Below are 57671 nucleotides of genomic sequence, written 5' to 3' on the forward strand. Positions count from 1 at the left end.
AATGTACTCTTGTATTCTTATAACACTATAGCTTTATATAGAGATACTTTTATATCAATGTATTCTTATAACATTATATTTTAAAGCTTTGTTATAAGTTGTTTAAAAAGATTATTTCTATAAGTGATTGGCTATTTTTAGATAAAATATTATTAAAAGAGATCTGTAAATATTTATTTAAAAATTATAAGTGCAAGATGTACTTTTCTAATCTTGCTTTATTATTTCTCGTTAATTTCAAGTGGTAATAGACAATGGGGAAACACATCCAAATGTGAAGTGCAAGATGTGCCACTTTCCGTACAATTTTGCAAATTGCGGAAACTAGCATTCCTGCTTACTATCGTAAGAGTGCTTTTTTCGGAACTCAAAAACCTTAAAAAAAAACAATGAAAAATAATAAGATTAGAAGAATTGAATTAAGGTAAGTTGCCAGAAAAGATAATTGGTTAGAAGTTTGTAAATGTGAAAAATCAACTCTAATTGATCCTGTAATTACTAGGTTAGAAGGGGATATAACACGTTGCGATATAAAAACTAATGAAGGATTATTTGAAAAAAAAGTAGTAAAAAGAATCAAAGTTGAAAGTTATATAAACCAAGTTTTAAAGAGTATTAATATTTCACAGAATGTAAGTGAGAAGAATTTGTGCCGTTTATTGAACTTCTATCTGAATGCAATTTGATAATTCAAGGCAAAAACAATAGCTAAGGTTTACTCTAAAAATAACAAGAGTGAGTTTGTTCAATCTATCGGATAATTATGGTGTTTTTATATAAATATATAAGCATTGTGTGACGCCTGCCGCTAAGGCTCATTTCAAAAATCAGTTGATTGTTTCGAGTTAAATTATAAAAAAATCAACTGATTTTTAAAACGTAAAATACACCTTTTCAGGTATAATAACTACACGAAAATATAATATACACCCATACAGGTATAATATGAATATATTTTATTATATTGTACCCATAAAGGTATATTATGAATAATTGGGATAGAGAGAACGGTATAGCTCAATTTGTAAGAAATAGGCGTAAAAAAGCAAAACTTACCCAGGTAGAGTTATCAGACTTCACAGGAGTAGGACTACGTTTTGTACGCGAACTTGAACAAGGAAAGCCAAATCTAATGTCAGACAAAGTAAATCAAGTACTCTTATTTTTTGGACACACATTAACACCAACACCTATAAGCGATGAGACAAGGAGAAATATGGGTAAATAATACACTTGCAGGTGTTTTAACTGAAGGTGACAATGATTATAATTTTGAATATAAAAAAGCATACTTAGAAAAAGAAGGTGCAATGCAAGTTAGTGTAACCCTGCCTCTACAAAAAGAACCTTTTAAATCTGAGCAATTATTTCCTTTTTTTGATGGTTTAATCCCCGAAGGTTGGTTGCTAGATATTGCACAAAAAAACTGGAAAATAAACCCAAGAGATCGTATGGGATTATTATTAACTACATGCAGAGATTGTATTGGTAATATTAGCATAATAGAGAAAGTATGAAGTATTGCTTAGCTTGTCTTAAAAAACTAAATAAAGGAGATAATAATTATCACCAAAAATGTCTTGCAGATTTTTGGCAAGAAGATACGCCTGTACTAGAGCTAGATTATGAGTTATCTCAAATCGACGATTTAGCGAAAGAAAACGTAGCACAAAGAATTATTGTCACAGGTGTACAACCTAAATTATCATTAGGCTTTACAGAAGAAAACACTCAAAATCGACTAACTATTGTTGGAGCGCTAAACGGAAGATATATTTTAAAACCGCCTTTTCAATTATACCCACAAATGCCAGAGATTGAGGCTTTGTCCATGTTGTTAACCCAAGCTTGTGGTGTAGCAACAGTTCCTTTTTTATTAATTCCTTTAAAAGATGGATCATTAGCATATCTAACTAAGCGAATAGATCGTAATACCACTGGTGAAAAATATCCAATGGAAGATGCTTGTCAATTTACAGAACGGTTAACAGAACATAAATATCGAGGTTCTTATGAGCAAATAGCAAAAGGAATTCTTCGATATACTCAAAACCCTTTACTGGAAACCGTAAAATTTTATCAGCAAGTCATTGTATCTTTCTTAATTGGGAATAATGATATGCATCTAAAGAACTTTTCTATAATAGCCAATGATAGTAAACATTATGAATTGTCTCCTGCTTATGATATGGTTGCTGTAAAAATGTTAATTCCAGAAGATCAAGAAGAATTAGCGTTAAATCTTAACGGAAAAAAGCGAAAATTAAAACGTGAAGATTTTAATGAAGCTATGTTAAAAGCTCATATTCCACAAAAAGCAATTGAAAACCTTTGGAAACGTATCGAAAAAGGAATAGGAAGTTGGGGAGCGTTAATTGATAATAGTTGTCTTAATGATAAAAACAAAGAAGATTTAAAAGTATTAATTAAGCACAGAACGAGGCAATTAGACATCCAAAATAAGATGTAATTTTTGACTGTATTTTGATTATACAAATATCAAAACAAAGTAAAATATAAAGAGTTAAAACTCATAGAATAAAACAATGAATAAAAAACTAACCCTTTCATGGCTAGAAGGTTTCCTTATGGATGCCTGCGATATATTAAGAGGTAACATGGATGCCTCAGAGTTTAAAGAATACATTTTCGGGATGTTATTCTTAAAACGTTTAAGCGATAAGTACGAACAAGATCGTGCTATTCGTTTAAAAGAATTACAAGCCAAAGGATTGTCTGAAGATAAAATAAACCAAGCCTTAGAGCGTGCAAACGCCTACCAATACTATGTGCCAACTCGCGCACGTTGGAATTATAAAACTACCAACGAAGAAGGACAAGAGGTTAACGAAGGGATTCTTCACCTTAAAAAAGATGTGGGAGATCATTTAAATAAAGCTTTAGAAGCTTTAGAAGAAGAAAATCCTGATAAATTATCTGGGGTGTTAACCAATGTCAACTTTAACCGTACCATTGGTAAAAACAAAAACGCTTTAAGTGATGAAAAACTAATAGAATTCATCACACATTTTAATAAAGTAAGTTTAACAGACGACCGTTTTGAGTTTCCAGACCTTTTAGGTACTGCCTACGAGTATTTAATAAAATATTTTGCAGATAGTGCAGGTAAAAAAGGCGGTGAATTCTATACACCAAACGAAGTGGTGAAATTATTAGTAACGCTGTTAGAACCTGAAGAAGAATCGTCAATTTACGATCCAACTTGTGGCTCTGGTGGTATGCTAATTGAAAACAAAAACTATGTAGAAGCGCGTTATGGTGATGCATCGCGTTTGAGTTTCCATGGTCAAGAATTAAGTGGTACAACATGGTCTTTATGTAAAATGAACATGTTATTCCATGATATTTTCGATGCCGAAATTCTACAAGGAGATACCATAGCGAATCCATTACACGTAGAAAACGGCGAATTAAAACGTTTTGATATTGTTATAGCCAACCCACCATTTTCTGCAAATTATAGCGACATTAAAAACTTCCGTGATCGTTTCCATTACTGGATGCCTAAAAAGAAAAAAGCCGACTTTATGTTTGTGCAACACATGGTATCGGTGTTAAAAGACAATGGTCGTATGGCGGTAGTAATGCCACATGGGGTGTTGTTTAGAGGTAGCGAAGAAAAAAGCATGCGCCAATGGTTGGTAGACCGTGGGTATTTAGAAGCAGTGGTTGGTTTGCCATCTGGTTTGTTTTATGGTACAGGAATTCCTGCTTCTGTATTAATTATCAATAAAAAAGGAGCAGCACAACGTAATGAGGTGTTATTTATTAATGCTGATAGAGAATACAAAGAAGGCAAAAACCAAAACAAATTGCGTCCAGAAGATATTGCTAAAATTAGCTACATCTATAAAAGCAAAGAAAATTTAGAAGGCTATGCTAGAAACATTTCTAAAACTAATTTAGAAAAAGAAGATTACAATTTTAATATCCGTAGGTATGTAGATAATAGTCCGCCTGCCGAACCGCAAGATATCAATGCACATTTACATGGTGGTATTCCAACTGCTGAAGTTGATGAATTAGAATCTTATTGGAATAATTACTTAAGCTTACGAACAGCCATTTATCATAAATCACCTAAAATAGGTTATGATATTTTGGTAGATAATGTAACATCTAAAGAACAAATAAAAACTATTGTTTTAGAACACGATGATGTTGTTTTAAAAAGAAAAGAATACACCAATGGCGTAAACCAATGGTGGACAAACAATGTACCGAAACTAGAAGCCTTACCAGAGCAGAAAAATGTGTACGATTTATACAGAGATTTCTCTGTGAGCATTGCCAACGATTTTAGTGCCTTAGGGATTTTAGACTTACACAAAAGTAGAGGTGCTTTTGCTGCCTATTGGGATGTTTTAGAAACCGATTTAAAATCGATTGCAGCAAGTGGTTGGAATGCCGAATTAATTCCTGCGGAAGACATACTACAATCGCAATTCCCGGAAGTATTAGAAGAATTAGCCACTAACGAAGCACGACGCGACGAGTTAGAAGCGGTATTTAACGAAGTAAACGAATTGGAAGAAGGCGAGTTTGACGAAGACAATTACGAAGTCTTCCCAAGCGACGTATTAAAAGAACTTAAAACTAACATTAAAACCTACAACGCTGATATTAGAGAGCTGAAGAAAGAAATTAAAGCGCTAAAAATTAGAATTAAAGCCAATGAAGATGCCACTGCATTAACACAAGAGCTAACCCAAAAACAAAAAGCCCAAACCCAAGCCGAAACCAAAAAAACAATCATTGAGCAACAGCTAGCCAAACACACAGAACTCACCAACGAGTTAAAAACCTGCAAAGCCACCATTGCCGAAATAAAAGCCAAAAAAGAAGACTTGGTTGCCAAAGCACGCGAAAAAATAACACCAGAAGAAGCCAAAACATTAATACTTACCCGTTTTAAAGCCGTGTTACACCATACCGTAATGGATTACGTCAACCGCTACGAACGTGCTTTAATTACCGAACTAGAAACCCGCTACACCAAATACCAAAATACATTGGTTAATATTCTAGATAATAGAGAAAAAGCAGCTAACCAATTGAATAACTTTTTAATGGAATTGGGTTATGAGGGATAATTGGGAAGAATGCTTGTTTGAAGGAGAAACATCTTTAATAACGAAAGGTACAACGCCAACATCGTTAGGTAAAGAATTTAAAGAATCTGGAATCAATTTTATCAAAGCTGAAAGTATTACTAATTCAGGTAAGTTTATACCTGAATCTTTTGCTTTTATCGACGAAGAAACTCACGCGATTTTAAGACGTTCACAGCTTCAAGTTGATGATATTTTATTTTCAATTGCTGGAGTTCTAGGAAGAATTGCAGTTGTTGATAAAACTATTATTCCTGCTAACACTAATCAAGCACTTGCGCTAATCAGATTATCCAATAGTTCTATTTTGGATAGAGATTACATTAAATACTATCTAAATGGAGCATTCATAAAGGATCAAATAAGAAGAATTAATGTGCAAGCTGCTCAAGCAAACTTTAGTTTAGGTGATATTGGTAGATTAAACATTCAATATCCACCTCTACCACAACAAAAAAAAATAGCCAAAATCCTATCTACCGTAGATGCCGTTATAGAAAAAACCGAAAGCGCTATTGCCAAATACCAAGCCATAAAACAGGGTTTAATGCACGATTTGTTTGAATTACGAACAGACGATTATTGGGTTTTTTATGAACTAGGTGAAATTGCTAATATAATTGACCCGCATCCTAGTCACAGAGCACCAAGTATAGATGACAGAGGTATTCCTTTTGTTGGTATTGGTGATATTGATGAATCAGGTAATTTAATTAAAAATGCGAGAAAGGTTTCGGAAAAAATTTTCGATGAACACTCGATGAGATATAAATTAAGCAACAAAACAATTGGATTTGGAAGAGTTGCTACTATCGGAAAAATAATTCGATTCAAGAATTATGATTTTAAATTTACTATTTCACCAACAATGGCAATAATAAATCCAACAAAAATCGAAAGTGATTATTTGTCCTTTGCATTAGATAGTGATTATATGAAAACCCAAATAGACAAATTATTAACAGGTTCTACAAGGTCTTCATTAGGTATCGAATTGTTAAGAAAATTAATCGTAAAGGTGCCAGTAGATGTAGATGAGAAAATTAAAATTTCAAAAGCACTTAATTCTATTGTGCAAAAAATAGATTTAGAAAAACAAGTATTAACCAAATACCAACAATTAAAAGCAGGTTTACTGCAAGATTTGTTAACGGGTAAGGTTGCCGTGAGTGTAGATTAGAAAATAAAGTAAAAAAGAATATTGAAATGTCTAAAATAGAAAACCATAAATTTACCATAGAAGAAGCCTTTAACGATTGCTTTTATATCGTTCCAGATTACCAACGCGAATATGTGTGGAGTGATAAGGAAGTAAATAAATTACTAGACGATTTAAATAACGAAATAGAGAGTGGTTCTGCTAGTGAGTATTTTATTGGTACTATTTTGGTGTCGCCAACCCAACATAAAAAACAGTATGATGTTATAGATGGGCAACAACGTTTAACTACATTTTTCTTAATGCTTTGTGCACTTAAAGCCTTGTTTAAAGGCGAGCCGCAAGAGGCAATTTTAAGCAACCTAATTAGCACTAGCTTTACAGATAGCGATGGCGAAATTAGTACCAGTTTAAAGTTAAACCCTAAATACGAAAATGCAGAAGAGGTAATTACTGCCATTATAAAATCGGGGAATCAGCCAGAAACCATTAAAGCATTGCTAAATGCAGCAGGTGTGTCACAATTTGGTGCTTTAGAAAATATTATAAATGCTTACACAACCATTTACCAGTACCTAAAATATAATTATCAAGAAACAGGAACGTTAAAAAAGTATTGGGGTAATTTATCAAACAACGTGGTATTTATTCAAATATCAACAGATGTTAGTAGTGCATTAAAGATTTTTGAAACTATTAATGAACGTGGTGTTGGTTTAAATCCTATGGATTTACTAAAAAATCTATTGTTTACAAATGTTAAGTTAGACGAGTTTACCAAACTTAAAAACGAATGGAAAAAAATAACCAATCCGTTAGAAGAAAATAAAGAAAAACCATTGCGTTTTTTACGTTATTTTTTAATGGCAAATTATACAATTTCAAACCATAGAAGTGATGGTATTGTAAGAGAAGACGAAATTTATGATTGGTTTTCTAAAAAAGAAAATATAACTGCTAGTAACTACCAAAAAGAACCTTTTGTATTTGTTCGAAAAATAATTAAAACGGTATCTAACTTTTTATTGTTAACCAAAGGAAAAGGAAACGATGGAGAAGATAACGTCTACATGAATAATATTAGAAAACTAACAGGTGGCGGTTTTAGTTTACATTATGTAATTCTTTTAGCATCATACAATCTACCAAAAGACCTTTTTGATCATTTATTAAAACAATTAGAAACCTTTTTGTTTTACTTTATGGTTACTAGAACTTCAACTAAAATATTAGAACGTAACTTTTCTGATTGGGCAGATGAGTTAAGAGCTATTTCAAATAGTACAGATTATGCAACTCAAAAAGTGCAATTAAACGAGTTTATTTCTAATCGTTTCGAAAAAAGCACAATAAGTAAGCAACCAGAACTTATAGATGCTTTAAGACGCTATCATTTTTACTCGTTACAGCAATATAGAACTAGATATATTCTAGCCAAATTTACACAACATGTAAATATGGCATATAAAGGCTTGTTAAGCCCAGATAATTTAAACGATTATACCAATTTAGAAATTGAGCATATTTTACCAAATACGCCAAATCAAGAATTGTTAAACGATTTCATTTTACATCCTGATAATAAAGACAAAGAGTATCAGCAATACAAAGTAAAATTAGGGAATTTGACGCTTTTAGAGAAGCCAATTAATATAGTCGCTAGTCGAGATTTTTTTAAGAATAAAAAATCGCAATATAAAATGAGTAAGTATTACTTAACAAGTAGTTTAGATGCTCTTAATAATGTTGGGGAAAATACATCTATTACAAGAATAAATACAAAGCTTAAACCTTTTAATGATGAATGGACTGCTAAACAAATTGATGAAAGACAAGAAATGTTATTAGAATTAGCAGCAGATATCTGGAAAATAGAACCTTTACAAGATTAATAATATGGCAGAATACACCAATGTAGAAAAACCATTTTTAGAAAAACTAAAAGACCTTGATTGGCGAATAATCGACCAGGGGAGTTTTGGTATTCCACAAGATCCCGCCAAAAGTTTGCGTACTAGTTTTAAAGAAGTCACGCTTAAGCAAGAGTTTATAAAAGCGATTAAAAAAATAAATGTTGTTGATGGTGTAAATTGGTTAAGCGATAAACAGGTAGAAGATTTATATAATGAAACCATTGCAACCGAAAAAGCAAACTTATCTTTATTAGAAGCCAATAAGCAAGTTTTTGAAAAACTAATTGGTGTGACCAAAACCACAGTCGCAAAAAATGAAATTACAGGAGAAGAAAACCCATTAGTAAAACTCGTAGATTTTAAAAATTGGGAGAATAACGCGTTTGTAGCCATTAACCAATTTAGAATTGTTACGCCTGGTGGGCCAAGAGATGGCATCATTCCAGACATTGTATTATTTGTAAATGGTTTGCCTTTTTGTGTTGTAGAATGTAAAGATGTAGATGTTGCAGACCCAATTTCTAGTGCGGTAGATCAGATCATGCGTTATGCGAATACACGTGGTGATGATTTTGGTTTTACAGATGGTGAAGAACGTTTATTTCATTATAATTTATTTAGCATCGCAACCCATGGCGAAGAAGCACGTGTAGGTTCTATCTCTGGAGATTTTGAGTATTATTTAAACTGGAAAGATATCTTTCCTGAAGCTTATAAAAATGTAGATGTTCTAAACTATGCAGCAGAAGAAACGGCTAGATATCAAAACAACGGATTACATAATGACCCAAGAGTACGCCAAGAAGTGTTAATTAAAGGCATCTTAAACAAAGAAATCTTATTAGACATTTTACAACACTTCACCTTGTTCATGGAAATAAAGGAAGGTACTGAAATTAAGGTGGTTTGTCGCTATCAGCAGTACCGAGCAGTAGGTAAAATATTAGATAGAATGCGTAACGAAACTTCAGGAAAAACGCGTTCTGGAGTGGTGTGGCATACGCAAGGGTCTGGTAAGTCGTTAACCATGGTGTTTTTTGTGCGTAAGTTACGTTCGCAAGCAGATTTGAAAGATTACAAAGTCATTATGATGGTAGATCGTAAAGATTTAGAAAAACAGTTATCTGCCACGGCTCGTTTAACCAATGAGTTTAAAGAAGCCAATATTGTGGGGTCGCGTAAAGAATTAGTGCCAAAGTTAAGTGGTACTGCATCTAACTTAAATATGGTTATGGTACATAAGTTTGTGCAAGAAGAATTAAAACATTCTAAAGCACTTATGAAAGCTTTTGTGGAAGAAGGCAAAGTGCCAGAATTTAAACCGTTTGACGTGGTGAACACATCAGACAGAATAGTTATTTTGATTGATGAAGCCCACAGAACCCAAGGTGGTGATATGGGGGATAATTTATTTACCGCATTTCCACAAGCGACTAAAATTGCATTTACAGGAACACCTTTATTAACCGATAGGCATAAACAAAAAACACACGAGCGTTTTGGTGGTACTGGCGAGTTTATCGACACCTACAAAATTAGAGAAGCTGTAGATGATCGTGCAACCTTAGATATTATTTACATCGGTAAAACAACCAACGACAATATAAAATCGAGAGAAGCTTTTGATGCCGACTTTGAAGATGTTTTTAAAAAGCAAAGCAAGGAAGAAAAAGAAGAAATCCAAAAGCGTTACGGGACCATGCAAGCCTATTTAGAAAACATGGACCGTTTACGAAAAATTGCTAAAGATTTAGTAAAGCATTATGTAGATGATATCTTACCAAATGGGTTTAAAGCCATGGTAGTAGGGAGTTCTATAGTGGCGGCAGCTCGTTATCAATATTTAATTGATGAGGCTTTAAAAGAGCGAGCAGCATTAGAAAGAAATAAACCGGAACCAGATATAGACTTAATTAAAAAGATTGAATTTATAAAAATTGGTACAGTGGTTACCAAACAAGATAATAATGAGCAAGCATTTATTAGTGCAGCACGTAAAAATGCAAGAGAAATAAAAGCAGTAGATAACTTTAAAAAAGATTTTGATTATAGTACAGATGAAGCAGGGAATTATTTAAAACCAGAAACGGGTGTTGCTTTTTTATGTGTTTGCGATAAACTATTAACAGGTTTTGATGCACCTATTGCTCAAGTCATGTATTTAGACAAAAGCATTAGGGAACATGACTTGTTACAAGCTATTGCACGTGTAAATCGTACTAAAAAGGATAAAACACATGGTATTTTAGTAGACTACTTTGGCGTATCCAACCATTTAAAAGATGCCTTAAATATTTGGGGAGCAGAAGACGAAGAAGATATCAAAGAGCTGTTAGAATACTTTAGAGATATCAATAAAGAAATACCAGTGTTAGAAGCACGTTACAACCGAATGATTCAGCTGTTTACAGACAAAGGTATAATCGATTTCAAGAAATTTGCCGAGCAACGCATGACAGATAAAGATGCAGAGTTTCAACTAGCAGAAGACTGTATTGCATTAGCAGAATCTATTCCGTTTAGAGCACAATTTGATACCTATATAAAAGCGTTTTTTGATAGCTTGGATCTGCTGTTTCATTCGGAAGCTGCAAGAAAGTATTACATTCCAGCAAAACGTTTTGGATATCTATTAGTCCGTATTAAAAACCGTTATAAAGATCCAAGCATGGACTTAAAATGGGCAAAACCTAAGGTGCGTAAAATGATTGATGAGCATCTAGAAACCTTAGGTATCGATAGTCGAGTAGCTCCTGTTAGTTTATTGTCTAAAGATTTCGCAAAAGAAGTAGGTAAGCTTGGTAAAAACTCAAAATCTAAAGCGTCAGAAATGGAGCATGCCATTAGAAGGCATATAAAAGTAAATATTAATAAAGATCCTGCCTTATATAAACGTTTCCTTAAGAGAATGGAAGAAATTATAGAGCGTTATCAGGGTAACTGGGATGCTATTGTAGAAGAGTTTGAAAGAGTAAGAGAAGATCTAGAAAAAGGAAGACAAGGAGAAAATGAAGAAGAAGGATTAGATGACCAAGAATTACCATTCTATGACTTTATAATCTTTAGTGCTTTTAAAGATGAGGTAGTAACGGAAAAAGAAAAAGAAGCCTTAAAAGCATTAATTATAGAATTGGTAAACCTTTTACAAGATGCTATTAATAAACCTAATTTTTGGGGAGGCAGACCAGCCGAAATTAGAAAGTTACAAGGAGAAGTAGAAGATTTAATATCGTTTAACGATGTAGATAAAGTATCTAAATTGCATGCTAAATTAAGTGTAGAAATCATGAATTTAGCTAAACGTAGACATCAAGAATTAACCAAGTAATGAGAGTATCTGGAGTAGACATAGTTATTCAAAAAAGTGAACGTAAAACAGTAAGCATCTTTATAGAAAGAGATGGAACTGTTTCTGCGCGTGTTCCTGAAAAACTAAGTGATGATGAAATTAGAGATATAATAAAAGCGAAAGAATACCAAATCTTTAAAAATTTAGCAGAGTGGACACAGCTTAATGAAAATGCAGTTAAGAGAGAGTATGTGAATGGACAATCGTTTTTATATCTAGGACGTAATTATCGCTTGAAATTGGTAGATGAAAAACTGGAAGGTATTCAGTTTAAAAGGAATACATTTTTGCTAAGCAAAACAGATAAGAACAAAGCAAAGGAGCTATTTGTTACCTTTTATAAAGATAAATTGAACAGTAAAATTCATCCAATAATTGAACGCTATAAAAATCAACTAGGAGTAGAGCCCAATCAAATTAAAGTCATGGAACTACAAAACCGTTGGGCATCTTGTACACCAAATGGTAACGTAAATTTTCATTGGAAATGTGCCATGGCACCAATTGATGTGTTGCATTATATTATTGTTCATGAATTGGTTCATTTAATTCATAACAATCATACCCAAGCCTTTTGGAATGAAGTAGATAAAGTTTTACCTAATTACCAAGAGCAAGTTAACTGGCTAAAAATTAATGGTGTTGGAATGAGTTTGTAAAAAGTGTCTTTAATGAATTTACACAGTTTATGAGATACTGCCAAAAAAAGTTAACTTTCCGTATTTATGTTTAGTTTTTCTTGTGTTACAAAATCAATAAAATCAGTTTTTAACATCCTAAAAGCGATTTTCTGTTCATCAACTATAATACTACTCATGGTAATAAATCCGCATAAAGTTGCTCCTTCGTTAGTTTTTTTCCATGTTCTATTTAGGTTTTCTAATTCCACCATTTGTTCTTCCACAAGTTCTAAATCAAACCCAGAGGCATCAATATAGAAAGTAAGTAATCGTTTATCAGAGTCCTTTATGAAATCGATGTTTTTTACTGATATACCATCTTCTAGCTTTGATAATTCCAGTTTTAATATTTGATAGATAAGGTTATTTTGCATTAGTTATATTTCTATTATTATTCGTGTGTATTATACCTAAAACTTGTCAAAATATTATCATTCATGTTGTTTATTGCAATTGTTTCTTTCAAATTAAAACAAACAAGATTTAGCAGACTTAGTAAATGTAAACAAAAAATTGAGAATGAATTAAACTAGTATAAATCATCTTTCCGTTATAAGCCAAGCATTTATTTAAAATCATGTAGTAGATGTACTCAATGTAGTTCTAAAAACAATATTATTTTTAAAAACAATGTAGTAAGTGTAGTAAATGCACATTTAAAACAAATAAAATATTTTAAAGTGAATAGCCTTAATTATAGAAAAGTGTGAAAATAGTGTGAATACGATAAATAAAAAAAGGGTTTCAATTTCTTGAAACCCTTATAAACAGTAGTGACCTCGACTGGATTCAAACCAGTAACCTCTTGAGCCGTAATCAAGTGCGCTATTCAGTTGCGCCACGAGGCCTTTTTTGTGGGTGCAAATATATGAGGTTTCATAATGTTTACCAAATATATTCTTAGGTTTTTTTGTTTTTTTTTGAGCTAAATTCATTTTGTGTATTCAAACAGAATTTAAGTCCTTAAATATGAGTTTTGTGTGAGGAATTAAACTATTTCTGCACTTAAACCAGCATCTAATAATTTAGAGCAACGTGGCTCTAAATCTTTATACGGACCTGTTTTAACTGTGCATTTTCCTTTGTAGTGTACAATTATAGAACATTGCTCTGCTTGCTCTGGTGTGTGTTCGCAAGCTGCAATAAGTGTATCTATAACATGATCGAAGGTGTTTACTTCATCATTATATAGCACAATCTCATTTTCATTTTCTTTTTTTGTATCGGTTTCAACGAGAACCTCTTCTAGTACTTCTTCCTTAGTGCTCATCTGTTTTACTTTTCTACTAATTTAAAAATTTTAGAGCAACCCAATTATTTCGTTCTAATTTTTCGCTAATTTTTAACATATTTTTAGTGCATTCTGCTTCAATTGTAGGAATATCGTCGTTATAAAACCCACTTAAAAACAATGCGCCGTTAGTATTTAGGCAAGATGCATAGGTTTTAATATCGTTTAAAAGAATGTTTCTATTAATATTAGCAATAATAATATCGTAGCTTTTTCCTGCTAATAAAGATGCTTCGCCTTCATAAACCGTAATGTTTTTACACTGATTACGTTCTACGTTTTCTAAACTGTTTAAGTAGCACCAATTATCTATATCTATAGCATCTAATTGTTTTGCACCTTTAAATTCTGCTAAAATGGCTAAAACGCCAGTCCCGCAACCCATATCTAAAACTGTTTTGCCTTCAAAATCTGTTTTTAAAATATGCTGAATCATCATGTGAGTGGTTTCATGATGTCCCGTTCCAAAACTCATTTTTGGTTCGATAATAATATCGTATTTGGTGTCGAATTTTTCATGAAATGGTGCTCGAACGGCACATACATCGTCTACAACTATTGGGTTAAAGTTTTTTTCCCATTCTTCATTCCAATTGGTTTGTTCAATATCTTCAAAAGTAAACGTGATTTCAAATTCTTCGGAATCAAGAATCTGTATGTCTTCAAGAATATCTTCGCGCCATTCTTCCTTCTGAATGTATGCTGTTACGCCTGTTTCAGTTTCTACAAAACTCTCAAATCCTGCATAGCCAAGTTCAGCAATTAATATTTCTACACCGGGTTGTAAAGGCGCTACATTAAAATCGTAACCTATATATATTTCTGCCATTTATTTTTTTGTCAAATTTACTAAGTATTACGCAGATACTGTTAATTTTGTACTAAAATAAGACTAACATGAATAAAATTATTATTGCCTTAGTATTGCTTGCTTTTGGTTTGACATCTAAAGCACAAAACGACAATGATATTAGGTTGGCGGCTTTACCATATTATTCTTTCGGGAAAGGTGTAGGTTTAACGTCTCCAGATAGTATTTTTAAACTTAATATTCGTTTTAGAATGCAAAATCGTGCGACTTACCTGGAATCTGAAACAGATAAAAATGGTGTGGAAGCGATGGTGAGACGTATGCGTTTAAAGTTTGATGGCTATGTGGGTGATCCTAAATTTGTGTATGTTGTGCAATTATCTTTTGCTCCTGGAGATGTAGGAGTTATAGAAGATGGCGATAATATAAATATAATTCGTGATGCGGTGGTGTTTTATCGCCCTAACGCACATTGGAATATTGGTTTCGGGCAAACTAAATTACCAGGTAACAGACAGCGTATAAACTCTTCTGGAGCCTTACAACTAACAGATCGTACTATAAATAATGCGAGTTTTAATATAGATCGTGATTTTGGGTTGCAAGTGTATTATTTGAATGAAAAACCAGAAATATTTTCTTACAATATAAAAACAGCGATTTCTACAGGTGAAGGACGGAATTGGACCAAATTACCAGAAACTGGATTGGCATATACGGCCCGTTTAGAACTTTATCCGTTTGGTGCGTTTACAGATAATGGAACTTTTTTTGAAGGAGATATCGCTCGTGAGCAAACACCTAAATTAATGCTTTCTGGAGTGTATCATTACAACGAAGGTGCACGTAGAACACGTGGTACTTTGGGCTCGGAGTTATTTGATCAACGCGATTTAACGTCGCTGTTGTTTGATGCTATAGTGAAATATAATGGTTGGGCATTTCAAACCGCGTATATGAAACGTATGGCAGATAATCCGATTACCTATAATCCGGAAAATACTAGTGAGTTTCGTTATGTAGTAGCAGGTGAAGGATATGACACCCAGTTGAGTTATATTTTTTCAAATAATTATGAAATTATCGCACGCTATTCTAATCAGAAACCAAACAAGGATGTAGATATAGTTATGCCGGAAACAAATCAATATAGTGTAGGGGTTACCAAATACATTTGGGAACACAGTTTGAAACTTCAGGCAGAATTAACGAAAACAGATTTTACGTTAAATACTATAGATACCGACAGTTGGTACTTGCGTTTTCAAGTCGAAATAGGGATATAAAATTAAAAGGCTGTCTTAACCAAGACAGCCTTTTTTATTACAATATATTTTTATAATTAAAATGCATTTACAATAGCAAAGAAATCGTCTGCATTTAGAGCAGCTCCTCCAATTAAACCACCATCTACATCTGGTTTAGAGAAAATTTCTTGAGCATTTCCTGGTTTTACACTTCCTCCGTATAAGATAGATACACTATCTGCTACATCAGCACCATATTTATCGGCTAAAGTTTTTCTAATAAACGCATGCATGTCTTGCGCTTGTTCTGGACTAGCAGTTTCTCCTGTTCCAATAGCCCAAACAGGTTCGTAAGCTAATACAATGTTTTTAAAGGCCGAAGCTTCTAAATGAAACAGTGCATTTGTAATTTGACTACCTACAACAGCTTCGTGATTTTCAGATTTTCTATCGGCTAATTCTTCACCAAAACAGAAAATTACACGCATGTCGTTTGCTAAAGCGGCATCTACTTTTTTAGCTAATAATTCGTCTGTTTCGTTAAAATAAGCACGACGCTCACTATGTCCTAAAATCACAGTGTTAATTCCTACGCTTTTTAACATACTAGCGCTAATCTCACCAGTGTAGGCTCCGTTTTCTGCAAAGTGCATGTTTTGAGCAACAACTTCAATAGCATTATCTTTTAAAGTATTAAAAGCAGACCAGAGGTTTGTAAAAGTTGGTGCTACCATAACTTCTGCATCAGATGTTATTGTTTTGTTTTTCAGTGCTGTTAACAATGTTTCGGTTTGTGATAAATCATTGTTCATTTTCCAATTTCCTGCAACGATGTTCTTTCTCATAGTTTGTTTCTATTAATAAATTATTGAAGTTTTACTTTTGGATCTAACCAAGCATATATGATATCTACAAAAATATTGATTATTATGAACAAAAGCGCTATAATTAGCACCGAACCCATAATAACCGGTAAATCTAGAGTATTTAAAGCGTTTACTATTTCTTTTCCTAAGCCATTCCATCCAAATACATATTCTACGAATACTGCACCTGCTAGCATGGATGCAAACCAACCCGATATAGCAGTAACAACAGGATTTAAAGCATTCTTTATCGCATGCTTTTTTATAATCTGATATTCGGTTAAGCCTTTGGCTCTGGCTGTTCTTATAAAATCTTGATTGAAAATTTCTAATAACGAATTTCTCATGAGTTGAATCACTACAGCCAACGGACGAATTCCTAAGACAATTGCGGGAAGTATTAAGTTTTTCCATTGTAAATGCATAGCTTCTCCGAAATCGTCTAGTTCGTATAAACTTCCTGTCATTTCTAAATGCGTGTATTTATGAAGTAGATATCCAAAAACCCAAGCGAATAAAATGGCGCTAAAAAAGGATGGTACACTCATACCAATAGTACTTATAAATTGTATGCTTTTATCTAAAAAGGTGTCTTTGTATAAGGCCGAAACGACTCCTAAAACAACACCTATAATTATCGCTATTATAATGGCCGATACGGCTAGAATAAATGTATTTGGTAAAGTCTCTGCTAAAACACTGCTTACTTTTTTTCCTTGTTTAGTAAAAGATTCTCGTAAATAAGGCGCTTTTAAAACGACTTGAGTGTTGCTTATATTAAAAAGCGAAATGGCAGTATATTTACCAAGACTTAAAAAGGTATAATCTTTTGGATTTGATGAATGAAACGAGAGCGGAGATAAATCGTTAACATAATATCCAAATTGGACGGCTAGTGGTTTATCGAAGCCATATTTTTGTTTAATAATGGCTAGTTGCTCGCTGTCTTCATTCTGGCCCAACATCATTTGTGCGGGATCTCCTGGTAAGACATTAAATAAAAAAAAGATAACTGTAACTACCCCAAACAATGTTAGTAATGCATAAAACAATTTATTTAGAATGTAGTTTAACACAGCTTATAGATTAATTCACTTTAATTAGATTTAAATCGTCTACATCGTTCCAGTGTACTTTTTGTATTACCGTTCCTTTATCTAATATTAATACACCGGGATTAGAACGCACTATGGTTTTTAAAGCGGTTTCGTCTGAGAAGTAAAAATCGAAATTAAAATGATATTCTGCTTTCAATTTATCTTGAATCTCGTGACCTGAAGCAGTAAGTCCGATCACTTTATAGCCGTTTTCACTCGCTTTGTCTGCAACATTTTTAATGGCTTTTAGTCCTAAAGATTCCGATTTTTCTAGACTGTAAGCAATGAGTAATACCACATGGTCGTCGTGTAAAATGGCTTCAGTAAAATCTTCTCCATCACGTTCTATTGAAAAATCGTGAATAGGTGCCACATAACCAGGATCAATCTCTTTGGTATCCACACTAATAAACTCGCCATCAACCGTAGGGTAAGATCCTTTAGTTGTGATTACTTTTTCTTCACCATTAATATTAAAAGTCCACATATAGTCTATATCTGCTTTCGGTGCATCTTCTGGTACAATCATATTATCCCATAAATTAGCGCCTACTTTATAAGGTCTAAAATCTATGGTTGGTAAATGCATTAGGACGTGATATCCAAACCACAAGCAACCAATAAATCCAAACAAAGCTAAAACTGTGGTTTGGAATGTGCTAAATACGGGTTTTATGAAACGTATGCCAGAAAATATTATTAGAATCAGGATAAGTAAAACAATGTCTTTAGAGAAGGTTTGCCAAGGTGTTAGTTTAATAGCATCTCCAAAACAACCACAATCTGTTACTTTATTAAAATAGGCAGAGTAGAAGGTCAGGAACGTAAAAAACAAAATCATGAGTAGTAGACTCCAAACTGTAAATTTTGCTTTGTATCCAATAAGTAAAAAAATACCCAAGAGGACTTCAAAAATAACCACTAGAATAGAAATAACTAAGGCATAAGGTTCTAAAGCCGTAAGATTAAGCACTGCGGCACTAAAGTATTCTTCTAGTTTAAAGGAAAACCCAATAGGGTCGTTTAGTTTAATTAAACCTGATATGATGAATAATACACCAACTAAAATTCTACTAATACTTACTATCTTTTTCATGAAAATGAGATCTGCTATTATAGGGGATGTTGCGTTCTTTTTATATTATTTTGCGTTTAAATGAATTAAAGCAAATACAGAATAATTAATCATATCTTGGTAATTAGCATCTATGCCTTCGCTAACCAATGTTTTACCTTTATTATCTTCAATTTGTTTCACGCGAAGTAATTTCTGAAGAATTAAATCGGTTAAAGAGCTTACACGCATATCTCGCCAAGCTTCTCCATAATCATGGTTTTTATCCATCATTAATTGCTTGGTTTTCGCTATTTTATCATCGTAAAGGTCTGTGGCTTCAAGTGTACTTAAATCAGGTTGCGTAGCCACACCTTTATCTAACTGAATTAATGCCATAATGCAATAGTTTATAACACCTATAAATTCAGAAATTTCATCTTCATCAACTTTTCTAACATCATTTTCTTGTAATCCTCGTATACGTTGTGCTTTTATAAAAATTTGATCGGTTAAAGATGGAAGTCTTAAAATACGCCAAGCACAACCATAATCTTTCATCTTGTTTATAAATAAACTTCTACAGATGGTTATTACAGCGTCGTATTGTTTTGAGGTATCTTGCATATATTGAATTGAATTTTCCGTAAATTTCGCACAATTTAATGGAATAACAAACTTTAAACATTTCTAATCTGTTTTGAATAAAACAATAAACTGCAAAGGCCAACTTATCGATATCTCTTCCCCAAGTGTGATGGGAATTTTAAATCTAACTCCAGATTCTTTTTACGATGGTGGAAGTTATAAAAATGAAGCTGATATTATTGCTCAGGTGAAGCAGATGCTTGATGAAGGTGCTACGTTTATAGATGTTGGTGCATACAGTTCCAGACCTAATGCAGATCATGTAAGTGAATCTGAAGAATTAGCGCGTATTTTACCTGTTTTAGAGCTACTTATAAAAACGTTTCCAGATGTAATAATATCTGTAGATACGTTTAGAAGTGGTGTCGCTAAGCTTTGTATTGAAGCTGGAGCAGCTCTAATAAACGATATTTCTGCAGGACAGTTAGATCCGTTAATGTTAGAGACGGTAGGCAAGTTAAAAGTACCATACATCATGATGCATATGTTGGGTACACCTCAAACCATGCAGCAACACACTAATTATAAAGATTTAATAAAAGAGCTATTATTTTATTTTTCTGAACGTATCGCTCTAGCAAAACAACATGGGATTATAGATATTATTATAGATCCAGGATTTGGATTCTCAAAAACCTTGCAGCAAAACTTTGAATTGTTAGACGAATTAGAACTTTTACAAATTGCAGATTTACCCATGTTGGTTGGTGCTTCTCGAAAATCTATGATTTATAAAACCTTGGAAATATCGCCACAAGATGCTTTAAATGGCACCACAGTCATTAATACCATTAGCTTGCAGAAAGGCGCTTCTATTCTAAGAGTGCATGATGTTAAAGCCGCCATGGAGTGTATAACGCTTGTAAATGCCCTAAAACAATAATATGAAACCATTATTAATTATTTTAATATTAAGCCTGTGTTTGTCTTGTGGAAGCGATAAGGAATTGCAACTAGCAGAGATACAACATTCGGAGATCAAGGAGGTTTTAGATGTGTCTCCGGCATATATTTTTTATAATACAAAAGCAGAAGATAGTGTAGAGTTAAACAAGCAAAATTTAATTAGTACTACCAATTGGTTGGTTAACATAGATAAACGTTTAACGTTACAGCAAGCTATTCCAGTAGTTATTGGTTTACAAGAAAAAAAGCGAAATGCATCTCATAAAAAGAAAGGGGTAAAGAATTATTTTACGGCATTTAATCCCGAGGTAAAGAATTTACGTTTTATAGAGTTTACAAAAGTTCATTATCATGTAAATACTACAATAGAGGCTTATGTAAAGACTTTAGATGATCAGGCTGAAGTTTTAACTTTTAATAGAAATGACGTTACGTTCCAAGAGAAGCAATTAACAGTTGATGCATTTGTAAATCGTTTAAAAACGGCTCCAAACCAGGGACATGTTTTTGTTTTAAATTTTGAAAATCAATTGAGTTTTCAGGAGTATTTACACATAAAAGATTTACTTTTAACAGTTAAAAATACAGCTGTATTAATACATACAAACGAGTTTATTTACAAATCATAGATTGTTACATTTATAAAAAATAGTCCTTTGGAAATCTTTAGAGACCTTTTAAAATTTACACTAATAGACATTATAGATGTCTTTCTCGTAGCACTGTTACTTTACTATGTTTACAAATTAGTAAAAGGGACTGTGGCCATAAATATTTTTATAGGTATTGTAATTATTTACATTATTTGGAAGGTTACAGAAGCCTTACATATGCAGCTGTTAAGTAATATTCTTGGCGGATTTATAAGTGTGGGGATGTTTGCCTTGATTGTGGTATTTCAGCAAGAATTACGTAAGTTTTTATTAATGATTGGATCTACAAATTTTAGCAAAAGTGGTCATTTGTTTAAACAATTAAAATTTCTTCAAACAGAAAGTAATAATAGTACAGATGTAGATGCTATTCTTTCGGCATGTACTAAAATGGCTTCTACAAATACTGGGGCTTTAATTGTTTTTGAGCGAAATAACAACCTCGATTTTTTAGCTCAAACCGGAGACGAAATGAATATTACGGTTACCGAGCCTATTATAGAAAGTATTTTCTTTAAAAATAGTCCGTTACACGATGGAGCTATTATTATAGCAGAGAATATTGTAAAAGCTACACGTGTAATATTACCCGTAAATAACGATAAAAATTTACCACAGCGCTTTGGGTTACGTCATAGGGCGGCTGTTGGTGTTTGTGAAAAAACTGATGCGCTAGCCTTAGTGGTGAGTGAAGAGACTGGGCAAATTTCTTATTTTAAAAATGGAGAGTTTATCATGTTTAACTCTATTGAAGAGCTCAAAGGTATTATTAAAGAAGATCTGGTTTAAGCAGAGATTTCTTTCATAAACTGTACTTCGTATAAATTTTTATAATAGCCATTTTCTGTTTTAAGTAATTCGCTATGTGTGCCTTGTTCTACAATTTCTCCAGCATCCATAACAATAATTTTATCGGCTTTAATAATCGTGGCTAATCGGTGAGCAATTACTATAGATGTTCTTCCTTTTGTAATTTTATCTGTCGCAGTTTGTATGAGTTGTTCTGAATAGGAATCTACAGAAGATGTTGCTTCATCTAGCACTAAAATACTAGGATTGGTTACGTAAGCACGTAAAAATGAAATTAATTGACGCTGACCAGAAGATAGCATGACACCACGTTCTTTAACGTTGTAGTTATAACCATTAGGCAGGCTCGAAATAAAATCGTGTACACCTATATCTTTGGCGGCTTGAATAACTTGGGCTTCAGTAATGTCGGGATTATTTAATGTAATATTATTTAAAATAGTGTCTGCAAACAAAAATACGTCTTGCAGTACTACGGCAATTTGAGATCGTAAAGACACTAAAGAGAATGTTTTTATGTCTTTAGAATCTATCAAAATTTTGCCTTTATCAATCTCGTAAAAACGATTTAATAAATTGATTATTGTAGATTTTCCAGCACCTGTAGCACCAACAATTGCTACGGTTTGCCCTGCTTTAACATCTAGCGAAATGTCTTTTAAAACTACCTCGTTTTCAATATAGCTGAAACGTACATTTTTAAATATAATATCGCCTTTAAACTGATTGGCAATTAGTGTACCTGTATCATCTATTTGCGATTTAGTGTCTATCACTTTAAAGACTCTGGTGGCTGCAACCATTCCCATCTGGAAGGTGTTAAACTTATCGGCAATTTGTCTTAAGGGTCTAAATAACATTGGAATCATCATCACAAATGCGGTTAAATCTCCTAAAGAAGAAGAGTTATGCATTACCGCATCTAAGCCTCCATACCAAGCCACTAAACCAATAGTAATAGATCCAGAAAGTTCTGCGATAGGGAAGAAGATCGAGTTGTACCACACCGTTTTTAACCATCCTTTTTTATGACGTTCGTTTATAGCTTTAAAGTGTTTGTATTCGGTATCTTCTCTTGTAAATAATTGAAGAATCTTCATTCCAGTCACTCGTTCTTGTACAAAAGAATTCAGGTTCGATATTTCTGTACGCACTTCTTCGAAAGCTTTTTTCATGTATTTCTGAAAAATACGGGTCGCATATAAAACCAACGGTAACATTAAGAAGACAATTAAACTTAATTTCCAATTTATAAAAACCATAACGCCGGCCACAACAACCATGGTTAACGAGTCTCTAAAAATCATGAATAAACCTTCTCCAAAAATATCAGCAATACGCTCCATGTCGGTTACAGAACGTGTAATTAAAACACCAACAGAAGAATTGTCATAATACTTCATTTTAAAACGAAGCATATGGTTAAACAATTTTACACGAATATCTTTTACCACACTTTGACCTAACCAACCGGAATAGTAAATGAAAATAAGCTGAAACGAGACTTCGAAAACTAAAAGCGCTAACATAACTAATATGTAAGGAAAGAAACCTTCAAGTGTTTTAGTCGAAATATTATTATCTATGGCTTGTTGTAAAATATAGGGTCTTAGTGCGCCAAATATGGCTAATAACACTACAGATATAAAGACACCAATAAAGACTTTGTTGTAGGGTTTTATATACTCTAAAAGACGTTTAAACAAACTTAAATCTATACTATTTTTTTTTGTGTTATCCATTTATAATATTATCGATTCTGGGTAAGTAATGTGGGTTAAATACAAGCCTTTTGCGGGTACAGAATACCCAGCTTCGCTTCTGCTTTTTGATGAGATAATGCGATGAATATCTTCAACATCAAGTTTGTTTAAACCTACATTTATTAACGTGCCTACTATGGCGCGCACCATGTTTCTTAAAAACCTATCTGCTGTAATGGTAAAATGTAATTCTGTATCTACAACTTCTAAATGCACCGCCATAATATCACAATTATATGTTTTTACATCGGTATTGCTTTTAGAAAAACACTGAAAATCTTTATATGCTAATAATAAATTTGCAGCAGTTTTCATATGTTCAACATTCAGTTTTGGTTTTACCCAATAAGCTTCTTCAAAATTAAATACATTTTTTTGAAGTGCAATGCGATATAAATACGTTCTGCTTGTCGCATGAAATCGGGTGTGTGCATCTGCTTTAACTTTAAAAATGCGGTGTATAGCCACATCTTTAGGCAAATAAGAGTTTAACTTATATTGTAATTCTTCGCTATTAAAGGTGTCTTCAAAATCAAAATGTGCGAACATTTGTTTGGCGTGTACACCTGTATCTGTTCTTCCCGCTCCCATAATGGCAATTTTCTGTTTTAAAATTACAGATAAAGCCGTCTCAATAACCTCTTGTACAGAAATGGCATTGGGCTGATTTTGCCAACCGTGATAGGCTTTTCCGTTATAAGAAAGTTCTAAAAAATATCTCAAGAATAATCGTATTTTTGTTATTGAATCTACAAAGATAATTAGTTTTACTAGTTTGAACTCACAATATTCTCTTAATGACAAAAATCCTTTTACTTTCAGATACACATAGCTATATAGATGATGATGTCTTGAAATATGTAAAACAAGCTGATGAGGTTTGGCACGCAGGTGATATAGGCGATTTAAAGGTTACAGATGCTATTGAAGCGCTAAAACCTTTACGAGCTGTATATGGTAATATAGACGATGCGCAAGTACGACGAGTATTTCCAGAACATAACAGGTTTATGTGCGAAGGTGTAGATGTTTGGATTACGCATATTGGAGGCTATCCTAACCGCTATAATATTCGTGTAAAAGACGAGATTAAAGCCAATCCGCCAAAACTGTTTATTTGTGGACACTCGCATATTTTAAAAGTTATGCCCGATAAAAAGTTGAAATTATTACATATGAATCCTGGTGCAATTGGTAAACATGGATTTCATAAAGTACGAACCATGTTGCGATTCACTATAGAGGGGGCAGAAATTAAAGACTTAGAAGTTATCGAGTTTAAAAAATAAAAACCCGAAGCACAACCTTCGGGTTTTTTACACGCACTAATACTACTAAGATATAAGGTTTAACGTAATCTATCTACAGATTTTACAAGATCTTCATCCTTCTTAATGGCCTTATTAGCTAACACTAATAACACGATAGAAATAATAGGAAGGAACATCCCAATACCTTTCTCTGAAACGTTAGTTTCTCCAGATAAGTTTAGAGATTGATACACGAAAAACACTATTAAAAAAAAGTTTAATATGATGTTTAGACGCCCCAATACAAATTGAAGCTTTCTATTTGAGTACATAAATAGAGATACTAACGCCAGCAAAGCAGATCCTAAAAATAAGCCTAGGCTTAATAAGTTGTCTGTAGCATATACTAAAGCTCCTTCTGTATTGGTCCATAAATTAAACACAAATATAAGTCCGCCACTTACAATAGCGGTTAAAAGAAGGTATATAGTTTGTATACGTTGTATCATTCGTTTTTTATAAACTAGACAGCAAAAATAGGAGTTTCTTTGAGAATATTTATATAATTTATTAAAATAAAAGTTGTATAATTGCAATAACAATGTACAACACTCTTTGTTTTAGATTGTTAATTCTTCAGAATAAGATCATATTTTCTTCAGAATAATTCAATATTTAAATTCTAATCAAATATTCAATTGAACATCAATGTTTGAAATCACTCAATTAAAAGAAATGAAGCTTCCTGAATTACAGGAAATTGCAAAAAAATTAAATATCCCAAAGTTTCGTACTCTTAAAAAACTAGATCTAGTCTATCAAGTATTAGATCATCAAGCGGCTAACCCTAAGGCAGTTATTGAAGCAAAAACAGAAGTAAAAGCTACTGTGGCTCCTCAAGAAGAAGCGCCTAAACCAAAGCGCGAGCGTGTTAAAAAACGTGTTCCTGCTAAAGCTGTAAAAAATACAAATACAAAACCTGAAGTAGCTTCTGTTCCTGAAGACAAAGACATACCAAAAGAAGTGCCAAAAGCAGCTCCTGTAAAAAAACAACCTGCTCCAGCCAGAAAACCTAATCCAAGACCTGTGGCTTCAAAATCGCCACAAGCTAAGGAAGATAAACCGGCTACTGTGAGTAAAGATGATAAAGCACCAAACACTCCCAAAAAAGAGAATCAGCCTAATCGTCCAAAAAGAGAAAATCCAAATCAAAAGAAAGATGGTCCGAACCCTAGACAAAATAATAAGTCTAATGGAAACCAGCATCCTTCTAATAACGGGAACAAAGATACTAGAAACCGTTACAGAGAACCAGAATATGAGTTCGATGCGATTATTGAAAGTGAAGGTGTTTTAGATATTATGCAAGATGGTTATGGCTTTTTAAGATCGTCTGACTATAACTATTTATCATCTCCAGATGATATTTATGTGTCGCAATCTCAAATTCGTTTGTTCGGATTAAAAACTGGAGATACTGTTCTTGGTCAAGTGAGACCACCTAAAGAAGGTGAAAAATATTTCCCTTTAATTAAAGTGAGTAAAATTAACGGTCAGAACCCTAATGTGGTTAGAGACCGTGTCTCTTTTGAACACTTAACACCATTATTTCCTCAAGAGAAATTTATTTTAGCCGAAAAGCAAAGTACGATTTCTACACGTATCATGGATTTATTTTGTCCAATAGGTAAGGGTCAACGTGGTATGATTGTGTCGCAACCTAAAACAGGTAAAACAATGTTGTTAAAAGACATTGCAAATGCGATTGCTGCGAATCACCCAGAAGTGTATCAAATTATTTTATTAATAGATGAACGTCCTGAAGAGGTTACAGACATGCAACGTAATGTACGTGGTGAGGTTGTAGCATCTACATTCGATAAAGAAGCACATGAGCACGTGAAAATAGCTAACATAGTGCTAGAAAAAGCAAAACGTTTGGTAGAATGTGGTCACGATGTAGTAATACTTTTAGACTCTATTACACGTTTAGCACGTGCGTATAACACTGTGCAGCCTGCTTCTGGTAAAATATTAAGTGGTGGTGTAGATGCAAATGCTTTACACAAACCAAAACGTTTCTTTGGTGCAGCTCGTAATATTGAAAATGGCGGATCGTTATCTATAATTGCTACAGCTCTTACAGATACAGGATCTAAAATGGACGAAGTTATCTTTGAAGAATTTAAAGGTACAGGTAACATGGAACTGCAATTAGACAGACGTATTGCTAACCGTAGAATTTTCCCTGCTATCGATTTAATTTCATCAAGTACGCGTCGTGACGATATTTTATTAGATGAAACCACAATACAACGTATGTGGATTATGCGTAAATATTTAGCAGATATGAACCCAGTTGAAGCGATGGAATTTATCAATGATAGATTTAAGAAAACAAAAAATAATGAAGAGTTCTTAATTTCTATGAATAGTTAGAAAGAACTTTATCTATATATTATAAAAAAGCGATCATCTTATTTAGATGATCGCTTTTTTTATTGTTCTTTTATAATGTGTAATTGAGACATTATAAAACACAAAATCGCCCATGTAATAATTCACATGGGCGATTTTTTATATATAAGTTATGCTGTTGCAGCTAACGAATTTTGATTGTCCTGATATTGTTTTGGACTACAGTTATATTTTTCTTTAAAGATTTTAGAGAAATAACTTCTGCTAGTTAATCCAACAGTATACACAATCTCAGAGATGTTTAAATCTGTTGTTTTAATTAGGTTTTCTGCAGTTTCTACACGTACGTTTCTAATAAAATCCGTTACTGTTCTGTCGTGTAATAATTTGAATCCTTCTTGTAATTTTGAAGGTGTTAAGCCCGATTTGGTGCTTAAATATTTTAAAGTATATTGTTTTTCTGGATAGTTTGTAATAAACTGAGAAACATCTTTAACCGTTTCCATTTCGTCCTTACAAAGTGATCCAAAAGTGTTTCTAGCGACTTCAAGATCATCTGTATGTTGTTGAATTTCTAAAGCCAAAATGGTTTGTACTGTACTTTCAACAAGTAAACGTCTAACTACACCTTGTTGTTTAATGGCTTCTAATTGTTTAATTTTTTCAGAAATCTTTAAGTTATAAGATCCAAAATAGGCGAAATGTTCTGTATCGTTTTTAGTGGTGAAAAGTTCGTTTAATTTAGCGTTTAAATCATTGTTAGCAAGTGATACATCATCTGTACTTACAACAACCGTTGAAAATTTAAATAGTATATCTTTTTCAAAATGATACACGTTATTCACGGTTTCCTTACTTCTTAAAATAGCTGTTTGAAACGCATCTAACGTATTTGTTTTTCCAGTTACAGAAAAACTGTGTTCCACTTGTCCCTCAGAACAATATGTGAAATATATAGGAGAAGATTTTAGAATGGTATTTACTAATCTAAAGTCTTTTTTAAATTCAATATCGAATGCAATATAAGTAATACTTTTTTTAATACTCACGGCCGTAATACTTCCGTAAGCTAAATCATTATCTACTGTTAAAACATATTCTTGGTTTAACGATGTGGTTGTTCCTCCAATATGTTCTTGAAGGTCATTAATCATTTTACGTGCTGAAGTTGATTTTATATGTAAAGTTTTCATAAGATTCTTAATTGAGTTAATAAAAAAGGTGATTGATTTTTTTTTTGCTGGTTACACTGTATATATTTATATCTACTTAGTTTTAAGTCCAGATATAATTGAATGGTTAGAATGGTCAATTCTATTTATCATGCTATTTAAGTTGAACATTTTAAAATGTGATGGCTTCATCACTTTTCCCACACGTGCATTTTGATTAGAAGTCGGTTTCATATTTTGAAATAGTATTTTGGTTATTGATACTCCAAAATTCGATAAATTGAAAAGGTTACGTCTTACAGAATTTTTAGATAGTGTTATATAATTTTACGATTTTAGGGTTAATCGACTGTTTTTCAAAGTATTACTATTACGTGTTTTGAATGCAAAAAGCCCAAATATTAACTTTTGTTAACATTTGGGCTAGTGTGAGCGACTATTTTTTGAGTTTAATACGAAGGAATTACAAACGCATTATAAAATTTTCTTTATTAAGGTTAGAGGTGTTGTACTGCCAATTTATTTGAAGCACTTTCTCTATAACCGATTTTAGTTTACTAAAATCATTAGGTTTGTTAATGTAAATATTAGCACCATTTATAAAGGTTTCATCTATATCTGTTTCAGATGACGAGGTGGAATATATGGCGACAGATAAATCTTTAAGATGATTTGTTTTACGAATTTCTTGTAAACACTCTAGTCCGTTTTTTACAGGCATGTTTAAATCCAAAAAGACCACTTGCGGTAAAGTGGTTTTAGGTAATAGTAAAAAATCCATAAACTTTTGTCCGTTTTCAAACATAGACAATTCTGTTTTAATATGAATTTGATCTATTGCTTCTTTAAATAGAAAACGATCGTCTTCATCGTCGTCTACCAATGCGACTTTTAATTTTTGTAAATTCATAAAAACAATTGAAATTTATAACAACAATATCATATTTAGGCTGTTATAAATGGCTTTAAGTTAAATTCTTATTAATCAAAATTAAGAATAAGTAAAGTTTAAATTTACGAATTAAATCTATTCAATTATAAAAAAATATGTCTTAAACTGTAGATATTTCGGTTGGGATGTAAATGTTAAATGTAACTCCTTTATTTACTTCACCTTTAGCAAAAATATAACCATCGTGGTTTTCGACAATTTTCTTTACTATTGCTAATCCTATTCCAGTGCCTTCGTATGCGGTTCGGGTATGTAAACGTTCAAAAACTTCGAAGATTTGTTCGCTGTACTGCGGATCGAATCCAATTCCGTTATCAGAAACCTGTATATGGCAATATTCGCCTTCTGCAACAAGTTGTTCTAATTTAAAGGAAGACCCTTTATCTATTACACTATCTATTTTAATTACAGGCGGTACATCTGCCTTAGCAAATTTTATAGAGTTGTTAATCAAATTATTCATGAGCTGTATAAATTGAAACGGAATAATATGTACCGTACATAAATTACCCACTTCTATAGTCACTTGATGCTCTTTTATAAGCTCTTTTAAATCAATCTTAACTTCATCTAAAACGGTGTTTAAATCTGTTTTTTCAAAAGCACGGGTAGAGGTGTTGGTTCTGGAATAGGTTAATAAGTCTTTAATAAGAACCTGCATTCTATGAGCAGAATTTTGCATGCGGTTAAAATACTCGGTTCCGGTTTTAGATAAATTATCTTTTTCTAAATCTAATATACGAGATGAAAAAATCTGAATTTTACGTAATGGCTCTTGTAAATCGTGACTAGAAATATAGGCGAATGATTGCAACTCTTCATTCATTCGCTGTAACTCTTCTACAGAAGTTTCTAATTTTAAATTGGCTTCAGCTAGAAGTTTTGTACGGTCTTTTACTTGACGTTCAAGTTCTTGTAAGAACATTTTCTGATCTTGAATGTCTGTACTTGTTCCTACCCAACGTTGTATCTTTCCTTTGCTATCTCGTTGTGGTATAGCACGACTTAATTGCCATCTAAACTGCCCGTCGTGTCTTAAAAAACGGTGCTCCATTATAAAATCTTCACCAGTTTCAATTGATTTATTCCAAAGAAATACATTTTCATCACGATCGTCCGGATGTACAATTGTTAACCAATTAGACGGATTTAAGGTCTCTGTAGTATGTCCAGTATATTCGTATACCGTGTGGTTATAATAATCTAACACTCCTTCTGTGTTGGCTGTCCATATTTGTTGAGGCATTGAATCTGCTAAAAGTCTAAACTTTTGTTCATTTTCAATTAGTTGTTGTTCGTTTCGCTTTTCTGTCGTGATTTCTCTAAGTGTTCCAAATAATTTTGTTGGTTCGTTATTGTCGTCATAAAACACTTTTCCGTGTGTGCGAATCCAGATAATAGAATTGTCCTTTTTACGTGTTCTAACTTCGTAAAAATATGTGCCAGTTTGTAAAGCGCGTTCAAAAGCTGGTAATAAAATAGTTTCTAAATCTTCAGGAATAGTTCTACTTCTTATAAATTCTTTAGTTAGAATAAAATCTTCATCGTAGCCTAAAATATTAGGAAGGCGTTTACTATATGTAATGTCTTTGTTGTGTAAATCTAATTCCCAAGTAGCAAGATCTGCAGCTTCGGTCGCTATTCGTAAACGTGTTTCAGTCTTTTCAATCTTTTTTCTGGAGTTTACTTTTTCGGTTACATCTACAGCGGTGACAATAATTCCTGTTACAATATTATCTCTTTCAATAATTGGTGAATAATCTAAATCGAAATAAAAATGTTTAGTACCATCATTCCCTTTTATAGTAGCAAGCGCTTCTTTTTCGTTATAAGTTTTTCCGGTTTTATAGACAGTATCTAGTAACTGAGGAAATTTTTGATCTTTTAATTCTGGAAAAACCTCTACTAAAGGTTTGTCTATACATTGTTCATACTCTTTTCTCCAAATGTCATTTAACATGGTTTGATTTGTTATTTTGATAACGTGATCTGGACCATGAAAAACAGCAATAGGAATAGGACTTTGTAAGATTACTTTTTTGAATTTGTCTTCACTTTCTATAACAGTTTGTTTTGCAATTACAGAATCGGTAACTTCTGTAGTCGCCAAGATTAAGCTAGAAATGTTTTCGTTTACATCTTTTATTGCTTCTCCTAAAACATTGAAATAACAAATTTTAGGACGATCTTTATGAGTAATGCTCACAGGTACTTCTCTGAGTTCAAAATTTTCGCCAGTTTCAAAGGCTTGAAGAATCTCTTTCTTTAAATCGAAAGCAGTGTCGGGAATGGCATTTTCATACGCATCGCCAATACTTAAGATATGATTGTCGTTAAATAACTGTCTGTATTTTTTGTTAATAGTATCTATAGTCTTTGTTTTTGCAGATACTATTAATACACCAATTGGCGCTTGTTTTACAATGTTTACAAATCGTGAGGTTAACTTATCAACCTTTTTGTTTGCTTTTATTTGTATGGTTTCGTCTTCGCAATGTGCTAAAACACCCAAGGTTTCATTTGGGATAAACTGTACTGCAGAAAAGTTAAAGGACCAATAGGTTTTTATGCGGTTGACATTTCTAAACTCTACAGCATCTTTACTTGTTGGATGTCCTAAATTTAAAGTATCTGTAAGAGATTGTATTAATCCTGAAAAGATTTCGGGGTGTTCAGATTTAAATGATTGTCCTAAATAATTGTGATCACTACAGTTAAAAAAAGTATGGTGAAAAGCTGAATTATAAAAAAACAACAATTCTGTTCCCCAACATAAAAACTGAGGTTGTTTACTGTTAAACATTAAATTTAATGTGAAAACCAAATGCTTAGGCCAAGTCTCTAAAGCTCCTAAAGAAGCGGAAATATGGGGATTAGCATATATTAGATTTCCTATTTCAGAATTTACAAGTAAATTGTTTTTTTGTGTGTTCATACTTTAAAACTAATGCTTCAATATTTAGAAATAAATAAGATTCTAAACAAAGAATGCACTTTCTGTATTGCAGATTTATTTAGAGTTCAAGGTAAAAAAAATATTGAGTTTTTAAAATGTTTAATCTTTTTTACCTGTATCTTTTAATTTAGATTCTAAAGCAATAGATGTTTTAGCAATCGCCATTTCTATTGACGCTTCTTCTGCAACCGCATAAATACGCGACTCCATAGTGTTTAATTCTATCTTGCACACATTATCTAAATGCTGTGATTTATTTTTCACCTTAAAAAAGACGTGAGCACCTATAACTACAGGGAATTTTTTCGCAATCGGATTTAAATGTTCTTCAACTAAATATTCGAAATAATTATTTTTAGGTATGTTCACATATTCAAATTGTAGTTTCATAACCTTTTTTTTTTAATTTATGTAAAATGTAATCTGGTATAGTTTGGGTATTTTATAATGGTACTTTAACCAAAGTTCAGACTATTTATCTTGTCAAAATTAAGGGTTAAAGATCGATTGCTTTGACTTTAATGCATTTTAGATGTGCTCAAATCGTAAATTTTTGTTAAAAATGATTTGAGTTAACATCTCTGTTTTTGCGTACATTTTAATCCTTATTTTTGATATTTAAAAGCAGTTAAGAACTATGAGTCATGTATTTGAAAGTAAATTAAAGCTTAAAGACGTCCCTTATTTATTTAAAGAAACCTTTAATAGGTGGTTAGAAAGTGATCCATGGCGTTTGAGTGCAATTATTGCATATTACTCCATTTTATCTTTACCAGGACTTTTGGTTATTATAATAAACGTAATTGGTTCTATTTGGGGAACTGAGATAGTAGAAGGTGAATTAACCAAACAGATTTCTGATATTTTAGGTGGGGATACAGCAACTTCTATACAAACTATGATTGCCGAAACTCAAAATTCCAAAAATAATATTTGGTCTACCATTGTGAGTATCGCTACATTGCTATTTGGTGCCACGGGAGTTTTTTATCAATTGCAAATTTCTTTAAACGATGTTTGGGATATTGAAATGAAACCAGGTTCTAATTTTAGACATATATTATTGAGTCGTGTGCGTAGCTTCGCATTTATATTAGTTGTTGGCTTTTTATTATTGGTAAGTCTTATGGTGTCTGCCAGTATTTCAATTCTGAATACTTACATCCAAAAAATATTTCCCGATGCCGTCTTATATGCAGCTTATGTTATAGATTTAGGTTTGTCGTTGGCTATAATATCGGCCTTGTTTTCATTAATGTTTAAATATTTACCTAATGCTAAAATTCCATGGAAGAGTGTATGGATTGGCGGATTTTTAACTGCAGTGTTATTTGTTATCGGACAATCTTTATTGGGGTACTATTTTTCTAAGGCAGATCCAGCTTCTACTTATGGTGCAGCAGGAACCGTGGTACTAATATTACTATGGGTATCTTACTCTTGTCTTATTTTGTTCTTTGGCGCTCAGTTTACATGGGTGTATGCTAAACATTACACTATAGATATTACACCTACAGCTCACGCCAGATTAAAATCAGAAAACTAAAACTTTAATATATGGTGCATTAAAAAGCCTCGTTTAATACAATATTAAACGAGGCTCACCTTTTAAAAAAATTAACTAACAAAAATTTTTACCAGTTGTTTATCTCTTCTTGAAGTTCTGCTTTAGTTTTTCCAGTTTTCTCTTGAAGTCTTCCAACCATTTCGTCGAATTTACCTTCAGAGTATGTTAAATCATCTTCGGTAAGTTCACCATATTTTTGTTTAAACTGACCTTTTACTTGTTTCCATTTTCCTTCTAATTGATCCTTGTTCATGACTTTGTTTTTATGGTTAATACTGATGTAAAATTACATGTAACCTAGAGAGTAGATTATCTGTTTTGCTATATTTTTTGACGCAATCACAATGTGCCATTTTTTACAGCGATTCTGTCTATATATAGTAGGGTGTATTACAAAGCTAAAATTATTAATGTTCATTTAATAGTAGTGCGGTAGAGCTAATATTTGATGGTTTAGCATTAATAGATCTGAAAAAATCTTTCGACATTTGATACACATTGAACTAATACATTACTATGATGAGTAGACCAAGAATAAAAAATGAAGAACAATATGATGCCCTAAGAGATAAAGGGTATAGCAAAGAAAAGTCGGCTAGGATTGCTAATGCTCCAAACTCAGGAACATATGGCGGAAAAGCATCTGCCTATGAAGAACGTACTAAGTCTGAATTGTACGATCAAGCTAAAGAGTTGGATATATCTGGCCGCTCTTCCATGAATAAAAAGGAATTAATTTCAGCTTTGCGTAATCATTAAATCAATACATTTATATAGTAACAAATAATTAGGAACACAACCACATGTATAAAAGAATCTCTCCAAGTATTATAAGGCAAATTTTTATTTTACTACTTATTTGCTCCTTTGCTCTAATGATATTTTTAGAGCTAATTCCTTATTTGTCGGGTATTTTGGGTGCAATAACCTTCTTTGTATTATTGCAGAGACCCATGAAATATTTATTGAAGAAAGGCTGGAAGCCGTCTTTAGCGGCATCGCTATTATTATTTCTATCTTTTATAGGTATACTTATTCCTATTACGGTTACATTACTATTATTAGGAAGCCGTGTAGAGAAAACCATATCTAAATCTGAAGAATTTGTAAGAACAATTAAAGAACAGGTATTTACTTGGGAGCACGAATTAGGATACCAATTCACGTCAAAAATAGATGCCACATCAATTTCTGGTTGGTTATCTAATAATGTTCCAGATTTTTTAGGTAGTACGTTCAATATGTTTATATCTATAGCAATCATGTACGTGATGTTATATTTTATGCTTAGTAATCGTAAAGCCTTAAAAAATGCGATGTTAGATTATATTCCTATTGGTAACGACAATTTACGTATTATTGGTCACGATAGTTTAGCTATGGTAAAATCGAATGCAATTGGTATACCTTTAGTTGCTTTTGCTCAAGGGATCGTTGCTTTAATAGGTTTTCTTATTTTTAATATTCAAGATCCATTTTTCTGGTCGTTAATTGTGTTTGTAGGATCAATGATTCCGTTTGTAGGTACATTAATAGGTACTTTACCTGTTTTTGCTCTGTCTTTAATTAATGGAAACGACACCCAGGCTTGGGGAATATTAATATATGGTCTAGTTGTAATTAGTTCTACAGATAACTTGCTACGATTATTTATTCTAAAGCGTTTGGACGATGTACATCCTCTAATCACACTTTTTGGTGTGCTGGTAGGTGTGCCACTTTTTGGATTTATAGGATTGGTTTTTGGGCCGCTATTAATCAGTTTGTTTTTACTTGTCTTACGTATCTATAAAGAAAAATACGGACAAGAAAACCCTAACACAGATGGTATGCGATTGTAATTGTTTCACTAACATATAATACACTATTAAAGTCTAAAGAAGTAGGTTATCTTCATTTAGACTTTTTTTATGCTTTATAGTCTTTTTGGAGTGCTGTTATATGTGAAAAAAACAGTGAGTGTGTTGCAAATAGCTGTAATTATGGGGGTTACTTTGTTTGCGTTAAGTTTAGAACGGATACAGTTAAGTGGTCTTCTAGATCTGCAATATCTTTACAGTAAGGAAATGATATAACAATTATATCAATTTAATATTAACCATTTAAAACCATATATTATGCTACGTTGGACAGTAACATTCGTAATTTTAGCAATCGTCGCCGCCATTTTTGGATTCGGTGGAATAGCAGCAGGAGCTGCAGGAATTGCAAAAATATTATTCTTTATATTTTTAGTGCTATTTGTAATTTCCCTATTTACTGGGCGAAATACAATTAAATAATCAGTAACCATTTAAAACCACAACAATGAAAAAATCAGCTTATATATTATTAGTTGCAATAGCAATGACTGCGTCTTTATCAACGTTTACAAGTTGTAGAGACCAAAAGACTACAGGAGATAAAATTGAAGATGTCGCCGATGATGTAGGAGACGGTATTGAAGATGCTGCCGACGACGTTGAAGACGCCGTAGATTAAAAAAAGAAAGACACATATTTACTTTCTATTTATTATAAAAAAAAGGGCGTGTTCTTAGGAATACGCCCTTTTGCATTGAATTTAAGAACCATCAAAAAAACAACATTATGATTATATCAGACGAATTCGCTAAGCATGAAAGCGACTTTATAGCGAAGTATCAAAATAAAGGGTACACCGCAAATTACCGTGTGAAAGACGGTGAATTAATAGATTTAGACACTAAAGAAACCTTTAAAACTTCAGAAGTTAAAGTTGTTGCAGAACACCGTTATGAAGGGATGAGTAATCCTTCAGACATGTCTATTCTTTATGTTATTGAGACACCAACAGAATCTAAAGGCACGTTTTTAACCGGGTTTGGACCTTCCGCAAATTTAGATGAAGCCGAATTTTTTAAAGCCATTCCAGATGAAAATTATTCTGAAGATTCTAATATCTTAACAGACGAATAATAAAATAATCCTTTAAAAACATACACACTTTTATATTAATTATTTAACCTCAATGAAATTCAAATATTAAATGGCTAACATGCCAAAGATATTTGTATTTTGCTGAGGTTAAAATTTAAAGGATATATATGAAATTATTCGTGAAATTCGATTACCAAGTGGTGTGTAAGCGCGTATTGGAAGCCCAACTAAATGCTTTGGAAATTCCATATACATTGAACGGTATAGGTGAAATTGAATTAGCTTCGAATTTAAAACAAGATAAAAAAGAAGCTCTTATTTCTGGGTTAGAATTTTATGGAATAGAAATTATTCAGGATGAAAAAGATGTTTTAGTTCAGCGTATAAAAGATATTGTTTCTGATATTATTTATAATTCTACAGAAGACAAGGCCTATAATACGTCTACTTTACTTGCAGAAAAACTGAATTATTCTTACAGTTATTTGTCGGGTGTGTTTTCTGAAGTGACATATTCTTCAATAGAGAATTTTGTCATTTTAAAGAAGATAGATTATGCCAAAGAACTCATGTCAGGAAATAAAAGCTTGACTTTAACCGAAATCGCACACCGATTACAATATAGTAGTGTTGCACATTTATCTGGACAGTTTAAAAAGATAACAGGATTAACGCCTTCTAGTTTTCAGAAAATTATTGAAAAGCGAAGATCTAGACTATAGTGGTAATTTAAAAAAGGTTCTAAATTAATATTTAGAACCTTTTTTTTGTGAGTATGTTTTTTTGAATTATTCAAAAGCTTTGTAGCTAAATTTCTGCCCTCCTACAGAAGCTTCTGCCATTAATCCTGCCTTAGAATGGGTAAATACAGCTACACCATCTTTGTATTTGGCATCTAAACTCTCACCAGATTTTAAGGCTACAGCAGAAATACCCGCATCAAATTCAAATTTTTCTTCTTTAAATTTTTCAACATCTTCTAGTTGCTCAAAGAAAATAACTTCAATTAGTGCTTGTCCGCCAGCTTGTAATCCCACGCTAACTTCTTTTAATACAGCCATTCCTTTTTTATGTCCATATTGGTATAACACACCATTTCCGGAGGCGCCTCCAATAATAAATCCACCTTTGCCTACATTGGGAAATATGACACACCCTGCAGATTTATCAAAAAAATCTTTTAAACCAGGATTAACTTCCAAAAGTGTTTTTACAGCAGCATCTGCTTCTTTAATTACTTTTTTATCTTTTTTACTTTGTGCACTCGCTGTAAGTGTCATGCTGCAAATAACGAATAAGGCCAAAATGTTTTTAAATGCTTTCATAATGATTTAATTTTAAGTGGTTTAGAATTAAATTACAATTTTTAGAACAATTAAATAAAATTATACGTTTATCAGATCCATTTATCAGTTGAATATCTTTTTGGGGTTAAAATTGTTAGAGTTCAGAGGTGTGTGCTTAATTAAAACGCTTTAGACTCTTTATAGCGCTAAAACAAATTTTATACTTCAGTGCAGTTGACCCCTGAAATCAAGTTCTGTTTTTTCTAATTACGTGTTTATATGTCATAAATATTAAAACAAAAAGTTGAGTAAATTGTGGTGTTTATAACTTTGCTTTGAGGTTTTATATTTGAGTTGTGAGGCTTCATTACGTCTGTTTTTGTGTAATTTATCGTATAAATCATAGCGTAGAACTAAGTTATAAGAGATGATTTTTCAAATTAATAATTTTGAGTATTTTAGCGTTTTATAATGCAATAACGTAAGAAGATTATCTTTCTCCCTATAAAAGGATATCAAAATCTGAACTAATACATTTAACTATTACTATTATAGTTAAGATGGTGTTTTCTCTGTTTGGAGGTAACACGAATACTGTAACAATGATTATTTTTTCGAATACTATTTAAACCTAAGTTAATTTAAATGCTATTTAATTCTTTCGAGTTTTTGATTTTCTTTCCGATTGTTTTTATAGCCTATTGGTTATTAAATAATAGGTTAAAACAACAAAACGTATTATTGCTAATAAGCAGTTATGTCTTCTACGCGTGGTGGGATTGGCGATTTTTGTCTTTAATTATTATAAGTTCGTTTATAGATTTTAAGGCTGGATCTCAGATATTCAAGTCAGAAACGCCGCAATCCAAGAAAATGTGGCTTATGGTTAGTTTGGTGGCCAATTTAGGAATGCTATCCGTATTTAAATATTATAATTTTTTCGCAGAATCGTTCTCAGATTTAATGCAAGTATTTGGTTGGCAGCCCAACGATTTAACCTTAAATATTATTCTTCCTGTAGGGATTAGTTTTTATACATTCCAAACTTTAAGTTACACTATAGATATTTACAGGAAAGAATTTGAGCCAACTAAAGACATCATTTCTTTTTTTACATATATCGCCTTTTTTCCGCAATTGGTTGCAGGGCCTATAGAAAGAGCTTCAAATTTGTTACCACAAATAGAAAAGCCAAGAGTGTTTAAAAAGCCGTGGTTTAACGAAGGACTAATACAAATTTTAGTCGGTTTGTTTCGTAAAATAGTTATAGCTGATACTATTGGGGCTTATGTAGATTTAGTATATGGCGATATAGAATTGTATAATTCAACAACAATACTATTAGCCACTTTTCTATATGCGTTTCAGATTTATTACGATTTTTCAGGATATTCTGACATTGCGATTGGTACTGCTAAATTACTCGGATTTAAATTTCATCAGAATTTCAATATTCCCTATTTCTCTAAATCACTAACAGAATTTTGGAGAAAATGGCACATGTCTCTTTCCTATTGGCTTAGAGATTATCTGTACATTTCTTTAGGTGGTAATAGAAAAGGAATTGTAATAACATATAGAAACCTTTTGCTTACCATGTTGTTAGGTGGGTTATGGCACGGAAGCTCATGGAATTTTATAATTTGGGGAGCAATTCATGGGATTGTATTAAGCATAGAAAAGTTTTTAAAGTCTAAAGGTTATTTAGATAAAGTGAAAAGCATAGGCTTTTTAGGTTACCCTATTACATTCTGTGTGGTGCTAGTGTCTTGGGTGTTTTTTAGAGCGCAAGATTTACATTCAGCAAGCTTAGCGATTTCAAAAATTTTTCAGTTTAATCTGGGTGCGCCATATATTGGAGATATTAATGTTATGGCATCTTCAATATTTGTTTTGGCTATTGGAATTATTTTTGACTTATATTTATTTAATAAGAAGATTAATTTAGAAGAGTTTGGGTCTAAGTTTACAGGTGTTAAACTAGCAGTTATTGCTGCCGTTATCATTACACTAATTAATCTGTTTTATTCATCGTCTAATAACTTTATTTATTTCCAATTTTAAATATGAATAAAGAACACTTAAAATATCTGGTTAAAATTACATTGTTAGTATTGGTGATCTCTTTTGTGGTAGATAAAGCTGTGTTTCTGATTTTAAATAAATTGAGCGACAAGGTGTACTCAGGTCAAAGTATTGGTAAGCTAAACCAATATTTAAAGGTGAAAGATAGTGTAGATTTTATAGTTTATGGCAGTTCAAGAGCTAATCATAATATAGATCCTAGTATAATTTCTAAGTACAGTTTTAATATTGGAATGGACGGTGCTAAAATTGCATATTCGTCTGTTTTAATACAGCTTTTGCCAGCAGACAATGCGCAAACAATCTTATTACATATAGACCCGAATTATGCTTTTAAGCAAAATTATGATGGCGGAGATGTAGCTGCTTTAGTGTCTAAATATAACCGCGATAAGGATATAAAAAGAGAGATAGATAAGCTGGGTAAAAATAACAGTTTACAAAAGTTTTTCTGGAGTTTAAGCTATAACGGAAAGGTTTTAGGAATCTTAAAAAACTACCTGAATCCTAAAGACGATTATGCTAGACAACTAGGTTATGAACCCATTGTGGTAACTAGTATGCAAAGAGAAATCTTTAAAAACATTATAAATAGGGGAGATGTTAGGGATGTTGAAAGTTTTTGTGGTACGAATTATAAGATGAATGATATTTATACCAGAGCGCTCTCTGATATAAAAATGTTTTGTGAAGCGAATGGTAAAAAACTCATTTTGTTTACCTCGCCTAAATACGAATATCCTTGTACAGAACTTAATGCTAGATTTAAAGCACAAATCGAAGATCAGGGCTTTGTATATTACGATCTTACCAACTTTTTTAACGACAATAATAAACTAGATTATTGGAAAGATAAAACGCATTTATCTCATGTTGGAGCACAAATCTTGTCTAAAGCGGTAAAAGAACTTGTAGAAAAAGACAATTAACAAGTCGACGTCTCATTGTAGATCTACAGACTGCTTATTAATGCATTGATTTTATTATCTTCAAACTAATTAGTGATTAAAAATAGCACGTCGGTTTACATGAATAGATATAGATTAATTATTAGGTATGTGGTAACAGGGACACTTTTTGTAGTGGTTCCTATTCTTATATTATTAATTTTGTTTGGAAAGGCGCTAACCATTTTAATGCCTTTAGCGCATGCATTAACGCATAAATTTAATTTAACCACTGTTCTTGGTCCTGCCGCAGTCTTACTTGTAAGTTCTGTACTTATTTTACTTATCAGCTTTTTGTCTGGGTATTTTATAGTAAACGGATTTTTAAAGCAATGGAATAATAAATTTGAGGCGACACTCTTTTACCATTTTCCATCCTTTCAGATGATGAAATACCGGTTTATTTCTGAAGCTGATTATAAAAAGCAAAACTTCTGGCAGCCCATTTTATTGAAAGACGATAAGCTCTATAATATCGCATTTATAACCGATAAAAGTCAGCCTAAATTTATATCTATCTATATTCCTGATGCCCCGAAAATGGATGCAGGCGAAGTCCGTTATATGCTAACTAAAGATTGCGAATATATCCCAATTACCATGAAGGAAGCTATGAATGGTATTCGTGATTTTGGGAAAGGATTAGATCCAAAAGTGTTTTCAAAGACAGCGTAATACTTGCTTAATTTTTATAGTAATAAGTTACTTCATATTGAATCAGATAACTCTGTTTATGAACTAAGGCAGGCTGAATTTTCAAAAAAACGCCTATAATGTAATCCAATTATCTGAAGGCTTATAGAAATGTGTAATCCTTGTATTTAACATTAGCTTAGCGATTTTGAATAGTATTTAAAACGAATATTTAGTACCTTAGAAATTAAAGACTTTACAATGCAATCTTTAAACATTTACTTATGAAAAATATTTTAGTTACTATAGATTTTGATGGCAAGGAACAGCGTATATTAAATAAGGCATATGATTTTGCTGTGGCTTTTAAAAGTAAATTATGGATTATGCATATTGCTGCTCCAGATCCAGATTTTGTGGGCTATGGTGTTGGACCGATTGAAGTAAGGGACTCTAGAGCTAAAGAGCTTAAAGAAGAACACGAAAAATTATACGATTACGCGTCTAAAATGAAAGCACGAGATGTAGATGCTGAAGGTTTATTAGTTGAAGGTGCTACCATAGAAACCATTTTAAAAGAAGCCGAAAAATTACATGCAGATTTAATTATTTCTGGACATCAAGAACATGGCTTTTTTTATAAAGCTATTATTGGAAGTACATCAGAACAACTTATAGCCGAATCTAAAATTCCTTTATTAATTGTGCCTTTAGGCGATTAATTTGCAGGTGTTTTTTTGCTAGAAGATTGTCGTATTTTTAACTTAGGAGCTAGAATAACATTCTTCTCTACTTTTAATAATTTAGGGTCTATAATCTGATCTAAGAAAACTTTGGCTGCAAGTTTCCCCATCTCAAGAGCACATTGGTCTACAGACGATATTGGGTTTTCCATAAATTTGGTAAAAGGTTCGTTACTAAAACCAATTACAGCAATATCTTCAGGGATTTTCAAACCATTAGCTTTAATTTCCTTTATAGCACCAAGTATCATAAAATCACTCGAAGAAAAAATACCATCGGGTCGGTCTTTAAAATTCAGGATTTTTTGGCCTGCTTTTTTTCCGCCGTTAATGTCGTTTTCTATATCTAAAATTAAGTCGGCATCAAATGGAATGTCATTGTCTTTTAACGCTTGAGTGTAACCTTCAAGACGGTCTTTGTAAATCCCAACAGATTGATATCCTATAACGGTAAGATGTGTAATGCGATTGCAACCTTGGTTTATTAAATGCTGCGTTGCTTGGTAGGCACCTTTAAAATCGTCTAAGGTAACAGAGCTGGCGCCTTTCAAATTTAATTTTCTATCTACAAATATTAAAGGGGTGTTTTTATCTAAAATTCTTTCAAATATCGAGACATCTTTAGTGTTTTTTGTAATAGATGTAATAATGCCATCTACCTGAGCGTTTAAAAGCGCATTGATGTTTTGGATCTCTTTTTGTTCATTATCATGCGTCTGACAAATAATAATATGATACCCTCTTGGATATAATTCATCTTCAATACCTCGAATAATAGAACCGAAAAAGTTAATGTCTATTCTAGGAACAATGACTCCAATAGTATTACTTCTACCACTTTTTAGAGCTAAGGCTAATTTATTTTGTTCGTAACCCAGTTCTAATGCCGTTTCTTGTACAAGAATTTTTGTCTTGTTACTTGTTTTCGGATGATCGTTTAATGCTCTAGATACTGTGGCTGCAGAAATATTTAGTTTTTTAGCAATGTCATAAATCGTTGCTTTATCGCTCATTTAAAGATTTTTATAGTGGTGCAAAATAATGAAAAAAATGGAGGCATTGTGGTTGTAAAATATGTTATTTTCATTTAAATCAAGTTGTTAATGCTTATAAAGATACGTGTATTGCACTAGTTTAATTATGATTAATGTTTTAATATAGGGTTTCAGACTCAAGAGAATAGCATCTTTTAATTTGTAAAGCTATCTGCGCATTGTATCTTTAATGTCGTAAAAATAGGATAATCATGACAGTTGAAGATTTAGAGGGCACGTTTACAATATTAGGGAGTAACCAAGACAATAGCGAGCAGGAATATAAAGGGACGCTGCAATTAGATGTAGATGTTAATAAACGTATTCAGGCTAAGTGGCTAATTAATAATACGCAAGAGCAATTTGGGTCTGGTTTTTTTAAGGATAATATATTGGTGATTAATTTTTACTATGTGGGGGCAGAACAATACAAGTTAAAAGGGGTGGTGGTGTATCGTGTTTTATCACCCGATCTTTTAGATGGATTCTGGTCGGAGAAATACGGAGATCCATTATTTTTAGGGACAGAACGTGGTTTTAGAGTGACATCAAAACCAACAGTAATAAATTAAAAACAGGTCTAACTTTAAGTTAAAGCTAAACCTGTTTTACATAACATTAAGACGGTAAATTTGCTATTAATCTAAACTTCTTAAGTATTCTAAAAGTGCTCTGGCATTGTCTTCGCTAATTGGTGCGGTTACCATTGGTGCTTTATTGTATTCTTCGTAAATCCCTTTTGCAAGCGGATCTTTTTTTATCATTTCAGAGGTATTCATAATCATATTCATAATCCACTCCGGACTTCTTTTAGAAGTAATATCGCCTAAAGCTGGACCAATAAATTTTTTATCGGTTTTATGGCAAGCCACACATGTGGTGTTAAAAACCGTTTCTCCTTTTTTTACCCATTCCGTATTTAAAGTCTCGTCCAATTCAACACTTTTTATCGGACCAATACCTTTGTTCTCTAAATCTACTAAAGATTCAAAAGAAGTTGTTTCCTTTGGCTCTGTTTTAGTCTCTGTAGGTGTTATATCAGGCGTATTATATTCAAATTTCTTTTTTTCAGGCTTGTCACCACAACTAAAAACAAGAAGCGCTAAAGCTATAAAAAGTACATTTTTCATAAAAAAGAGGTTTAATTTAAGATGTAAAATTACAAATTGTTACTTGGTTCTAAAATGATAATCATCATGAATTTTAATTAAAAATTTTTATAGCTCTAGTGTAATATTTAAAATTGATGTATGGTTTTGTTTATTTAATATTAAAATTTACCACTCTTATTAGTTATATTATATCTTTAGTGACTAGACATACAATCGTAAATTGTATTAAAGTTTAAAAAGTGACTTATATGAGATTAGCCATTTTGTTTTTTTTGTTGTTATCTGGGTTTACATTATCAGCACAACAGATTACAGCTAAAGTTTTAGATCGGGAGACGAATATGCCTCTTGAAGATGTTAATATTTATTTTGAAGGCAATAAAGAGCAAGGCACAGTTACTGCCGAAGATGGCACTTTTGAATTGAGCCTTTCTAAAGCGAATTATGCTACAGATATAATTGTATTTTCTATGGTGGGTTATACTAATTTAGAATATTCTGTGGACGATATTGCATCTCGTAATTATATACTGTTTTTAGTTAAAAAGGATGAAGTTTTAGAAGAGGTTGTTGTGGTGTCTGATTTGGAATTACATCCGGAATTAAAATATAATAAGGTAGCAGATTTAGATTTTGGAGTCGCGTATTTTGCTTCTGTTTTAGTTCATAATAAGATTTATGTTTTTGGAGGAGATAAAACGCTTAATGAAGGACATGAAAAACGAGCTATGGAAACTGCAGAAGATTTTTCGGAGTTTTTAAAAATGTTGAAATTAAACATGACTTGGGAAAATTATAGCGATAAATTACAAGTTTACGATGTCGTTAAGGATTCTGTTTATGTTTCAGATTTAGAGTTCAAAAAACGAGCTTATCACGAAGCAGTTACTGTAAACGATACGGTTTATGTTTTAGGAGGGAAAACACTGTCTAAAAATCAGAAAAAAGAATATTTAGAAAATAATATTGAAGTTCTTGATTTGGGGACTAACAAGCTAAATTTAGATCATACGTATCCACATCAGGCTATAAATTTTGCAGCAGTCTCTTATCAAGATAACCTAGTTGTAATGGGCGGTTCTACAAAACGAAGCCGGACTAACGAAAAAACATATAGCGATAAATCATACATTTATAATATTACGTCTGGATATTGGTATGAATTAGCAAACATGACTCATCCTAAGGAGGTCAATGGTGTACTTGTAGATAAGAAGGTTTATCTTATTGGCGGATTTAATACTAAGGCTTTAAAAACCATTGAATATTACGATTTAGAACAAGGAATTTGGCATAACGAAGGCGAGTTGTTTAAAGGTATTGATAATCCTGCATTAACCCAGCACGATCATATTATTTATATATTTAATGATGATAGGTTGTTAACTTATAATACTTTAACTAAAGTTTTAAATGCTTATAAAACTAATTTAGATTTATATAATGCTTCACTTTTTTATGCTGAAAATAAACTGTTCTTAGTTGGAGGAAATACAACTTACAACTATGCCATAGAGCCTGTTTCAGATATTTATTCTTTTGATATAAGAGAATTACCACGCACAAAAATAATAGAAACAAAAACCTTAAATTAAATGAAGGTTACGTAGATTTTATAATGATGTAATACCAATCGACACGTTAATAATGATATGCTATTGAAGCAAAATAGAAACAGTTCTAACCCCATATTTTGGTGTTCAAATATCATGATGTTTTTTAGCGCTAATTATAGACTATACTTTACTTTATGTTTAATATAGAGTAGGTTTTAGAGTGCTTTTTTGTCAAATTCATTAATATTTCTCTTTTAACTTTTGTAATCTTAAAAAATTCCATACTTTTGGTAAACCAGTGTGGTAAACCAATTTTAAACAGCCACTTTAATAAACAAACAACTATGCAGTATCACTCTAAAAAGTTATATGTAAACGCTTTCTTGCTAAGTATTTTAGTAGGAGGTGTTGTGTTAACGATTTGTGATACAAAATTGGAGTCGCAATATAGAGAAACATCTCTAGCGGCTTTTAGTACAACGTTTACAGCTAGCATGCAAGAACAAGTAAATTCTTTTTCTAATGCTAATTGTAAAAATGCAGAACTTGTTTTAAAGACCCAGCAATCGCCGGAGCGTCTCATTCCACTAACCTTAGAAAATTTAACACAGACAGCTTTAACTACAGTTGTTTTAAACCTTGAAAGCTCAGCTGCTTTTAAAGGTGGTTGTGTGTTATCTAATAATAAGGTAAGGATTTAAAAAATTATCAAGTAAATAAGTAATATGTTGTATTTAAAAAGAATCGTTTTAATTTGTTGTGTATTAGTTGCACAAAGCGGATTTTCTCAAGAACATCCCAATTTAATATTAACCAAGCAAGGGGTTAAAGATATTAAATCGCAATTAGGTAGAGTACCATTGTTTGATGCAACTCTAGCAGAAGTAAAAGCAAAGGTAGATGCTGAAATTTTAAAAGGGATCGATGTGCCTGTTCCAAAAGATATGGCAGGAGGTTACACTCACGTGCGTCATAAACTAAATTACTTAACCATGCAGGAAGCTGGTGTTCTGTATCAGATCTTAGGAGACGAAAAGTACGCCGTTTATGTACGTGATATGTTAATGGCTTATGCAGAAATGTATCCGGATTTACCAAGACACCCACAAGAACGTTCTTATTCTAGAGGTAAATTATTCTGGCAATGTTTAAACGATTCTAACTGGTTGGTGTATACAGCTCAAGCTTACGATTGTGTTTACGATTACTTAACTAAAAAAGAAGTAAAGCACTTAGAAAAGAAATTGTTTAAACCAATGGCGGATTTCTTATCTATAGATACACCTCAGTTTTTTAACAGAATTCATAACCACAGTACTTGGGGTAATGTTGCTGTTGGTATGATTGCCTTAGTGATGGATGATGATGCTTTAGTTGAAAGAGCGCTATACGGTATAAAAGATTTAAAATTAGATGCAGGTAAAGATAATGATGGTGGGGATATTTTTGTTGAAGGACAAAAAGCTGGTTTCTTAGCCAATTTAGAAGAACCTTTTTCTCCTGATGGGTATTATACAGAAGGTGCATATTACCAACGTTACGCTATGTATCCGTTCATGATATTTGCAGAAGCTTTACAAAATGCTAGACCAGAAGTAAAACCTTTCGAACATAAAGACGGTGTATTACTTAAAGGTGTAGATGCGTTATTGAACTTGACGGATAAAGACGGTGAGTTTTTTGCTTTAAACGATTCTCAAAAAGGCATGTCTTATTTTACAGAGTCGTTAGTATCGGCTGTAGATATTGCCTACTATTATGGTAGTAAAGATCCTAGTTTGTTATCAATAGCAAAAGAGCAAGGACGTGTACAATTAGACCAAACAGGATTAGCTGTTGCAGTTGGTATTCGCGATGGAAAAGCAAAACCTTTTGAAAAGAATTCTATGTTATTAACAGATGGTGCAGACGGAGACCAAGGCGCTATCGGAATTTTACGTTCTACTAAAAATGACAATTTTACCTTAGTTATGAAAAATGCGGCTCAAGGTTTAAGTCATGGACATTACGATAAATTATCTTTTTCTTTATTTCATGAAGGAGACGAACTATTACAAGATTACGGTTTAGCACGTTTTGTAAACATTGAACAAAAAAATGGAGGTGGTTATTTAAAAGAAAATAAAACCTGGGCAAAACAAACTATTGCACACAATACCATTATACAAGATGAAACCTCTCATTTTAATGGCGATTATGAAATAGGAAGTAAGCATCATTCAGACATGTATGTGTTCGATGTAGAAAATCCAGATATTCAAATAGTAAGTGCTAAAGAAAAAAATGCATATCCAGGAACCGTGTTACAGCGTACTATGGTTATGCTTAACAATGCAGATTTTGAACAGCCTGTAGTGTTAGATTTAATGCAAGTAAATGCAGAAGCTAAACATCAGTTCGATTTACCATTCTATTATTTCGGACAAATTATTTCAACAAATTTTGAATATAATAAAGACGATACATTACATACGTTAGGTAAAGCTCATGGGTATCAGCATTTATGGAAAGAAGGAGAAGGTGCTTCTAAAAAAGGAGATGCAACTTTAACGTGGAGAAATAACAATACATTCTATTCTATAACAACTACAACTTCTGCAGAAGATAAATTAATCTTTGGACGTATCGGAGCACACGATCCAGAGTATAACTTAAGACCAGATCCTGTATTTATAGTTAGAAAACAAACAGATAATGCATTATTTGCTTCTGTTATAGAAACACACGGAAATTATAGTACAGTTACAGAATTGGCTAAAAATGCATTTTCAAGTGTAGAAGCTTTAAAAGTATTACAAAGTTCTGTAGATTATTCTGCAGTAGAGCTTAGTCTGAAAAATGGAGATTCTTATGTGTTTATTATGGCGAATTCAAATGCATCAAAAACAGAAAAACATAGCTTATTAATTAACGATAAGACCTATAATTGGACAGGAGTTTATTATTTTTATAAGCAATAAATATTATTAGACAATTAAACAAAATTTGAAAAAAATGGAACGATTTAGCGAGAAGTACATTATTACAAAAGACATGGAGTGGGAAGCACTTGGTGGAGGAGTATCAAGAAAATTCTTAGGTTACGATAATCAAATCATGATGGTACAAGTGAAATTTGAAGAAGGCGCATTAGGGTCTCCTCATCAACATTTCCACACACAAGCTACATATTGTGTTTCAGGTAAATTTGAATTTGAAATCGATGGAGTAAAGCAAATTGTTGAAGCTGGAGATGGGGTTTATATCGAGCCTAATTTAATGCATAGTGCCGTTTGCCTTGAAGAAGGTATGTTAATTGATACATTTAGCCCTGTAAGAGAAGATTTCTTAACTGGTGGAGGTGTATCTTATTTCGGAGATAAAGAAGAAGCTTAGTTGAGCACAACGGGGTAAAATTTTATATTCCGAGGTTTTTAATACAATATCCATAATTGGTAATTGTGGTTTAAGCCTAAATTTAATTCTTATACATAATAAAAAACCGTCTGTTTAGACGGTTTTTTTATTTTAATATAGGTCCGTTTTTAGTTTGGTAAAAGCTTAAAACAAATAAGTCTTCCTATTGTACATATAAAGGTGATTGCGTCTAATTTTATTCAGAATGGGACACTCATTTGCGTTTACTGCAGCTTAATTTCGCTTTATATTCTAAAATTAAAAAGAATTCTGAACAAGATTTTTGTTAGAATTCATCATTTATAGGTGTGTATTCTTGCGTGCAGCAGTAAAAAAATCATTTTCAATGTTGCTTTCAAGCCATTTAAACTTGAAAAACGTTAACATTAAAATAACAGTTGCTGTGCGACTAATATTAACATAAAATTCTGTGTTATCTCACGCTGTATTTGGCTTTCTAAATTCATATTGTAAAGACAGCTGGAAAACCAGTTGCTATACTTTACGCTATCCATCAGGTTTTTATATAATTAAACAGGCCAGTTTTTGGCCGAAATTTGCCTATTTCGAATAAATGGTGTTTAAATAAATTGCCCTTTTTAATATTTAACATTAAATGGTGCTTTTTATTGCGATATGATTTTTTTTTAACAAATAATTAATATATATTTGGATAACCAAACTGGGTAACCAATCTGGTTTACCAAACAAATAAAAATTGATTAATTTTTATTCGTTTTTGAATAGAAAAATATAAAAAGGAGAGTGTGTGTTTCCTTTTAAATTAAGGCTTCTAAGGAAAAGGGGAGTGTTAGATTTTGTTGACGTGAAAGCAAAAGCTTAGTAATTGGAATGATTAAAAATTCATTCGGTTTACTTGGATTAAAGTTGAAACGTTGACTGTTTTTTTTGAATAAAACGCGTATTGCTTTTTTAAGCAGATTAATCGAAATGCTAAATTATTATTTATTAAAACAACAACAAATGAATTTGAAAAAACAATTAGTATTGTATGTAGTTCTGTTGCTTAACACAGCGTTGTTTGCACAGGATGTAGTTACAGGTGTCGTTTCAGACGCTCAGGGAGCTCCAATACCAGGGGCAAATGTCCTGGTTGTAGGAACTTCAAGAGGTGCATCTACCGATTTCGACGGAAATTTTTCTTTAGAAGTTGAGGAAGGTGAGGTATTACATTTTTCTTACATTGGTTTTGTTACCAAACTAGTAACTGTTGGTGAAAACAAAACATTGAATGTAATTTTAGAAGAAGATTTAAGTGAATTAGATGAGGTTGTCGTAATTGGTTACGGTACTCAAAAGAAGTCTCACGTAACTGGTGCGGTTTCTAAAGTTGTTAACGATGATCTTGACCAAATTGCAGTATCAAGGGTTGATGATGCCTTAGTAGGACAAGTATCTGGGGTAAACATTCAATCTACAGATGGTGAAGCTGGTGCCGCTCCAACAATTACTATTAGAGGGGTTGGTTCCATGGCAGGAGACTCTACGCCGTTAATCGTTGTAGATGGAATTATTGTAGATTCAAGTTTCTTAGGGTCTTTAAATATGAATGATGTAGAATCTTTTGAGATTTTAAAAGATGCAGCATCTTCTTCTATTTATGGTTCTAAAGGATCTAATGGTATTATCATGATTAGTATGAAATCTGGTGTAGCTGGAAAAACAAGAGTTAACTATAGTACGTTTACAGGTATGAAAACGGCTAGAAAAAGTGAAGCTTACGGATTTACTACTCAAGGTTGGGCAGATATGCAAATGGAAGATAACGGTGTGTTATCTCAATATACTCAAGCACAATTACAAATAGGTACAGACCGTTCTTGGCAAGATGTATTCTTTGAAGATGGTACTATTACAAACCACTCTTTATCTATTAGAGGTGGTAACGACAAAACTAAATTCACTATGAGTATGAACTACTCAGAAGATGAAGGGGTAATGTTAGTAGATAACTACAAGAAAATTGGTGCGAGATTAAAAGTAGACAGCAAATTAAATGATAAGGTAAGCGTAGGAGCAAACTTTAGCCCGTCTTATACAAACAGAAGAAGATTCTCTGAAAACATTCATAACGTAGCTAGACACCAACCTTGGTTGCCAATATACCACACAGAACAGTCACTTCAATATGTAGATCCAAATGGTGCTTATGCAGATTTACAAGTTGGTGATTATGCAAGACAAGATCACTTTACAATATTTGATTTAGTAGGAGATGACGGGATTAACGACATTCTTACAAACATTGGGAACAGTAATAACGCTAACCCTTATGCAAGAATTGTAGAACGTAACAGAACAGATAAAAAATTCCAATTATACGGAAGTTTATATGCTCAATACGAAATTTTAGAAGGACTTACCTTTAAAACATCGTTATCTGGATCTTATAATGATACTAGACGTATTGATTATATGGGAACACAAGCAAGAGAAAGTGTTACTGATGCTTACATGCAAGAAATTTCTCAAAAAGATAACTACATTATATTTGATAACTTCTTTAACTACAACAAATCTTTCGGAAAACACGATTTAGGTGTTACGCTTGGTAATTCTGTTGAAAGTAGAAATTATTTCTACTCTGGGTTTAAAGGAACTGGATATACTAACGATGTTGTAATGCAAATTACAAACGCTACTGCAATTTCTGAATTTGATGGTTTTGAATGGCAAAAACGTGGTATCTCTTATGTGTCAAGACTTACGTATGCATACGACAACAAATACTTAGCGTCATTTAGTATGAGACGTGATGGTAGTTCAATCTTCGGATCAGATTTCAAATACGGAAACTTCCCAGCAGCATCTTTAGGATGGAACATTGCAAAAGAAGATTTTATGTCTGAAAGCGATGTGATTAACAACTTAAAATTTAGAGTAAGTTATGGTGTTACTGGTAACGACCGTTTAAATACTGGTGCAACAGATCCAGATGCAAATGGTAGTGAGGCTACTTTAAGTACAGGTAACATCTTAGTAGATTACTATCCTTACTTAGCATTATTAGGAGCAGCTGGAAATAGCTACGCTGTAGATGGTTCTATTACTGCTGGTTTCTCTCCAGTAAACATTGCAAACCCTGGATTAAAATGGGAGCGTTTAGTAGAGATTAACCCTGGTATTGATTTCGGATTATTAAATAACAGAATTACAGGTTCGGTAGATTGGTACCAAAGAACAAGTGACCAGTTATTACTTAACAACCCAATTTCTGTAACAACAGGTTTTGAAGGAGCTTTAGTAAATTTAGGAGAAGTTAAAAATGAAGGTTGGGAATTTGAATTAAGAACTAAAAATATTTCTTCAGAGAAATTTAGTTGGAGTACTACAGTTATCGCAACTACGAACAAAAACACTTTAGTTGATTTCGCAGATTCTGATGGTCAAATTACAAGTTTAGACCCAAGTAGACCTGCAGAATGGATTAACTTAGAAGGACAACCAATTTCTCAATTCTACGGTTATGTTGTAGATAAAGAAATCCCGTTAGAATATTTAGACAGACCATACAGACACGTAGGTGCACAGTCAGGTTTAGTATATGTTAAAGATTTAAATGGTGATGGTGTTTTAGATGAAGAAGACAAAACAGAATTAGGTAACCCTTACCCAGAATTAATTTGGAGTTTTACTAACGAATTTAGTATTGGAGATTTCGATTTCTCTTTCATGTTCCAAGGATCTCATGGTGCAGAAGTAAGAAACATTGCAGACCACTACTTATTTAGTAACAACAACAATAGAACCATCTTAGAAGGTACGCCAGATCAAGAATTCTTAGTAGATAAATACTTTACTAATAGTATTGTTCAAGATGCATCTTACATTGCTTTAAGAAACGTAAACATTGGGTATAACTTCCCAAGTGAAACTTTAGATAAACTTAAACTTCAAGGATTAAGAATCTATGCTACAGGGCAAAATTTAATTTACGAAACTGCAGATAACTATACAGGTTGGAATCCAGAAGCACTTGATAAAACAAGTCCTACACAATCAGGATACCAAAGAGGAGGTTCTCCTATCTATAGTACAATCTCTCTTGGTTTAAACTTAGATTTTTAATTATTTTTTTAACGATTTAACAAATAATATTATGAAATATTTTAAATATATCGCTTTAATATTAATGGGGAATGCCTTCATTTCTTGTAGCGACTTTCTAGACCCAACACCAAGTTCGTCTATTACGACAGACAACTATTATACTACAGCAGACGAATTAGAAACTGGACTAATTGGTGTGTATGCTGGAATAAAAGGTATTAACAGTAGTAGTAAAGACGATAACCATGGTGTACAATGGGAGTTTTACGTAACTGAAATGCGTACAGACAACACAAGTACTAAGAGTCCAGATTCTGAAGATGCTTCAGATGCAGGACAAATGGAAAGCTTTGCTGTATTACCAACAAACAACTTTGTATTAAACTACTATACGAGTTCTTTCGAAACAATTTATAGAGCTAATGTTATATTAGAAAACTTAGATGTTGTAGAAGATGAAGCAACTTATGCTGCTATTGAAGGGGAAGCTAAATTTTTAAGAGCTTACTCTTACTTTCACTTAGTACGTTTATTCGGAGATTTACCTTTAATTGATCAAGTTGTAGACCCTTCAGATGTAGAAACTCAATTTACTAGAGTAGATGAAAGTGTTATATACGATTTAATTATATCAGATTTACAAACTGCAGCAGAAGGTATTGCAGATCACGGATACAAAACCAGAGCATCTAAAGATGCTGCAAAAGGTTTATTAGCTAAAGTATACTTATCTTTAGAAACTCCAGAATACGCAAAAGCACAAGTTTTATGTGAAGAGATTATGTCTAGTGGAGAATATGATTTATTAGATGATTATTACGATGTATTCTATTCAGAATTAAACGACGAAATTATTTTTGCTATCGGTTACAACAGTGGTATCCAAGATAACAGTCAAATATTCTCTGCAGAATTTATGAATGCTGTAGGTCATACAAGTGGTGTTAACTACGCAACTACAGATGCTAAAGCAGCTATCGATGAATACGGAGGAAACAGAACAGAAGTATCTTATAGAGAAGATCCTCTTACATTATTTGGAGGTACTATTAGATACCAAGTAGGAAAATATTTTCCTGACGGTGAAACAGGAGGAAGCGACGGACAAACATTTACAGGTTTACCTCAGTTAGCAGGTAACGACTGGATTGTATTACGTTATGCAGATATATTATTAATGCACTCTGAAGCTATTTTAGCCGGTGCAGAAGAAACCACTAGTGCTACAGCAATAGATTCTTACATGGAAGTACGTTCAAGAGCAGGTTTTGAAGACCGCCCTACAAGACTTACTAAAGATGCTTTATTAGTAGAAAGACGTGTAGAGTTAGCGTTTGAAAACCAAAGATTTTATGATTTAGTGCGTTTCAATGAAGCACAATCAACATTATCGGCTTTCGCAGCAGCTAATGGATTTACTTTTACTTCAACAGATTTATTATTGCCAATTCCGCAAAACGAAATAAATCTTAGTCAAGGTGCAATGTATCAAAACCCAGGATACTAATTAATTTATTAATTAAAAAGACAAGAAAACAATGATTAATTTAAAAAAATACATAATCGGAACGGGTATAACTGCCCTAGCGCTTGCAGTAAGTCTTTCTTTTACAGCATGTGATCCATCAATTAGTGCTTTGGAATTTGATTTGCCAGAAGCAAACTCTCAAGAGGATTTAACACCTCCAACAGCAAGTTTTACAGCAACAGTATCATCAGACTATTTAACATACGATTTTTCTAACACATCGGCTAGTGCAACAGACTATGTTTGGGATTATGGAGATGGTAATACTGGTGTAACTGTAGATGGTGTAAATACTTACCCAGCAGAAGGTGTATATACAATTACATTAACAGCATCAGATAAATTAGGAAAAGTAGATTCTTATTCAATGGATATTGAAGTTGTAGAACCAGAAGTGCCTGCAGCAATCTATCCAGAAGTTTTAAATGGAGATTTTGAAGATGGTACCACTAATTGGAAACCAGAAAATTGTACAGATTGTAGTACAAATGCTTTCAATTCAAGTTCAGACGGATCACCACTACTTTATGATGGTACAGAATCTGGAGCAAGTAAAACTGGAGGAGCTAAATATACAAGTTCAACTTCTGCAGGAGCCAACTTAAGTAGTAATACAAGATATGGTTACCAAGCCATTTATGTATCTCCAAATACAAACTATATTTTAGAATATGAGTATGCTATTAAAACAGATAATGAAGATGTTGACGGTGGAGACCGTGCTATAGTAAGTATCTTAGATGGGTATTACGATGATGCAGCTGTTGCAGCAGCAAGTGAACCATTAGTAAGTATTGTAGGAGATGAAGCAAGTGGTAAAGGTGTATTCGATACCGTTAAACAAGTATTTACATCAAACGCTTCAGGAGAAGTTTCAATATTATTATATGCTATAACTAATGATGAGTTATACATAGATAACGTGAAAGTTTATCCAGTAGAATAATTAGGTTGATTATGAAAAACTTCCGTAAAGAAATATTTGGATTATTGGTAATAGTTTTTCTTTCTGTTAACGCTACTTGTCAAGAAAAGACAAGTAGCGCAACAGATTCATCTTCCAAAGTAGAGAAAAAGGATAAAAAGAAAAAGAAGAAGAAAAAGTACAAATTGCCTAAGATAGATTTAAGCCACTGGAGTGTTACTACACCAGAGCTTAATAAAAAAGGTGGAGCAATGAATATTGAACCACCAGCAATTTTGGATTATGCTACAGATGAAAGATTAATCCCTTATATGTATAATGATTCTGTAAATGGTGCTTTAGTCTTTTACTCTTTTCCTAGTAACGCAACTACTGCAAATACAAAATACACCAGATCTGAATTAAGAGAGCAAATGGTGCCAGGCGATAATAATACAAACTGGACCTTTGCAGATGGTGCATATATGAAAGGTAAATTGGCCATGGAAGATGTTTCAAAATCATCTGATGGAAAATTTCATAAAGTAATCATCATGCAAATTCATGGACGATTAACAAATGAGCAACGCGATTTAATCGGGCAAAAAGATAATAATGCACCACCTATCTTAAAAATTTATTGGCAAGATGGAAAAGTGCGTGTTAAAACTAAAAAGCTTAAAAACGTAAGTGCTACAGATGAAGAGTTATTACATGAAGATGCTTGGGATGATGACGATGGTTTTACTTTTGAACAAGAAGTTGGCTTTGGGAAATTTATTTTAGAAGTTAAAATCTCAGAAGGTAAAATGGTCGTTGTGCTTAATAAAAACGAATATGCCGTTTATGAAGATGTGAGTATGAGAAGATGGGGCATTTTTGAAAATTACTTTAAAGCTGGTAATTATTTTCAATCGAGAGACGAAGGATCTTTTGCCAAAGTTAAATATTACGAGTTAGAAGTTAAACATTAACAACATATTGTATTTATTAGTGTTTTATTAACGTTTATAGGGGATGTAAGGCCATGAATTATTTGAATTTTTTTGTAATTTGCGGCAACTAAACTGGTAAACCAATTTTTGAGATAAATGAAAGTAGGAGGAGTTCTATCGAAAAACGATAATGAAGAGATTCATAATAAGATTATAGTTCAAATTGCAGAACTTATTAACTTAAAGAATCTAGAACCTGGAGACAAATTGCCATCAGAGCGTATGTTGTCGGAGAAATTAGATGTGAGCAGGAGTGCTGTAAGGGAAGCTATTAATAAACTAGAATATTATGGTTTATTAAAATCTATTCCGCAAAGTGGAACTTTTGTTGCTAATATAGGTGTAACCGCCATGAATGGTATGGTGGAATATATTTTAGGCCTAGGCGATCCAGACTTTAAATCGTTAGTAGAAACCCGAATTCTTTTAGAATTAAAAATTGTAAAATTAGCGTCTTTAAGACGTACTACAGAAGACTTAGTAAATATTAAGAACGCATTAGAAGCTTATGAAGAAAAAGTTCTAAATGGTGAAGATGCCGTTCAAGAAGATTTATTATTTCATTTAGCCATAGCCAATACATGTGGCAATAGTACGCTTAACGGTTTTATGTTAAAAATAACACCAGAGATTATTACTAACTTCAAGAAATATCATGTTTGTGGAGATGAGTTATCGGTAGTAGCGATAAAAGAACACAAACAAATTTATGAGGCGATTAAAAATCAAGAAACTCAGAAAGCGAGAGAAATAATGAAAGTTCACTTTAAGACACTTTACCAATATTGTT

53 protein-coding genes and 1 tRNA gene (1 of these 54 running past the window's edge) are annotated in these 57671 nt (G+C 32.6%); 35 read left to right on the top strand and 19 right to left on the bottom strand.

Annotated elements, in window-relative coordinates:
- Positions 1 to 985 precede the first annotated feature (985 nt).
- The 8 genes from AST99_RS00545 to AST99_RS00580 all read left to right on the top strand — a co-directional run bounded on the left by AST99_RS00545 (position 986) and on the right by AST99_RS00580 (position 12212).
- Positions 986 to 1228 (top strand): helix-turn-helix transcriptional regulator, encoded by a 243-nt coding sequence (locus tag AST99_RS00545; protein WP_057778030.1) that lies wholly within the window; start codon positions 986 to 988, stop codon positions 1226 to 1228.
- Positions 1200 to 1517, top strand: coding sequence for a HipA N-terminal domain-containing protein (locus tag AST99_RS00550; protein ID WP_057778031.1), 318 nt, complete (start codon positions 1200 to 1202; stop codon positions 1515 to 1517). Before AST99_RS00545 ends, AST99_RS00550 begins: the two co-directional genes overlap by 29 nt.
- Positions 1514 to 2470, top strand: coding sequence for a HipA domain-containing protein (locus tag AST99_RS00555; RefSeq protein WP_057778034.1), 957 nt, complete (start codon positions 1514 to 1516; stop codon positions 2468 to 2470). The genes AST99_RS00550 and AST99_RS00555 overlap by 4 nt, the downstream gene beginning before the upstream one ends.
- Before the next feature lie 76 nt (positions 2471 to 2546).
- On the top strand, positions 2547 to 5114 hold the full coding sequence (locus AST99_RS00560) for a type I restriction-modification system subunit M (protein WP_069727774.1): 2568 nt from the start codon (positions 2547 to 2549) through the stop codon (positions 5112 to 5114).
- Positions 5104 to 6312 carry a restriction endonuclease subunit S gene (locus AST99_RS00565; RefSeq protein ID WP_057778036.1) on the top strand — a complete coding sequence of 403 codons (1209 nt, stop codon included), beginning with the start codon at positions 5104 to 5106 and terminating at the stop codon, positions 6310 to 6312. Before AST99_RS00560 ends, AST99_RS00565 begins: the two co-directional genes overlap by 11 nt.
- A gap of 26 nt (positions 6313 to 6338) precedes the next feature.
- On the top strand, positions 6339 to 8183 hold the full coding sequence (locus AST99_RS00570; RefSeq protein WP_057778038.1) for a DUF262 domain-containing protein: 1845 nt from the start codon (positions 6339 to 6341) through the stop codon (positions 8181 to 8183).
- Positions 8184 to 8187: 4 nt separating this feature from the next.
- Positions 8188 to 11532 carry a type I restriction endonuclease subunit R gene (locus AST99_RS00575; protein WP_057778041.1) on the top strand — a complete coding sequence of 1115 codons (3345 nt, stop codon included), beginning with the start codon at positions 8188 to 8190 and terminating at the stop codon, positions 11530 to 11532.
- Positions 11532 to 12212, top strand: coding sequence for a M48 family metallopeptidase (locus AST99_RS00580; RefSeq protein ID WP_057778043.1), 681 nt, complete (start codon positions 11532 to 11534; stop codon positions 12210 to 12212). Before AST99_RS00575 ends, AST99_RS00580 begins: the two co-directional genes overlap by 1 nt.
- Positions 12213 to 12262: 50 nt before the next feature.
- On the opposite strand, the gene AST99_RS00585 is transcribed toward AST99_RS00580, so the two are convergent.
- The 4 genes from AST99_RS00585 to prmA all read right to left on the bottom strand — a co-directional run bounded on the left by AST99_RS00585 (position 12263) and on the right by prmA (position 14353).
- A complete protein-coding gene (locus tag AST99_RS00585) occupies positions 12263 to 12607 on the bottom strand; it encodes a hypothetical protein (RefSeq protein WP_057778045.1) in 345 nt (114 codons plus the stop codon).
- Positions 12608 to 13007: 400 nt separating this feature from the next.
- A tRNA-Arg gene (locus tag AST99_RS00590) sits at positions 13008 to 13081 on the bottom strand.
- A gap of 140 nt (positions 13082 to 13221) precedes the next feature.
- Positions 13222 to 13503 (bottom strand): ATP-dependent Clp protease adaptor ClpS, encoded by a 282-nt coding sequence (locus AST99_RS00595; RefSeq protein WP_057778047.1) that lies wholly within the window; start codon positions 13501 to 13503, stop codon positions 13222 to 13224.
- Between the two features lie 16 nt (positions 13504 to 13519).
- Positions 13520 to 14353 carry a 50S ribosomal protein L11 methyltransferase gene (gene prmA / locus AST99_RS00600; protein ID WP_057778049.1) on the bottom strand — a complete coding sequence of 278 codons (834 nt, stop codon included), beginning with the start codon at positions 14351 to 14353 and terminating at the stop codon, positions 13520 to 13522.
- 68 nt (positions 14354 to 14421) lie between these two features.
- Here prmA and AST99_RS00605 point away from each other — a divergent pair, with 68 nt between their 5' ends.
- Entirely contained in the window at positions 14422 to 15621 is a 1200-nt protein-coding gene (locus AST99_RS00605) for a porin (RefSeq protein WP_057778051.1), read from the top strand.
- 56 nt (positions 15622 to 15677) lie between these two features.
- Here the strand turns inward: AST99_RS00605 and tpiA are convergent, their stop codons facing one another.
- From tpiA to AST99_RS00625, 4 genes are read right to left on the bottom strand one after another with little or no spacing between them, the layout of a single operon-like run.
- On the bottom strand, positions 15678 to 16427 hold the full coding sequence (tpiA, locus tag AST99_RS00610) for a triose-phosphate isomerase (protein WP_057778054.1): 750 nt from the start codon (positions 16425 to 16427) through the stop codon (positions 15678 to 15680).
- A 20-nt stretch (positions 16428 to 16447) separates the two neighbouring features.
- A complete protein-coding gene (locus AST99_RS00615) occupies positions 16448 to 17524 on the bottom strand; it encodes an ABC transporter permease (RefSeq protein WP_057778056.1) in 1077 nt (358 codons plus the stop codon).
- A gap of 10 nt (positions 17525 to 17534) precedes the next feature.
- A complete protein-coding gene (locus tag AST99_RS00620) occupies positions 17535 to 18641 on the bottom strand; it encodes a BT_3928 family protein (RefSeq protein WP_057778057.1) in 1107 nt (368 codons plus the stop codon).
- 45 nt (positions 18642 to 18686) lie between these two features.
- Positions 18687 to 19226: a DUF1599 domain-containing protein gene (locus AST99_RS00625; RefSeq protein ID WP_057778059.1), complete on the bottom strand. Its 540-nt coding sequence runs from the start codon at positions 19224 to 19226 to the stop codon at positions 18687 to 18689.
- Positions 19227 to 19356: 130 nt separating this feature from the next.
- Here AST99_RS00625 and folP point away from each other — a divergent pair, with 130 nt between their 5' ends.
- Genes folP through AST99_RS00640 form a run of 3 tightly spaced genes read left to right on the top strand, consistent with a single transcriptional unit; the run spans position 19357 to position 21595 of the window.
- Positions 19357 to 20130: a dihydropteroate synthase gene (gene folP / locus AST99_RS00630; protein WP_057778061.1), complete on the top strand. Its 774-nt coding sequence runs from the start codon at positions 19357 to 19359 to the stop codon at positions 20128 to 20130.
- A 1-nt stretch (position 20131) separates the two neighbouring features.
- Complete coding sequence (locus AST99_RS00635) at positions 20132 to 20782, top strand: hypothetical protein (RefSeq protein ID WP_057778063.1); 651 nt, start codon at positions 20132 to 20134, stop codon at positions 20780 to 20782.
- A gap of 27 nt (positions 20783 to 20809) precedes the next feature.
- Positions 20810 to 21595, top strand: a complete 786-nt coding sequence (locus AST99_RS00640; protein ID WP_057778065.1) for a diadenylate cyclase — start codon at positions 20810 to 20812, stop codon at positions 21593 to 21595.
- On the opposite strand, the gene AST99_RS00645 is transcribed toward AST99_RS00640, so the two are convergent.
- Both AST99_RS00645 and truA read right to left on the bottom strand, forming a co-directional pair.
- Positions 21592 to 23358: an ABC transporter ATP-binding protein gene (locus AST99_RS00645; protein WP_057778067.1), complete on the bottom strand. Its 1767-nt coding sequence runs from the start codon at positions 23356 to 23358 to the stop codon at positions 21592 to 21594. The two genes, AST99_RS00640 and AST99_RS00645, sit on opposite strands and share 4 nt — an antisense overlap.
- Entirely contained in the window at positions 23359 to 24102 is a 744-nt protein-coding gene (gene truA / locus AST99_RS00650; RefSeq protein WP_057778069.1) for a tRNA pseudouridine(38-40) synthase TruA, read from the bottom strand.
- Between the two features lie 74 nt (positions 24103 to 24176).
- Here truA and AST99_RS00655 point away from each other — a divergent pair, with 74 nt between their 5' ends.
- Positions 24177 to 24668, top strand: a complete 492-nt coding sequence (locus AST99_RS00655; RefSeq protein ID WP_057778071.1) for a metallophosphoesterase family protein — start codon at positions 24177 to 24179, stop codon at positions 24666 to 24668.
- A 59-nt stretch (positions 24669 to 24727) separates the two neighbouring features.
- Here AST99_RS00655 and AST99_RS00660 read toward each other — a convergent pair whose 3' ends face one another.
- Positions 24728 to 25138, bottom strand: coding sequence for a DUF4293 domain-containing protein (locus AST99_RS00660; RefSeq protein ID WP_057778074.1), 411 nt, complete (start codon positions 25136 to 25138; stop codon positions 24728 to 24730).
- Positions 25139 to 25337: 199 nt separating this feature from the next.
- Here AST99_RS00660 and rho point away from each other — a divergent pair, with 199 nt between their 5' ends.
- Entirely contained in the window at positions 25338 to 27068 is a 1731-nt protein-coding gene (gene rho, locus AST99_RS00665) for a transcription termination factor Rho (protein ID WP_057778076.1), read from the top strand.
- 149 nt (positions 27069 to 27217) lie between these two features.
- Here the strand turns inward: rho and AST99_RS00670 are convergent, their stop codons facing one another.
- The 4 genes from AST99_RS00670 to AST99_RS00685 all read right to left on the bottom strand — a co-directional run bounded on the left by AST99_RS00670 (position 27218) and on the right by AST99_RS00685 (position 32517).
- On the bottom strand, positions 27218 to 28240 hold the full coding sequence (locus AST99_RS00670; protein WP_057778078.1) for a helix-turn-helix domain-containing protein: 1023 nt from the start codon (positions 28238 to 28240) through the stop codon (positions 27218 to 27220).
- A 442-nt stretch (positions 28241 to 28682) separates the two neighbouring features.
- Positions 28683 to 29129 (bottom strand): response regulator, encoded by a 447-nt coding sequence (locus AST99_RS00675; RefSeq protein WP_057778080.1) that lies wholly within the window; start codon positions 29127 to 29129, stop codon positions 28683 to 28685.
- Between the two features lie 142 nt (positions 29130 to 29271).
- Complete coding sequence (locus tag AST99_RS00680) at positions 29272 to 32106, bottom strand: PAS domain-containing sensor histidine kinase (protein ID WP_057778082.1); 2835 nt, start codon at positions 32104 to 32106, stop codon at positions 29272 to 29274.
- 120 nt (positions 32107 to 32226) lie between these two features.
- On the bottom strand, positions 32227 to 32517 hold the full coding sequence (locus AST99_RS00685) for an HPF/RaiA family ribosome-associated protein (protein ID WP_057778084.1): 291 nt from the start codon (positions 32515 to 32517) through the stop codon (positions 32227 to 32229).
- 247 nt (positions 32518 to 32764) lie between these two features.
- Here AST99_RS00685 and AST99_RS00690 point away from each other — a divergent pair, with 247 nt between their 5' ends.
- Positions 32765 to 33673 (top strand): YihY/virulence factor BrkB family protein, encoded by a 909-nt coding sequence (locus AST99_RS00690; protein WP_057778086.1) that lies wholly within the window; start codon positions 32765 to 32767, stop codon positions 33671 to 33673.
- 88 nt (positions 33674 to 33761) lie between these two features.
- Here AST99_RS00690 and AST99_RS00695 read toward each other — a convergent pair whose 3' ends face one another.
- The gene (locus AST99_RS00695; protein WP_057778089.1) at positions 33762 to 33947 is read right to left on the bottom strand and encodes a CsbD family protein; all 186 of its coding nucleotides are present in this window, start codon (positions 33945 to 33947) and stop codon (positions 33762 to 33764) included.
- A 266-nt stretch (positions 33948 to 34213) separates the two neighbouring features.
- On the opposite strand from AST99_RS00695, the gene AST99_RS00700 reads away from it, so the two are divergent.
- The 6 genes from AST99_RS00700 (at position 34214) to AST99_RS00720 (ending at position 37313) form a co-directional block, all read left to right on the top strand.
- A complete protein-coding gene (locus AST99_RS00700) occupies positions 34214 to 34453 on the top strand; it encodes a DUF7218 family protein (protein ID WP_057778091.1) in 240 nt (79 codons plus the stop codon).
- Between the two features lie 44 nt (positions 34454 to 34497).
- Entirely contained in the window at positions 34498 to 35535 is a 1038-nt protein-coding gene (locus AST99_RS00705; protein WP_057778093.1) for an AI-2E family transporter, read from the top strand.
- Positions 35536 to 35811: 276 nt separating this feature from the next.
- Entirely contained in the window at positions 35812 to 35976 is a 165-nt protein-coding gene (locus AST99_RS18400) for a DUF1328 family protein (RefSeq protein WP_083495560.1), read from the top strand.
- Positions 35977 to 36001: 25 nt separating this feature from the next.
- Entirely contained in the window at positions 36002 to 36175 is a 174-nt protein-coding gene (locus tag AST99_RS18660) for a hypothetical protein (protein WP_172441776.1), read from the top strand.
- Positions 36176 to 36282: 107 nt separating this feature from the next.
- Positions 36283 to 36630 carry a hypothetical protein gene (locus AST99_RS00715; RefSeq protein ID WP_057778097.1) on the top strand — a complete coding sequence of 116 codons (348 nt, stop codon included), beginning with the start codon at positions 36283 to 36285 and terminating at the stop codon, positions 36628 to 36630.
- 128 nt (positions 36631 to 36758) lie between these two features.
- Positions 36759 to 37313, top strand: coding sequence for a helix-turn-helix domain-containing protein (locus tag AST99_RS00720; RefSeq protein WP_057778099.1), 555 nt, complete (start codon positions 36759 to 36761; stop codon positions 37311 to 37313).
- Positions 37314 to 37379: 66 nt separating this feature from the next.
- Here AST99_RS00720 and AST99_RS00725 read toward each other — a convergent pair whose 3' ends face one another.
- Positions 37380 to 37916 carry a lipid-binding SYLF domain-containing protein gene (locus tag AST99_RS00725; protein WP_057778101.1) on the bottom strand — a complete coding sequence of 179 codons (537 nt, stop codon included), beginning with the start codon at positions 37914 to 37916 and terminating at the stop codon, positions 37380 to 37382.
- A gap of 606 nt (positions 37917 to 38522) precedes the next feature.
- Here AST99_RS00725 and AST99_RS00730 point away from each other — a divergent pair.
- From AST99_RS00730 to AST99_RS00745, 4 genes are all read left to right on the top strand, one after another.
- A complete protein-coding gene (locus tag AST99_RS00730; RefSeq protein ID WP_057778103.1) occupies positions 38523 to 39941 on the top strand; it encodes an MBOAT family O-acyltransferase in 1419 nt (472 codons plus the stop codon).
- A gap of 2 nt (positions 39942 to 39943) precedes the next feature.
- Entirely contained in the window at positions 39944 to 40891 is a 948-nt protein-coding gene (locus AST99_RS00735) for a hypothetical protein (protein WP_057778105.1), read from the top strand.
- A gap of 99 nt (positions 40892 to 40990) precedes the next feature.
- Complete coding sequence (locus AST99_RS00740) at positions 40991 to 41584, top strand: DUF502 domain-containing protein (protein WP_157486267.1); 594 nt, start codon at positions 40991 to 40993, stop codon at positions 41582 to 41584.
- 242 nt (positions 41585 to 41826) lie between these two features.
- Entirely contained in the window at positions 41827 to 42264 is a 438-nt protein-coding gene (locus AST99_RS00745; RefSeq protein ID WP_057778109.1) for a universal stress protein, read from the top strand.
- Here the strand turns inward: AST99_RS00745 and AST99_RS00750 are convergent.
- The gene (locus AST99_RS00750; RefSeq protein ID WP_057778111.1) at positions 42261 to 43298 is read right to left on the bottom strand and encodes a LacI family DNA-binding transcriptional regulator; all 1038 of its coding nucleotides are present in this window, start codon (positions 43296 to 43298) and stop codon (positions 42261 to 42263) included. The genes AST99_RS00745 and AST99_RS00750 overlap by 4 nt on opposite strands.
- Before the next feature lie 233 nt (positions 43299 to 43531).
- Between AST99_RS00750 and AST99_RS00755 the strand changes: the two genes are divergently transcribed.
- Positions 43532 to 43891 (top strand): hypothetical protein, encoded by a 360-nt coding sequence (locus tag AST99_RS00755; protein ID WP_057778114.1) that lies wholly within the window; start codon positions 43532 to 43534, stop codon positions 43889 to 43891.
- Between the two features lie 66 nt (positions 43892 to 43957).
- Here AST99_RS00755 and AST99_RS00760 read toward each other — a convergent pair whose 3' ends face one another.
- Positions 43958 to 44449: a c-type cytochrome gene (locus tag AST99_RS00760; protein ID WP_057778116.1), complete on the bottom strand. Its 492-nt coding sequence runs from the start codon at positions 44447 to 44449 to the stop codon at positions 43958 to 43960.
- A 230-nt stretch (positions 44450 to 44679) separates the two neighbouring features.
- On the opposite strand from AST99_RS00760, the gene AST99_RS00765 reads away from it, so the two are divergent.
- From AST99_RS00765 to AST99_RS00805, 9 genes are all read left to right on the top strand, one after another.
- Entirely contained in the window at positions 44680 to 46026 is a 1347-nt protein-coding gene (locus AST99_RS00765; RefSeq protein ID WP_057778119.1) for a Kelch repeat-containing protein, read from the top strand.
- 305 nt (positions 46027 to 46331) lie between these two features.
- Positions 46332 to 46688, top strand: a complete 357-nt coding sequence (locus AST99_RS00770) for a hypothetical protein (RefSeq protein WP_157486268.1) — start codon at positions 46332 to 46334, stop codon at positions 46686 to 46688.
- 24 nt (positions 46689 to 46712) lie between these two features.
- The gene (locus AST99_RS00775; protein ID WP_057778124.1) at positions 46713 to 48947 is read left to right on the top strand and encodes an alginate lyase family protein; all 2235 of its coding nucleotides are present in this window, start codon (positions 46713 to 46715) and stop codon (positions 48945 to 48947) included.
- A gap of 34 nt (positions 48948 to 48981) precedes the next feature.
- Complete coding sequence (locus tag AST99_RS00780; protein ID WP_057778126.1) at positions 48982 to 49362, top strand: cupin domain-containing protein; 381 nt, start codon at positions 48982 to 48984, stop codon at positions 49360 to 49362.
- Positions 49363 to 50367: 1005 nt separating this feature from the next.
- Positions 50368 to 53472: a SusC/RagA family TonB-linked outer membrane protein gene (locus AST99_RS00785; protein WP_057778357.1), complete on the top strand. Its 3105-nt coding sequence runs from the start codon at positions 50368 to 50370 to the stop codon at positions 53470 to 53472.
- Positions 53473 to 53503: 31 nt separating this feature from the next.
- Positions 53504 to 54961, top strand: coding sequence for a RagB/SusD family nutrient uptake outer membrane protein (locus AST99_RS00790; RefSeq protein ID WP_057778128.1), 1458 nt, complete (start codon positions 53504 to 53506; stop codon positions 54959 to 54961).
- Positions 54962 to 54992: 31 nt separating this feature from the next.
- Positions 54993 to 55928: a PKD domain-containing protein gene (locus AST99_RS00795; protein ID WP_057778130.1), complete on the top strand. Its 936-nt coding sequence runs from the start codon at positions 54993 to 54995 to the stop codon at positions 55926 to 55928.
- 11 nt (positions 55929 to 55939) lie between these two features.
- On the top strand, positions 55940 to 56860 hold the full coding sequence (locus AST99_RS00800) for a polysaccharide lyase family 7 protein (RefSeq protein WP_057778132.1): 921 nt from the start codon (positions 55940 to 55942) through the stop codon (positions 56858 to 56860).
- A 117-nt stretch (positions 56861 to 56977) separates the two neighbouring features.
- A protein-coding gene (locus tag AST99_RS00805) for a FadR/GntR family transcriptional regulator (RefSeq protein ID WP_057778134.1) crosses the window boundary here: on the top strand, positions 56978 to 57671 show its 5' portion. The gene runs 14 nt beyond the window's last position; the window shows 694 of its 708 coding nt (coding positions 1-694); its start codon is at positions 56978 to 56980; its stop codon lies beyond the right edge, outside the window.

Source organism: Formosa algae, from assembly GCF_001439665.1.
Classification (GTDB): domain Bacteria; phylum Bacteroidota; class Bacteroidia; order Flavobacteriales; family Flavobacteriaceae; genus Formosa; species Formosa algae.

Bases quoted from the DNA above. Each gene is read 5' to 3' on its own strand.
- AST99_RS00545 (WP_057778030.1), top strand. From the start codon at position 986: ATGAATAATTGGGATAGAGAGAACGGTATAGCTCAATTTGTAAGAAAT.
- AST99_RS00550 (WP_057778031.1), top strand. From the start codon at position 1,200: ATGAGACAAGGAGAAATATGGGTAAATAATACACTTGCAGGTGTTTTA.
- AST99_RS00555 (WP_057778034.1), top strand. From the start codon at position 1,514: ATGAAGTATTGCTTAGCTTGTCTTAAAAAACTAAATAAAGGAGATAAT.
- AST99_RS00560 (WP_069727774.1), top strand. From the start codon at position 2,547: ATGAATAAAAAACTAACCCTTTCATGGCTAGAAGGTTTCCTTATGGAT.
- AST99_RS00565 (WP_057778036.1), top strand. From the start codon at position 5,104: ATGAGGGATAATTGGGAAGAATGCTTGTTTGAAGGAGAAACATCTTTA.
- AST99_RS00570 (WP_057778038.1), top strand. From the start codon at position 6,339: ATGTCTAAAATAGAAAACCATAAATTTACCATAGAAGAAGCCTTTAAC.
- AST99_RS00575 (WP_057778041.1), top strand. From the start codon at position 8,188: ATGGCAGAATACACCAATGTAGAAAAACCATTTTTAGAAAAACTAAAA.
- AST99_RS00580 (WP_057778043.1), top strand. From the start codon at position 11,532: ATGAGAGTATCTGGAGTAGACATAGTTATTCAAAAAAGTGAACGTAAA.
- AST99_RS00585 (WP_057778045.1), bottom strand. From the start codon at position 12,607: ATGCAAAATAACCTTATCTATCAAATATTAAAACTGGAATTATCAAAG.
- AST99_RS00595 (WP_057778047.1), bottom strand. From the start codon at position 13,503: ATGAGCACTAAGGAAGAAGTACTAGAAGAGGTTCTCGTTGAAACCGAT.
- prmA (WP_057778049.1), bottom strand. From the start codon at position 14,353: ATGGCAGAAATATATATAGGTTACGATTTTAATGTAGCGCCTTTACAA.
- AST99_RS00605 (WP_057778051.1), top strand. From the start codon at position 14,422: ATGAATAAAATTATTATTGCCTTAGTATTGCTTGCTTTTGGTTTGACA.
- tpiA (WP_057778054.1), bottom strand. From the start codon at position 16,427: ATGAGAAAGAACATCGTTGCAGGAAATTGGAAAATGAACAATGATTTA.
- AST99_RS00620 (WP_057778057.1), bottom strand. From the start codon at position 18,641: ATGAAAAAGATAGTAAGTATTAGTAGAATTTTAGTTGGTGTATTATTC.
- AST99_RS00625 (WP_057778059.1), bottom strand. From the start codon at position 19,226: ATGCAAGATACCTCAAAACAATACGACGCTGTAATAACCATCTGTAGA.
- folP (WP_057778061.1), top strand. From the start codon at position 19,357: ATGGGAATTTTAAATCTAACTCCAGATTCTTTTTACGATGGTGGAAGT.
- AST99_RS00635 (WP_057778063.1), top strand. From the start codon at position 20,132: ATGAAACCATTATTAATTATTTTAATATTAAGCCTGTGTTTGTCTTGT.
- AST99_RS00645 (WP_057778067.1), bottom strand. From the start codon at position 23,358: ATGGATAACACAAAAAAAAATAGTATAGATTTAAGTTTGTTTAAACGT.
- AST99_RS00655 (WP_057778071.1), top strand. From the start codon at position 24,177: ATGACAAAAATCCTTTTACTTTCAGATACACATAGCTATATAGATGAT.
- AST99_RS00660 (WP_057778074.1), bottom strand. From the start codon at position 25,138: ATGATACAACGTATACAAACTATATACCTTCTTTTAACCGCTATTGTA.
- rho (WP_057778076.1), top strand. From the start codon at position 25,338: ATGTTTGAAATCACTCAATTAAAAGAAATGAAGCTTCCTGAATTACAG.
- AST99_RS00670 (WP_057778078.1), bottom strand. From the start codon at position 28,240: ATGAAAACTTTACATATAAAATCAACTTCAGCACGTAAAATGATTAAT.
- AST99_RS00675 (WP_057778080.1), bottom strand. From the start codon at position 29,129: ATGAATTTACAAAAATTAAAAGTCGCATTGGTAGACGACGATGAAGAC.
- AST99_RS00680 (WP_057778082.1), bottom strand. From the start codon at position 32,106: ATGAACACACAAAAAAACAATTTACTTGTAAATTCTGAAATAGGAAAT.
- AST99_RS00685 (WP_057778084.1), bottom strand. From the start codon at position 32,517: ATGAAACTACAATTTGAATATGTGAACATACCTAAAAATAATTATTTC.
- AST99_RS00690 (WP_057778086.1), top strand. From the start codon at position 32,765: ATGAGTCATGTATTTGAAAGTAAATTAAAGCTTAAAGACGTCCCTTAT.
- AST99_RS00695 (WP_057778089.1), bottom strand. From the start codon at position 33,947: ATGAACAAGGATCAATTAGAAGGAAAATGGAAACAAGTAAAAGGTCAG.
- AST99_RS00700 (WP_057778091.1), top strand. From the start codon at position 34,214: ATGAGTAGACCAAGAATAAAAAATGAAGAACAATATGATGCCCTAAGA.
- AST99_RS00705 (WP_057778093.1), top strand. From the start codon at position 34,498: ATGTATAAAAGAATCTCTCCAAGTATTATAAGGCAAATTTTTATTTTA.
- AST99_RS18400 (WP_083495560.1), top strand. From the start codon at position 35,812: ATGCTACGTTGGACAGTAACATTCGTAATTTTAGCAATCGTCGCCGCC.
- AST99_RS18660 (WP_172441776.1), top strand. From the start codon at position 36,002: ATGAAAAAATCAGCTTATATATTATTAGTTGCAATAGCAATGACTGCG.
- AST99_RS00715 (WP_057778097.1), top strand. From the start codon at position 36,283: ATGATTATATCAGACGAATTCGCTAAGCATGAAAGCGACTTTATAGCG.
- AST99_RS00720 (WP_057778099.1), top strand. From the start codon at position 36,759: ATGAAATTATTCGTGAAATTCGATTACCAAGTGGTGTGTAAGCGCGTA.
- AST99_RS00725 (WP_057778101.1), bottom strand. From the start codon at position 37,916: ATGAAAGCATTTAAAAACATTTTGGCCTTATTCGTTATTTGCAGCATG.
- AST99_RS00730 (WP_057778103.1), top strand. From the start codon at position 38,523: ATGCTATTTAATTCTTTCGAGTTTTTGATTTTCTTTCCGATTGTTTTT.
- AST99_RS00735 (WP_057778105.1), top strand. From the start codon at position 39,944: ATGAATAAAGAACACTTAAAATATCTGGTTAAAATTACATTGTTAGTA.
- AST99_RS00740 (WP_157486267.1), top strand. From the start codon at position 40,991: ATGAATAGATATAGATTAATTATTAGGTATGTGGTAACAGGGACACTT.
- AST99_RS00745 (WP_057778109.1), top strand. From the start codon at position 41,827: ATGAAAAATATTTTAGTTACTATAGATTTTGATGGCAAGGAACAGCGT.
- AST99_RS00750 (WP_057778111.1), bottom strand. From the start codon at position 43,298: ATGAGCGATAAAGCAACGATTTATGACATTGCTAAAAAACTAAATATT.
- AST99_RS00755 (WP_057778114.1), top strand. From the start codon at position 43,532: ATGACAGTTGAAGATTTAGAGGGCACGTTTACAATATTAGGGAGTAAC.
- AST99_RS00760 (WP_057778116.1), bottom strand. From the start codon at position 44,449: ATGAAAAATGTACTTTTTATAGCTTTAGCGCTTCTTGTTTTTAGTTGT.
- AST99_RS00765 (WP_057778119.1), top strand. From the start codon at position 44,680: ATGAGATTAGCCATTTTGTTTTTTTTGTTGTTATCTGGGTTTACATTA.
- AST99_RS00770 (WP_157486268.1), top strand. From the start codon at position 46,332: ATGCAGTATCACTCTAAAAAGTTATATGTAAACGCTTTCTTGCTAAGT.
- AST99_RS00775 (WP_057778124.1), top strand. From the start codon at position 46,713: ATGTTGTATTTAAAAAGAATCGTTTTAATTTGTTGTGTATTAGTTGCA.
- AST99_RS00780 (WP_057778126.1), top strand. From the start codon at position 48,982: ATGGAACGATTTAGCGAGAAGTACATTATTACAAAAGACATGGAGTGG.
- AST99_RS00785 (WP_057778357.1), top strand. From the start codon at position 50,368: ATGAATTTGAAAAAACAATTAGTATTGTATGTAGTTCTGTTGCTTAAC.
- AST99_RS00790 (WP_057778128.1), top strand. From the start codon at position 53,504: ATGAAATATTTTAAATATATCGCTTTAATATTAATGGGGAATGCCTTC.
- AST99_RS00795 (WP_057778130.1), top strand. From the start codon at position 54,993: ATGATTAATTTAAAAAAATACATAATCGGAACGGGTATAACTGCCCTA.
- AST99_RS00800 (WP_057778132.1), top strand. From the start codon at position 55,940: ATGAAAAACTTCCGTAAAGAAATATTTGGATTATTGGTAATAGTTTTT.